At 42.6% G+C, this 57,671-nt stretch carries 43 protein-coding genes and 1 other annotated feature (1 of these 44 cut by a window edge); of the genes, 37 read left to right on the forward strand and 6 right to left on the reverse strand.

What is annotated here, in order from left to right:
* The 20 genes from Phpb_RS25025 to Phpb_RS17565 form a co-directional block, all read left to right on the forward strand.
* The coding region (locus Phpb_RS25025; protein WP_065391565.1) for a non-ribosomal peptide synthetase at positions 1 to 11,316 on the forward strand (11,316 nt) is incomplete at its 5' end.
* A 405-nt stretch (positions 11,317 to 11,721) separates the two neighbouring features.
* Positions 11,722 to 13,650, forward strand: a complete 1,929-nt coding sequence (gene thrS, locus Phpb_RS17475; protein WP_065391456.1) for a threonine--tRNA ligase — start codon at positions 11,722 to 11,724, stop codon at positions 13,648 to 13,650.
* 3 nt (positions 13,651 to 13,653) lie between these two features.
* Entirely contained in the window at positions 13,654 to 14,193 is a 540-nt protein-coding gene (gene infC / locus Phpb_RS24055) for a translation initiation factor IF-3 (RefSeq protein ID WP_071647077.1), read from the forward strand.
* 97 nt (positions 14,194 to 14,290) lie between these two features.
* Complete coding sequence (rpmI, locus tag Phpb_RS17485) at positions 14,291 to 14,488, forward strand: 50S ribosomal protein L35 (RefSeq protein ID WP_011146889.1); 198 nt, start codon at positions 14,291 to 14,293, stop codon at positions 14,486 to 14,488.
* Positions 14,489 to 14,528: 40 nt separating this feature from the next.
* Positions 14,529 to 14,885 carry a 50S ribosomal protein L20 gene (gene rplT, locus Phpb_RS17490; protein WP_036775937.1) on the forward strand — a complete coding sequence of 119 codons (357 nt, stop codon included), beginning with the start codon at positions 14,529 to 14,531 and terminating at the stop codon, positions 14,883 to 14,885.
* Between the two features lie 101 nt (positions 14,886 to 14,986).
* Positions 14,987 to 15,111, forward strand: a sequence feature (Phe leader region).
* A gap of 86 nt (positions 15,112 to 15,197) precedes the next feature.
* A complete protein-coding gene (gene pheS / locus Phpb_RS17495; RefSeq protein WP_036775936.1) occupies positions 15,198 to 16,181 on the forward strand; it encodes a phenylalanine--tRNA ligase subunit alpha in 984 nt (327 codons plus the stop codon).
* A gap of 15 nt (positions 16,182 to 16,196) precedes the next feature.
* Complete coding sequence (gene pheT / locus Phpb_RS17500) at positions 16,197 to 18,584, forward strand: phenylalanine--tRNA ligase subunit beta (protein WP_065391457.1); 2,388 nt, start codon at positions 16,197 to 16,199, stop codon at positions 18,582 to 18,584.
* 4 nt (positions 18,585 to 18,588) lie between these two features.
* Entirely contained in the window at positions 18,589 to 18,885 is a 297-nt protein-coding gene (gene ihfA / locus Phpb_RS17505) for an integration host factor subunit alpha (protein ID WP_011146885.1), read from the forward strand.
* A gap of 66 nt (positions 18,886 to 18,951) precedes the next feature.
* Positions 18,952 to 19,959 carry a vitamin B12 ABC transporter permease BtuC gene (gene btuC, locus Phpb_RS17510; protein ID WP_065391458.1) on the forward strand — a complete coding sequence of 336 codons (1,008 nt, stop codon included), beginning with the start codon at positions 18,952 to 18,954 and terminating at the stop codon, positions 19,957 to 19,959.
* Between the two features lie 34 nt (positions 19,960 to 19,993).
* Positions 19,994 to 20,740: a vitamin B12 ABC transporter ATP-binding protein BtuD gene (gene btuD / locus Phpb_RS17515; protein WP_065391566.1), complete on the forward strand. Its 747-nt coding sequence runs from the start codon at positions 19,994 to 19,996 to the stop codon at positions 20,738 to 20,740.
* 171 nt (positions 20,741 to 20,911) lie between these two features.
* Positions 20,912 to 22,057, forward strand: a complete 1,146-nt coding sequence (arnB, locus tag Phpb_RS17520; RefSeq protein WP_065391459.1) for a UDP-4-amino-4-deoxy-L-arabinose aminotransferase — start codon at positions 20,912 to 20,914, stop codon at positions 22,055 to 22,057.
* A complete protein-coding gene (arnC, locus tag Phpb_RS17525) occupies positions 22,058 to 23,035 on the forward strand; it encodes an undecaprenyl-phosphate 4-deoxy-4-formamido-L-arabinose transferase (RefSeq protein ID WP_065391460.1) in 978 nt (325 codons plus the stop codon).
* Positions 23,036 to 25,018 (forward strand): bifunctional UDP-4-amino-4-deoxy-L-arabinose formyltransferase/UDP-glucuronic acid oxidase ArnA, encoded by a 1,983-nt coding sequence (gene arnA, locus Phpb_RS17530; protein ID WP_065391461.1) that lies wholly within the window; start codon positions 23,036 to 23,038, stop codon positions 25,016 to 25,018. It abuts the gene before it with no gap.
* Positions 25,018 to 25,911 (forward strand): 4-deoxy-4-formamido-L-arabinose-phosphoundecaprenol deformylase, encoded by an 894-nt coding sequence (arnD, locus tag Phpb_RS17535; RefSeq protein WP_065391462.1) that lies wholly within the window; start codon positions 25,018 to 25,020, stop codon positions 25,909 to 25,911. The genes arnA and arnD overlap by 1 nt, the downstream gene beginning before the upstream one ends.
* Positions 25,912 to 25,918: 7 nt before the next feature.
* Positions 25,919 to 27,580, forward strand: coding sequence for a lipid IV(A) 4-amino-4-deoxy-L-arabinosyltransferase (gene arnT / locus Phpb_RS17540; RefSeq protein ID WP_065391463.1), 1,662 nt, complete (start codon positions 25,919 to 25,921; stop codon positions 27,578 to 27,580).
* Positions 27,577 to 27,918, forward strand: coding sequence for a 4-amino-4-deoxy-L-arabinose-phosphoundecaprenol flippase subunit ArnE (gene arnE / locus Phpb_RS17545; RefSeq protein WP_065391464.1), 342 nt, complete (start codon positions 27,577 to 27,579; stop codon positions 27,916 to 27,918). The genes arnT and arnE overlap by 4 nt, the downstream gene beginning before the upstream one ends.
* Positions 27,915 to 28,295 carry a 4-amino-4-deoxy-L-arabinose-phosphoundecaprenol flippase subunit ArnF gene (gene arnF / locus Phpb_RS17550; RefSeq protein WP_065391465.1) on the forward strand — a complete coding sequence of 127 codons (381 nt, stop codon included), beginning with the start codon at positions 27,915 to 27,917 and terminating at the stop codon, positions 28,293 to 28,295. The genes arnE and arnF overlap by 4 nt, the downstream gene beginning before the upstream one ends.
* A 95-nt stretch (positions 28,296 to 28,390) precedes the next feature.
* Positions 28,391 to 28,876: a C40 family peptidase gene (locus Phpb_RS17555; RefSeq protein WP_065391466.1), complete on the forward strand. Its 486-nt coding sequence runs from the start codon at positions 28,391 to 28,393 to the stop codon at positions 28,874 to 28,876.
* 240 nt (positions 28,877 to 29,116) lie between these two features.
* Complete coding sequence (locus Phpb_RS17560) at positions 29,117 to 30,052, forward strand: hypothetical protein (protein ID WP_065391467.1); 936 nt, start codon at positions 29,117 to 29,119, stop codon at positions 30,050 to 30,052.
* Between the two features lie 176 nt (positions 30,053 to 30,228).
* Positions 30,229 to 30,450, forward strand: a complete 222-nt coding sequence (locus Phpb_RS17565) for a type II toxin-antitoxin system TacA family antitoxin (RefSeq protein ID WP_075489526.1) — start codon at positions 30,229 to 30,231, stop codon at positions 30,448 to 30,450.
* 100 nt (positions 30,451 to 30,550) lie between these two features.
* Here Phpb_RS17565 and Phpb_RS17570 read toward each other — a convergent pair whose 3' ends face one another.
* The 3 genes from Phpb_RS17570 to Phpb_RS17580 all read right to left on the reverse strand — a co-directional run bounded on the left by Phpb_RS17570 (position 30,551) and on the right by Phpb_RS17580 (position 32,304).
* The gene (locus Phpb_RS17570) at positions 30,551 to 30,928 is read right to left on the reverse strand and encodes a flagellar protein FlhE (protein ID WP_240492603.1); all 378 of its coding nucleotides are present in this window, start codon (positions 30,926 to 30,928) and stop codon (positions 30,551 to 30,553) included.
* 365 nt (positions 30,929 to 31,293) lie between these two features.
* Positions 31,294 to 31,719, reverse strand: coding sequence for a flagellar protein FlhE (locus Phpb_RS17575; RefSeq protein WP_046394502.1), 426 nt, complete (start codon positions 31,717 to 31,719; stop codon positions 31,294 to 31,296).
* Between the two features lie 168 nt (positions 31,720 to 31,887).
* Complete coding sequence (locus Phpb_RS17580) at positions 31,888 to 32,304, reverse strand: flagellar protein FlhE (RefSeq protein ID WP_065391469.1); 417 nt, start codon at positions 32,302 to 32,304, stop codon at positions 31,888 to 31,890.
* A gap of 319 nt (positions 32,305 to 32,623) precedes the next feature.
* On the opposite strand from Phpb_RS17580, the gene Phpb_RS17585 reads away from it, so the two are divergent.
* The 16 genes from Phpb_RS17585 to Phpb_RS26375 all read left to right on the forward strand — a co-directional run bounded on the left by Phpb_RS17585 (position 32,624) and on the right by Phpb_RS26375 (position 54,237).
* On the forward strand, positions 32,624 to 33,367 hold the full coding sequence (locus Phpb_RS17585; protein ID WP_420848359.1) for an ABC transporter ATP-binding protein: 744 nt from the start codon (positions 32,624 to 32,626) through the stop codon (positions 33,365 to 33,367).
* A complete protein-coding gene (locus tag Phpb_RS17590) occupies positions 33,360 to 34,574 on the forward strand; it encodes an ABC transporter permease (RefSeq protein ID WP_065391470.1) in 1,215 nt (404 codons plus the stop codon). The genes Phpb_RS17585 and Phpb_RS17590 overlap by 8 nt, the downstream gene beginning before the upstream one ends.
* Positions 34,567 to 36,045 (forward strand): TolC family protein, encoded by a 1,479-nt coding sequence (locus tag Phpb_RS17595; RefSeq protein WP_065391471.1) that lies wholly within the window; start codon positions 34,567 to 34,569, stop codon positions 36,043 to 36,045. Before Phpb_RS17590 ends, Phpb_RS17595 begins: the two co-directional genes overlap by 8 nt.
* Entirely contained in the window at positions 36,029 to 37,312 is a 1,284-nt protein-coding gene (locus Phpb_RS17600) for an HlyD family secretion protein (RefSeq protein ID WP_240492600.1), read from the forward strand. Before Phpb_RS17595 ends, Phpb_RS17600 begins: the two co-directional genes overlap by 17 nt.
* 279 nt (positions 37,313 to 37,591) lie before the next feature.
* The gene (locus Phpb_RS17605; protein ID WP_065391472.1) at positions 37,592 to 38,080 is read left to right on the forward strand and encodes a hypothetical protein; all 489 of its coding nucleotides are present in this window, start codon (positions 37,592 to 37,594) and stop codon (positions 38,078 to 38,080) included.
* A gap of 286 nt (positions 38,081 to 38,366) precedes the next feature.
* Positions 38,367 to 40,244: a hypothetical protein gene (locus tag Phpb_RS17610; protein WP_131817525.1), complete on the forward strand. Its 1,878-nt coding sequence runs from the start codon at positions 38,367 to 38,369 to the stop codon at positions 40,242 to 40,244.
* Between the two features lie 60 nt (positions 40,245 to 40,304).
* The gene (locus Phpb_RS17615; RefSeq protein ID WP_065391474.1) at positions 40,305 to 43,691 is read left to right on the forward strand and encodes an RHS repeat-associated core domain-containing protein; all 3,387 of its coding nucleotides are present in this window, start codon (positions 40,305 to 40,307) and stop codon (positions 43,689 to 43,691) included.
* A gap of 379 nt (positions 43,692 to 44,070) precedes the next feature.
* Positions 44,071 to 44,526 (forward strand): hypothetical protein, encoded by a 456-nt coding sequence (locus Phpb_RS17620; protein ID WP_065391475.1) that lies wholly within the window; start codon positions 44,071 to 44,073, stop codon positions 44,524 to 44,526.
* Between the two features lie 386 nt (positions 44,527 to 44,912).
* Positions 44,913 to 45,977, forward strand: a complete 1,065-nt coding sequence (zapE, locus tag Phpb_RS17625; protein WP_065391476.1) for a cell division protein ZapE — start codon at positions 44,913 to 44,915, stop codon at positions 45,975 to 45,977.
* Between the two features lie 42 nt (positions 45,978 to 46,019).
* On the forward strand, positions 46,020 to 46,766 hold the full coding sequence (locus Phpb_RS17630) for a sulfite exporter TauE/SafE family protein (protein WP_036775912.1): 747 nt from the start codon (positions 46,020 to 46,022) through the stop codon (positions 46,764 to 46,766).
* A gap of 33 nt (positions 46,767 to 46,799) precedes the next feature.
* A complete protein-coding gene (locus Phpb_RS17635) occupies positions 46,800 to 48,326 on the forward strand; it encodes a 4-hydroxyphenylacetate 3-hydroxylase family protein (protein WP_065391477.1) in 1,527 nt (508 codons plus the stop codon).
* A 202-nt stretch (positions 48,327 to 48,528) separates the two neighbouring features.
* Complete coding sequence (locus tag Phpb_RS17640; RefSeq protein ID WP_065391478.1) at positions 48,529 to 49,569, forward strand: aromatic ring-hydroxylating dioxygenase subunit alpha; 1,041 nt, start codon at positions 48,529 to 48,531, stop codon at positions 49,567 to 49,569.
* A gap of 25 nt (positions 49,570 to 49,594) precedes the next feature.
* A complete protein-coding gene (locus tag Phpb_RS17645; RefSeq protein WP_065391479.1) occupies positions 49,595 to 50,950 on the forward strand; it encodes a diaminobutyrate--2-oxoglutarate transaminase family protein in 1,356 nt (451 codons plus the stop codon).
* Between the two features lie 24 nt (positions 50,951 to 50,974).
* Complete coding sequence (locus tag Phpb_RS17650) at positions 50,975 to 52,279, forward strand: SidA/IucD/PvdA family monooxygenase (RefSeq protein WP_065391480.1); 1,305 nt, start codon at positions 50,975 to 50,977, stop codon at positions 52,277 to 52,279.
* Between the two features lie 140 nt (positions 52,280 to 52,419).
* Positions 52,420 to 53,025 carry an FMN-binding negative transcriptional regulator gene (locus Phpb_RS17655; RefSeq protein ID WP_065391481.1) on the forward strand — a complete coding sequence of 202 codons (606 nt, stop codon included), beginning with the start codon at positions 52,420 to 52,422 and terminating at the stop codon, positions 53,023 to 53,025.
* 759 nt (positions 53,026 to 53,784) lie between these two features.
* Entirely contained in the window at positions 53,785 to 54,237 is a 453-nt protein-coding gene (locus Phpb_RS26375; RefSeq protein WP_065391482.1) for a hypothetical protein, read from the forward strand.
* Positions 54,238 to 54,948: 711 nt separating this feature from the next.
* Here the strand turns inward: Phpb_RS26375 and Phpb_RS17665 are convergent.
* Positions 54,949 to 55,314 carry a helix-turn-helix domain-containing protein gene (locus tag Phpb_RS17665; protein WP_036775906.1) on the reverse strand — a complete coding sequence of 122 codons (366 nt, stop codon included), beginning with the start codon at positions 55,312 to 55,314 and terminating at the stop codon, positions 54,949 to 54,951.
* Between the two features lie 263 nt (positions 55,315 to 55,577).
* On the opposite strand from Phpb_RS17665, the gene Phpb_RS17670 reads away from it, so the two are divergent.
* Positions 55,578 to 56,192 carry a hypothetical protein gene (locus Phpb_RS17670; RefSeq protein WP_065391483.1) on the forward strand — a complete coding sequence of 205 codons (615 nt, stop codon included), beginning with the start codon at positions 55,578 to 55,580 and terminating at the stop codon, positions 56,190 to 56,192.
* A gap of 50 nt (positions 56,193 to 56,242) precedes the next feature.
* Here Phpb_RS17670 and Phpb_RS17675 read toward each other — a convergent pair whose 3' ends face one another.
* Positions 56,243 to 57,037 (reverse strand): heme ABC transporter ATP-binding protein, encoded by a 795-nt coding sequence (locus Phpb_RS17675; RefSeq protein ID WP_065391484.1) that lies wholly within the window; start codon positions 57,035 to 57,037, stop codon positions 56,243 to 56,245.
* On the reverse strand, positions 57,037 to 57,671 hold the 3' portion of the coding sequence (locus Phpb_RS17680; RefSeq protein WP_065391485.1) for a FecCD family ABC transporter permease. Its footprint extends 367 nt past the window's final position; only the last 635 of its 1,002 coding nucleotides appear in the window; its start codon lies beyond the right edge, outside the window; the stop codon is at positions 57,037 to 57,039. The genes Phpb_RS17675 and Phpb_RS17680 overlap by 1 nt, the downstream gene beginning before the upstream one ends.

Consider the following 57,671-nt stretch of genomic DNA (forward strand, 5'->3'; position numbering starts at 1 on the left):
CTGACTCGCTATGACGCAGAACAGACAACGAGTCCTATTGGCACGCGTATCCCGGACTTAACCCTCTATCTGTTGGATAAGTACGGTCAGCCGGTACCGTTAGGCGCTGTAGGTGAGTTATATATTGGCGGGGCTGGTGTGGCACGGGGTTATCTCAATCGTCCTGAGCTGACGACAGAACGTTTCTTAGCAGACCCGTTTAGTCATATTCCAGATGCCCGGATGTACCGCTCTGGGGATTTGGCCTGCTATCGGCCGGATGGCAATCTGGAGTTCTTGGGCCGAAATGACCAACAGGTGAAAATCCGTGGTTTCCGCATTGAGCCGGGGGAAATTGAAGCCCGGCTGATGGAATACCCGGTGGTGAGTGAAGCGGTTGTGCTGGCGCTCGGCGATGGCCAGGACAAACGGCTGGTGGCTTATGTGGTGGCCGAAATGGATGAGGAGTTAATTAATCGCCTGCGTACTCACTTAAGTACGGTTTTACCGGATTATATGGTGCCGGCAGCGTTTGTCTGTCTGGATGCCTTCCCGTTGACACCGAATGGCAAACTAGATCGACGGGCGCTACCGGCACCGGGGGAAGATGCCTTTGCCCGTCAGGTTTATGCCGAGCCGCAAGGGGAGACGGAATCCCTATTGGCCGCTATCTGGAGTGAGTTGTTAGGCATTAAACAGATCAGTCGGCACGACAGTTTCTTTGCCCTGGGTGGTCATTCATTGCTGGCGGTGCGGATGATTGAACGTGTACGTAACGTGGGGTTAACACTAGCGGTGCGTGACCTTTTCCAATTCCCAGTGTTGTCCGCATTTGCTCAAACAGTGGGACGGTCACAAGCGGTGGTGGCGCCGACGAATGTCATCACCCCGGCAACTACTGCAATCACACCTGAGATGTTGCCATTGATTGCTCTAGTTCAGTCTGAGATTGACCATATCATTGAACAAGTGCCGGGTGGAATGGCTAATATTCAGGATATTTATGCCCTGTCGCCGTTACAGGACGGTATTCTGTTCCATCATTTGTTGGCGAATAAAGGCGACCCATATCTATTGGTCAGTCAGATGGCCTTCGCTGACCGATCTCTGTTGGACAATTATTTGGCGGCAGTGCAACAGGTGGTTAACCGCCATGACATCTTGCGTACTGCTTTTATCTGGCAAGGATTATCCGCACCGGTTCAGGTGGTTTGGCGTCAGGTGCCGCTATCAGTGACTGAATTGACGTTGGATATCGTTGATGGACCGATTTATGAACAATTGCTTCAACGTTTTGGTCCGCGTCAGCATTGCCTCGACTTAAGTCAGGCTCCCTTGCTGCGCTTTATGGTGGCACAGGAAACGGATGGTCGCTGGATTGCATTGCAATTGCAGCATCATCTGATTGGCGATCATACCGCAATGGAAGTAATGCACCGCGAAGTTCAGGCGTACCTTACTGGGCAAGAAGACAGATTGCCTGCGCCGATCCCTTTCCGCAATCTGGTGGCTCAGGTCCAGTTGGGCGTGAGCCAAGCCGAGCACATTCGCTTTTTTACCGATATGTTGGCAGAGGTGGATCAACCGACGTTGCCATTTGGATTGACAGAGGTACATCGAGATGGTTCGCAGGTGACAGAGTTGCACCGGATGTTGCCCGCCATATTGAATAACCGCTTGCGTATTCAAGCCAGGCGTTTGGGCGTCAGTTTGGCGACTTTGTGCCATTTGGCTTGGGCACAGGTATTGTCGCGTACCAGCGGACAGGAGAAAGTAGTATTCGGTACTGTATTGTTTGGGCGGATGCAAGCAGGACAAGGGGCTGATAGCGGCATGGGGCTGTTTATCAATACCTTGCCGTTACGGCTGGATATGGATGATACTTCGGTGCAGGACAGTGTACGATTAGCCCATACCCGGTTAGCCGGATTGCTGGAGCATGAACATGCTTCGTTGACGCTAGCTCAGCGTTGCAGTGGGGTTGCTAGTGGTACACCGTTGTTCAATGCATTGCTTAACTACCGGCATAATGCGTTGCCAGCAGCTCCAGATGAAACCCTGAACGGTATTGAATTTCTTGGCGCGCAGGAGCGTACCAACTATCCGTTTGTCTTGTCGGTGGAAGATTTTAGTGATGCTCTGGGGCTGACGGCTCAAGTAGTACAACCGTTTGAGCCGGAACGGATATGCGGCTATATGCAACAGGCATTGGAGAGTTTGGTTGAAGCACTTGAACAGGCACCGGAAACACCAATACGGATATTGAATATTCTGCCAGAAGTGGAACACCGGTTGTTGCTAAAAACTTGGAATGCGACTGAAACTGCCTACTCTGAGCAGTTATGTATCCATCAATTATTTGAGCAACAGGTAGAGAAAAATCCAGATGCTACGGCGCTGGTGTATGAAGAACAGAGGTACAGCTATGCGGAACTGAATACTCGCGCTAACCGACTGGCCTATCAACTGATTGCGTTGGGTATTGCACCAGACCAGCGAGTAGCGATTTGTGTTACACGTTCACTGACGATGGTCGTGGGCTTGCTGGCGGTGTTGAAAGCGGGTGGAGCCTATGTTCCGTTGGACTCGTCTTATCCAGGGGAACGTTTGGCACATATTTTGACTGATGCAGCCCCGGCTATTGTGCTGGCGGATAATGTCGGATGTATCGCACTGGGTGAGGAGGCACTGGCAGGACTCACTGTGCTGGACCCGAATATTTTGCCTGATCAGCCGGACAGTAACCCGCAAGTGACCGCACTGACTGCACAGCATCTGGCGTATGTGATTTACACCTCGGGTTCAACCGGCACACCAAAAGGCGTGATGGTTGAGCATCGTGGGCTAATTAACCTTATTCAGGATAAAATCGCCCAGTTTGACATTCACTCAGATAGCCGGATGTTGCAGTTTGCCTCATTGAGTTTTGACGCCAGTGTCTGGGAAATTATGATGGCGTTGGGGAGTGGGGCTTGTCTGATAATCGCTGTCGATATCGTCCGTCAGGACCCGCTTCGTCTCTGGCATTATCTGGCGCAACAGGCAGTGACCCATGCCTGTCTGCCCCCGGCACTGCTCCGGGAAAGGATCGATTTACCGGAAATATCGATAAGACCTACGTTGATACTCGGTGGTGAGGCACCTAGCGCAATGCTGCTTCAGGCACTGAGTCGTCGGGCGACGGTGTTTAATGCCTATGGCCCGACAGAAATCACGGTGTGTGCGACGACCTGGCGTTGTCCGCCAGACTACACGGATACGTTAGTGCCTATCGGCCATCCGACGGCGAACACCCAGGTTTATCTGTTGGATGCCTACGACCAGTCAGTGCCATTAGGGGCCGTGGGTGAATTGTATGTGGGTGGTGCGGGAGTGGCGCGTGGCTACCTTAATCGTCCTGAACTGACGGCTGAACGCTTCTTAGCTGACCCATTTAGTGAGATGCCTAATGCGCGGATGTATCGGACCGGGGATTTGGCCCGTTATCTGCCAGACGGCAATCTGGAATTCCTAGGCCGCAATGACCAACAGGTCAAAATCCGTGGTTTCCGTATTGAACCGGGGGAAATCGAAGCCCGCCTGATGGAATACCCAACTGTGCAAGAGGCTGTTGTGTTGGTGCTAGGTGATGAGCAGGGCAAACGGTTGGTAGCTTATGTGGTGGCAGAAGCGGATGAGGAGCTAGTTAATCGTCTGCATACACACTTGAGCGCAATTTTACCGGATTATATGGTGCCGGTGGCTTTTGTACGCCTGAATGCCTTCCCGCTGACCCCAAACGGTAAGCTAGATCGTCGGGCATTACCGATACCGGGGGAAGAGGCTTTTGCCCGGCAGATTTATGCCGAGCCGTTAGGAGAGATGGAAAGCATATTGGCGGTTATCTGGCGTGAATTACTCGGTGTTAATCGGATTAGCCGGTATGACAACTTTTTCGCTTTAGGCGGCCATTCGCTGTTGGCAGTGCGGATGATGAACCGGATAGCGGCGTTGGGGATTGAATTACCGCTGTCTACGTTATTTAAATTCCCGACCTTAGCCGATTTTGCTGAAGCGATGAATACTCGATTTGATGAACAGAGCAGCAAATTACCAGCTATTATCCCGCTATCCCGTGAGGGTAAATTGCCGTTGTCATTTGCACAACAGCGTCTGTGGTTCCTGGCTCAGTTTGAAGGAGTGAGTGAAACTTACCATATTCCGGTGGCATTGCGTTTACGTGGTCGGCTGGACATCGCTGCTTGGCAGCAAGCGCTTAATACGCTGTTTGCCCGCCACGAAGCGTTACGCTCTATCTTCGTTGCTGTTGATGGTCAGCCACAGGTGGAGTTGTTGCCGGCGGAATCAGGCTTACTGATGAAAAAATATGATCTGCGGGATACACCTGATAGGGATGCGCAGCTTGCGTTTCTGTCTACTCAGGAAGCCGAGGCGCCGTTTGATCTTGCTTGCGGCCCATTAATTCGTGCCAGCCTGATACAACTGGCTGATGATGACCACGTTTTCTTGCTGACTCTGCATCATATTGTTTTTGATGGCTGGTCTGTCAGCGTGTTGATGCGTGAATTGAACACCCTTTACACCGCTTTCTTGGCAGGGCAATCAGATCCGTTGCCACCGTTAACGATTCAATATCCTGATTACGCCGCTTGGCAGCATCAGTGGCTATCGGCTGAACGCATACAGACTCAATCTGACTATTGGCGCACAAGGCTGGCTGATGCGCCGGTACTGTTGGATTTACCTACTAACCGGCCACGTCCGCCTCAGCAGTCGTTTGCCGGGGCTTTATTGCCCGTCAGTTTGGATGCGGAATTAACCCAATCCCTCAAACACCTGAGTGAGCAGCAGGGCGTCACGTTATTTATGACCCTGTTGGCTGCCTGGGCGACAGTTCTATCGCGCTTGTCCGGTCAGGAAGATTTGGTTATCGGTACGCCAAGTGCAGGCCGCAGTCGACAAGAAGTGGAATCGTTGATCGGTTTCTTTGTGAATACGCTGGCGTTGCGGATGGATTTATCCGGTGCACCCAATGTAACAGAATTGTTGGCGCGTGTGCGGCAAACCGCGCTGGCGGCGCAGGAGCATCAAGATCTGCCGTTTGAACAGGTAGTAGAAATCGTACAACCACCGCGTCAACTAGCGCATACCCCATTGTTCCAAGTGATGTTTGCTTGGCAAAGCAATGAAAATAAAGATTGGACATTACCCGGACTGGTCGTTTCACCTGTCGGGCAAGCGTTTGATGGGGCCAAATTTGATCTTGAACTGAGTTTATCCGAGATGGATGGCAGAATTGTCGGTTATCTAAATTATGCCACTGCCCTGTTTGATCAACTCGCCATTGAGCGACAGGTGGGATATCTCCATACCGTACTGAGAGAGATGGCAGCTAACCCGCAACAGCCGGTTGGGAAAATCGATATCCTGACCGTGGCGGAGCGCAAGCTGTTATTGGAAACCTGGAATGCAACTCAGACGGCGTATCCTAACCAGTTATGCATTCACCGGCTGTTTGAGCAACAGGCAGAGAAAACCCCTGATGCAGTAGCACTGGTGTATGAAGAACGGATTCTTAGCTATGCGGAATTAAATGCCCGTGCTAACTGGCTGGCTCGCCGGTTAATTGAGCAGGGGATACGGTCGGATGATCGAGTTGCAGTGCTGTTAGAACGCTCCATTGAGCTGGTTGTGGCTCAGTTGGCTATTCTCAAAGCCGGTGCTGTTTATGTGCCGATCGATCCCCGTGTGCCCGATGAACGGAAAAACTGGTTGGTAAGCGATTGTTCAGCCAGATTATTGCTCACTGATATCCCGGTTGATCTGACTATTCCTCTGTATTGCCTTGCTAATGAGATGGGTATTAGCAGGGAGGAGGATTACCTTAATCTTGACTTGCCTGGGTCCAGTACCGAGCTAGCTTATATTATGTATACCTCCGGCTCGACCGGCACACCCAAAGGAGTGATGGTGCCGCATCGTGCTGTGGTTCGGCTGGTGATTAATAATGGGTACGCCGAAATCGGGCCGGATGATCGGGTGGCGTTTGAGTCTAACCCAGTTTTTGATGCCAGCACTTTTGAGGTCTGGGCGCCGTTGTTAAATGGCGGCTCATTAGTGGTGATTGATCACGCCACCTTACTGACGCCTAAAGAATTCGTCCAAGCATTACAGAGTTATCGTATTACGGTGCTGTGGTTGAGTGTCGGGCTGTTTAACCGGTTGGCGGCAGAGTTGGCTCCGGCTCTTGCGCAACTTAAGATCCTGATTGTCGGCGGCGATGTGCTGGACCCGCATGTGATTGCGCAGGTTCTGCGTGATAACCCACCTCAACAGTTATTGAATGGTTATGGGCCGAGTGAGGGTACCACCTTTACCACCACCTATCGTATCACGACATTGCCATTGGGAGTGACTCGGATACCTATTGGTCGACCGATAGCCAATACGCGAGTTTATCTGCTGGATGTTTATGGACAGCCTGTGCCACAGGGAGTAACCGGTGAGATTTATATCGGTGGAGATGGAGTGGCTTGTGGCTATCTCAATCGTCCTGAACTGACCGCGGAACGTTTTCTGCCTGATCCATTTAGTGGTGAACTAGATGCTCGCATGTATCGAACCGGGGATTTGGCCCGTTACCTACCGGATGGCAATTTGGAGTTCCTGGGCCGCAATGACCAACAGGTGAAAATCCGTGGTTTCCGCATTGAGCCGGGGGAAATCGAGGCTCGGCTAATGGAACATCCGGCGGTGAGTGAAGCGGTTGTATTGGTACTAGGTGACGGTCAGGACAAGCGGTTGGTGGCTTATGTGGAGGCAGAAGCGGATGAAGAGTTGGTTAATCACTTGCGTACTCATCTGAGTGCCATTTTGCCGGATTATATGGTGCCGGCAGCGTTTGTCCGTCTGGATTCCTTCCCGCTGACGCCAAACGGCAAGTTAGATCGTCGGGCGTTGCCGGCACCGGAAGAAGAAGCGTTTGCCCGTCAGGTTTATGAAGCGCCGCAAGGGGTGATAGAAACCACATTGGCCGCTATTTGGAGTGAGTTGTTGGGTATTGAACAAGTCAGTCGGCATGACAGTTTCTTTGCGTTGGGTGGTCATTCATTGTTGGCGATACAGATGATTGAGCGTCTGCGTAGTGCGGGGTTAACGTTGGCGGTGCGTGATCTGTTCCAATCTCCGGTGCTGTCCGCATTTGCCCAAACAGTAGGACAGTCTCGAGCGGTGGTGGTACCGGCGAACGTCATCACTCCGGCGGCTACAGTACTCACACCTGAGATGTTGCCGTTAATTGAGCTGACCCAACTTGAGATTGACCATATTGTGGAACAAGTGCCGGGGGGAGTGGCTAATATTCAGGATATCTATGCCCTGTCACCGTTACAAGATGGCATCCTATTCCACCATTTATTAGCGAACAAGGGCGATCCATATCTGCTGGCCTATCCTATGAGTTTTGCTGATCGTTCGTTGCTGGATTGTTATTTGACGGCAGTGCAACAGGTGATTGATCGCCATGATATTTTGCGTACTGCCTTTGTTTGGCAAGGATTATCAGTTCCGGCTCAGGTAGTCTGGCGTAAGGCACCGTTATCAGTGACTGAGTTGACGTTGGATTCCTCAGATGGACCGGTTTGTGAACAACTGGCTCAACGTTTTGATCCGCGTCAGCATCGTCTTGATTTGGGTCAAGCACCACTGTTACATGTTGTTATTGCACAAGAAACGGATGGTCGTTGGATCGTATTGCAGTTGCAGCATCATTTGATTGGTGACCATACTGCAATGGAGGTGATGAATCGCGAAGTTCAGGCGTACCTCGCCGGGCAGGGGGGCCGCTTGCCTATTCCGACTCCTTTCCGCAATCTGATAGCTGAGGCCCGGTTGGGGGTGAGTCAGGTTGAACATACTCGCTTCTTTACCGATATGTTGGCAGGGGTGGATCAACCGACGTTGCCATTCGGATTGATGGAAGTACATCGGGATGGTTCACAGGTGGCACAATCACACCGGATGTTGCCCTCCATGTTGAATGACCGTTTGCGTAGTCAGGCTCGGCGTCTGGGAGTCAGTTTGGCTGCGTTATGCCATCTGGCTTGGGCACAGGTATTGTCACGTACCAGCGGACAGGAGAAAGTGGTGTTCGGCACCGTGCTATTTGGGCGGATGCAGGCAGGGCAAGGAGCTGACAGCGGCATGGGACTGTTTATCAACACCTTGCCGTTACGACTGGATATGGATGATACCTCGGTGCAGGACAGTGTACGGGCAGCACATACCCGGCTGACTGGATTACTGGAACATGAGCATGCTTCACTGGCATTGGCTCAACGTTGCAGTGGGGTACAAAATGAAATTCCACTCTTTAGTGCTTTGTTGAACTACCGACATAATGCGCCAATAATCGCCACGGATGAAGTTATCAGCGGCATTGAATTTCAGGGCGGGCAAGAGCGCACTAACTATCCATTTGTTTTGTCGGTGGAGGATTTTGGTAATGCTCTGGGGCTGACGGCACAAATCGTTCAACCGATTGATCCGGAGAGGGTATGCGGTTATATGCAACAGGCGCTGGAAAGTCTGGCAGAGGCGCTTGAACAGCAGCCGGAGGCTCCAGTACGGTTACTGAATATTTTGCCGGCAGCAGAAAAGCGGCTGTTGCTGGAGACCTGGAATGCGACTGAGGTGCCATATCCTGACCAGTGTTGTATTCACCAGTTGTTTGAACAACAGGCAGAGAAAACCCCTGATGCAATAGCGCTGATGTATGAAGAACATATTCTCAGCTATGCGGCATTAAATGCCCGTGCTAACCGGCTGGCCCGCCGGTTAATCAGGCAGGGGATACGGTCAGACGATCGCGTGGCGGTGCTGTTAGAGCGTTCTATCGAACTGGTGGTAGCTCAATTGGCAATCCTTAAAGCCGGGGCCGTTTATGTGCCTATCGACCCCCGAGTGCCGGATGAGCGGCAGCATTGGTTGATAAACGATTGTTCAGCCAAATTGTTGCTTACAGATATTCCGGTTAACTTGGATATTCCCCTGTATTGCTTTGCTGATGAGATGAGTGATATCGAAGAGGAGGATTACCTTAATCTTAACTTACCTCGGTCCAATATCGAGCTGGCTTATATCATGTATACCTCCGGCTCGACCGGTACGCCAAAAGGAGTAATGGTGCCGCATCAGGCGGTGGTTCGGCTGGTTATTAATAATGGGTATGCTGAAATCGGGCCGGATGATCGGGTGGCGTTTGAAGCTAACCCGGCTTTCGATGCCAGCACCTTTGAAGTTTGGGCGCCATTGCTAAATGGCGGAACTTTGGTGGTGATTGATCACACGACTGTGTTGACGCCTAAAGCGTTTGTCCAAGCATTACAAGCTTATCGAATCACAGTGATGTGGTTGAGTGTTGGGCTGTTTAACCGGTTGGCGGCAGAGTTGGCTCCGGCTCTTGCGCAACTTAAGATCCTGATTGTCGGCGGCGATGTGCTGGACCCGCATGTGATTGCGCAGGTTCTGCGTGATAGCCCGCCTCAACAGTTATTGAATGGTTATGGGCCGAGTGAGGGTACCACTTTTACCACTACTTACCGTATCACGGCATTATCATTGGGGATGACCCAGATCCCCATTGGTCGACCGATAGCCAATACGCGGGTTTATCTGCTGGATGTCTATGGTCAGCCGGTACCTCTGGGGGTAGTAGGGGAGTTGTATATTGGGGGAGCAGGTGTAGCATGTGGTTATCTCAATCGCCCTGATCTGACGACTGAACGCTTCCTTGTTGATCCGTTTAGTGATTTACCTGATGCCCGCATGTATCGGACCGGGGATTTAGCCCGATATCTGCCAGACGGTAATTTGGAATTCCTTGGCCGTAACGATCAGCAAATTAAAATCCGCGGCTTCCGCATTGAGCCGGGTGAGATTGAGGCTCGATTAGTGAAATACCCAACGGTACAAGAGGCCGTTGTGCTGGTGCTAGGGGAGGGACAGAACAAACGTTTGGTCGCTTATGTTGTGGCACAGCAGGATGAGAGACTGGCTAATAGCTTGCGTACTTACCTGAGCGCCATTTTACCGGATTATATGGTGCCGTCGGCTTTTGTACGTCTGGATGATTTTCCGTTGACCTCTAACGGTAAATTGGATCGTCACGCACTACCTGCCCCAAGCAATGAAGCTTTTGCCCGGCAGATTTATGAAGCGCCACAAGGAGAAACGGAAACCATATTGGCGGCTATCTGGCGTGAATTACTGGGCATTGAGCAGGTTAGCCGGTATGACAATTTCTTTGCCTTGGGCGGTCACTCACTATTGGCTATGCGGATGATAAATCTTACCGCTAATCATGGTCTTATTTGCACATTGAATGATCTGTTTCAATTCCCTGTACTGTCTGAACTGGCAGCAAAAATGACATCAGATACGTTGTCTCAACCGCGAAACAGTGCAATACCAGTGCGTTCTGGTGGAACGGGTCTGCCGTTATTCTTTGTGCCTAGCGGGATGGGTGATTATTCCTATGTGTTCGGGTTGTCTCAGAAGCTTCATTCAGGATACCCGATTTATGCATTGCCTTGGCCATCCATTAGTGAAGAGCCGATGTTAACAATGGAAGAACAAGCGTCAAGAATGATCAACTTTATGAAAGTGGTTCAACCGGAAGGTCCATATCGGATATGTGGTTACTCTTCCGGTGGCATATTGGCTTACGCGATTGCTCAGCAACTTCTATATTCCGGTGAGGCGGTTGATTTCCTCGGTTTGATAGATACGCCGGCTCCTCATTATTATAGGCAGCGATTAACGCCGCCAAAACTTCAATTTTTTATTGAATTGGCGAGGCAGGCAGAGGACGGACATATTGAAGAAATTGCGGCACTGTACCGGCTAATTGATGAATTAGATTTAGTGCAATTTATCGAAACAGCGCAAAAATTGGCATTATACCCAGCAAATCTGCATGCTGATTTGGTCGCAAAACGTTGGGAACAGATAGCAAATTATGCACAAATAGTTAGAGACTATGAGCCGCAAGTATCGGCGATAACGCTGCATCAATTCTACGCAATGGAACCTTCTCCACCTGTCCCTGTTGTTATGAAAACTAAAGCTATGGAAACTAAAGTTATGGATGTTGAATCACTGCCTTTAAACAGGGATCTGTCGTTAGGTTGGGCGCAGATATTGCCTGATTCTTCGCTTCGGTTAATTCCAATTTCGGGTGACCATTTTAGTCTGTTGGAGAATAATGAAGATAAAGTCATTTTAGTTCGGGCTTTAAATATGGCGTTGGCAGAGAGAGGGGACGAGGAAGTTCAGTAAATGGCTTAAAAGAGGCTAAACGATCCTGTATCCATATGTATGATGATCCGGCATATGTAACTTATGCCGGATTTGTTCTATGTGTGTCTTGTAGAGCATGTTATCTGTTTTTCCTTAAAACATATTATTTCATTATAAAATTATTTTTTATAGTTTGTGCATTTGTATAAATAAGTGCAAATGATTGTACCTATGTTAAACATCGCCGTGACCTGAATGGTTGTTGGTGGTATATTTTCGCGATGTTTAGGTATTGAAGGCGGTCACTTTTTACATTGTGTACCAATTTTAGTACCAAACTTTAATGGATTGACGAGATAATAATTTAAATCGTTACTTTAGTTGAATATCGAACTCCTTCAAGTGACCTTTCGTGTGGGTCACCACTGTAGATAAGGATTTTAAATGCCTGTTGTTACTCTTCCTGACGGTAGCCAACGCCAGTTTGACCGTGCCGTTTCTGTAATGGATGTTGCCTGTGATATTGGTCCGGGTTTAGCGAAAGCATGTATTGCCGGCCGCGTAAATGGTGAGCTAGTGGATGCTTGCGAATTAATCGATTCAGATGCAAATCTTGCCATCATCACTAGTAAAGATGATGCAGGGCTGGAAATTATCCGCCACTCATGCGCTCATCTATTAGGCCATGCGATTAAACAATTATGGCCAGATACGAAAATGGCTATTGGTCCGATTATTGATAATGGTTTTTACTATGATGTTGATATTGGCCGTGCTCTGACGCAGGAAGATATTACGCTGCTTGAAAAGCGTATGTTGGAACTTGCCAAAAAAGACTATGACGTCATCAAGAAAAAAGTGAGCTGGCAAGAAGCTCGCGATACTTTCGTTGCTCGCGGCGAGGATTATAAAGTACAGATTTTAGATGAAAACATCAGTCGCGATGATCATCCTGGTCTCTATAATCATGAAGAATATATTGACATGTGTCGTGGCCCCCATGTGCCGAATATGCGCTTCTGCCACCATTTTAAATTGCAGAAAGTCGCAGGGGCATATTGGCGTGGTGATAGCAACAACAAAATGTTGCAACGAATATACGGTACCGCGTGGGCTGATAAGAAACAGCTCAATACTTATCTGCAACGTTTGGAAGAAGCGGCTAAACGTGACCATCGTAAAATTGGTAAACAATTAGATTTGTACCATATGCAGGAAGAAGCGCCTGGTATGGCATTCTGGCATAACGATGGTTGGACTATTTTCCGTGAGCTGGAAACTTTTGTCCGCACTAAATTGAAAGAATACCAATATCAGGAAGTTAAAGGTCCATTTATGATGGACCGTGTTATGTGGGAAAGAACGGGTCACTGGGAAAACTACGGTGAGCATATGTTTACTACTTCTTCAGAGAACCGTGAATATTGCGTTAAGCCGATGAACTGCCCGGGGCATATTCAGATTTTTAATCAAGGCTTAAAATCTTACCGTGATTTACCGTTACGTATGGCTGAATTCGGCAGTTGTCACCGTAATGAACCATCGGGAGCATTACATGGCTTGATGCGTGTTCGTGGTTTTACTCAGGATGATGCTCATATCTTCTGTACAGAAGAACAGATTCACCGGGAAGTCAGCAGTTGCATTAAGATGGTGTATGACGTTTACAGCACTTTTGGTTTTGAAAAAATCGTGGTTAAGCTGTCAACCCGCCCGGAAAAGCGCATTGGTACTGAGGAACAATGGAATCAAGCGGAAGCAGCTTTGGCGGCAGCACTACAAGAAAATGGCGTTCAATTCGAATATCAGCCGGGCGAAGGTGCCTTCTACGGACCGAAAATTGAATTTACTTTGCATGATTGTTTGGATCGTGCGTGGCAATGTGGTACTGTGCAGCTCGACTTTTCACTACCAGGTCGTTTGAGTGCGTCCTACGTAGGTGAAAATAATGAACGTAAGGTTCCTGTAATGATTCACCGTGCGGTTCTGGGTTCACTGGAACGGTTTATCGGCATTCTGACCGAGGAGTATGCGGGTTTCTTCCCGACATGGATTGCTCCACAGCAGGTGGTAGTGATGAATATCACCGATAATCAGGCTGATTATGTACAGGAATTAGTAAAAAAACTTCAAGATGCGGGCATTCGTGCAAAAGCAGACTTGAGAAACGAGAAGATTGGTTTTAAAATCCGTGAACACACTCTTCGTCGTGTTCCCTACATGCTTGTCTGTGGTGAAAAAGAGGTCGAATCAGGAAAAGTTTCCGTTCGTACCCGCCGCGGTAAAGATTTGGGCAGCATTGATGTTAACGAGTTCATCGAAAAACTGCTTATAGAAATACGCAGTCGCAATCTTCATCAATTGGAGGAATAAGGTATTAAAGGCGGAAAAAGAATTCAAACAGCGCGTCCTAATCGCATTAATGGAGAGATTCGCGCTTCTGAAGTTCGTTTAACAGGTTTAGATGGCGAACAGATTGGCATTGTCAGTCTGAGGGAAGCTCTTGAAAAAGCTGAGGAAGCGGATGTTGATTTAGTTGAAATCAGCCCGAATGCCGAGCCGCCGGTTTGCCGTATTATGGACTACGGCAAGTTCCTCTATGAGAAGAGTAAGTCGATCAAAGAGCAGAAGAAAAAACAAAAAGTTATTCAGGTTAAGGAAATTAAATTCCGTCCTGGTACAGATGAAGGCGACTATCAGGTCAAACTACGCAACCTGATTCGCTTTCTTGAAGATGGCGATAAAGCCAAAATCACCCTGCGTTTCCGTGGGCGTGAAATGGCGCACCAACAGATTGGCGTCGAAATGCTTAACCGCATCCGCGACGATCTGGATGAACTGGCGGTAGTCGAATCCTTCCCTTCGAAGATTGAAGGCCGTCAGATGATAATGGTGCTCGCTCCTAAGAAGAAATAGTTAGGCAATCAAGTAATAAGCTCCAGTCGGTTCATCTGGTTGGGGCTTGTTCGCCTGATTAATTCGTTGTAATTCACAATGCGAAGTGGAAATTAAAATGCCAAAGATTAAAACAGTACGTGGCGCCGCTAAACGCTTTAAAAAAACTGCAAGTGGTGGTTTTAAGCGTAAGCGCGCTAACCTTCGTCACATTCTGACTAAGAAATCAACCAAGCGTAAACGTCATTTACGTCCAAAGGGCATGGTCTCCAAAGGTGATCTGGGCCTGGTTGTTGCTTGCTTGCCTTACGCGTAAGCAATTTTAGATTAGAACTCAGAGACGATAGGAGAAGTATATGGCTCGCGTAAAACGTGGTGTTGTCGCCCGTGCACGTCACAAGAAAATTTTAAAGCAAGCGAAAGGTTACTATGGTGCCCGTTCGCGCGTTTACCGTGTTGCCTTCCAGGCAGTAATCAAAGCAGGGCAGTACGCTTACCGTGACCGTCGTCAGCGGAAACGTCAGTTCCGTCAACTGTGGATTGCACGTATCAACGCTGCTGCACGTCAGAATGGTATCTCTTACAGCCGTTTCATTGATGGTCTGAAAAAGGCTTCTATTGAAATCGACCGTAAGATCCTGGCTGACATCGCTGTGTTTGACAAAGCGGCGTTTGCTGCTTTAGTTGAAAAAGCGAAGAGCGCTCTGGCATAAGTTAGAGTAGTAAGAGGGAGCATGCTCCCTCTTTTACTTTGTTGTCAAATGCGGTTTACAAGAGTGTTGTTGCCGAAGCAGAATTTTATTCCGAGAGAACCAACATTATGTCCTTAGCTTTTTTTCGCATCTTTTTTTACTTTAGCACCTGAATTCAGGGGGCTTTGCGCGTAAGAAAAGAAACGAAAAGTAGCGCCTGAGCCTCCGTTGTGGAGGCTTTTTTGTTTTTATGACAGCAAAAACAGAAATGGGTACATAAGGTCATTAACGATCATTACTAACAGGCCGTTAGGCCGAAGGAAGAGGAAAACGATGCCACATCTCGCTGAACTGGTTGCAAAAGCAAGAGCAGCCATAGAAGATGCCCAGGATGTTGCTGCGTTGGATTTGGTGCGTGTTGAATATTTAGGCAAAAAAGGCCATTTAACTCTCCAAATGTCATCGCTGCGTGATCTGCCGGTCGAAGAACGTCCAGCAGCAGGGGCGGTTATTAATCAGGCTAAGCAGGAAGTTCTGGAATCTCTGAATATCCGTAAAGAAAAACTGGAGACTGACCTTCTGAACTTCCGTTTAGCAGCGGAAAAGATTGATGTATCATTGCCCGGTCGCCGTATGGAAAATGGCGGACTACATCCGGTTAACCGCACAATAGAGCGTATTGAAACTTTCTTTGGTGAATTAGGGTTTTCTGTAGAATCAGGCCCTGAGATTGAAGATGATTATCATAATTTCGATGCGCTGAATATTCCTGCTCACCATCCCGCCCGTGCTGATCATGATACTTTTTGGTTTGATGCCAAGCGTCTGTTGCGTACTCAGACTTCAGGTGTTCAGGTTAGAACTATGCACAGTCAACAGCCGCCAATTCGCGTCATTGCACCGGGTCGCGTGTATCGTAATGACTACGATCAGACACACACACCCATGTTCCATCAGGTAGAAGGTTTAATTATTGATCGTGATATCAGTTTTACCAATCTGAAAGGAACGTTGCACGATTTCCTGACTAACTTTTTTGAAGAAGATTTGCAGGTTCGTTTCCGGCCTTCTTACTTTCCATTTACAGAACCTTCGGCGGAAGTTGATGTCATGGGTAAAAATGGCAAATGGCTGGAAGTATTGGGTTGCGGTATGGTTCATCCCAATGTATTGCATAATGTTGGCCTTGATCCTGAAATTTATTCTGGTTTTGCTTTCGGTATGGGGGTGGAGCGCCTGACAATGTTACGTTACGGTGTAACTGATTTGCGTGCATTCTTCGAAAATGATCTGCGTTTTCTCAAACAGTTTAAATAAAGGCGGGAATATCTCATGAAATTCAGTGAACTCTGGTTACGCGAATGGGTAAACCCAGCCATTAGCAGTGAAGTATTATCTGATCAAATTACCATGATAGGTCTGGAAGTTGATGGCGTTGAAGCCGTTGCCGGTCAATTTCATGGTGTAGTTGTCGGTGAAGTTGTTCAATGTGCCCAGCATCCAAATGCAGATAAGCTACGGGTAACAAAAGTGAATGTCGGTGGTGAACGGCTGCTGGACATTGTTTGTGGTGCGCCAAATTGCCGCTTGGGGTTGAAAGTTGCAGTAGCAACTGTGGGTGCTGTATTACCGGGTGACTTTAAAATCAAGGCGGCAAAACTGCGAGGTGAGCCTTCCGAAGGGATGCTATGTTCTTTTTCTGAACTGGGTATTTCTGAGGATCACGACGGTATTATTGAATTGCCGATTGATGCTCCTTTAGGTGTTGATCTGCGTGAATATTTGAAGCTGGATGATAAAGTCATTGAAATTAGTATTACGCCTAATCGCGCTGACTGCCTAAGTATTATAGGGGTTGCGCGTGATGTGGCGGTTGCTAATAAAATGCCCCTATCTGAGCCACAAATTGAAGCAGTAAAACCGACAACAGATGCTGTTTTCCCTATTCGTGTTGAAGCAACAGAAGCTTGCCCACGTTACCTGGGACGAGTAATTAAAAACATTAATGTGAAAGCGACAACACCACAGTGGATGCGTGAAAAATTACGTCGTGGTGGTATCCGTTCCATCGACCCGATTGTCGATGTAACTAACTATGTATTGCTTGAATTAGGTCAACCGTTGCATGCGTTTGATCTGGAACGCTTGAATGGCTCAATCACTGTGCGTATGGCGAAGCAGGATGAAAAATTGGTGCTGCTGGATGGTACAGAAGCCAACCTTTCTACTGATACGCTAGTTATTTCTGATGAAAAACAAGCTGTTGCAATGGCAGGTATTTTTGGCGGTGAACATTCAGGCGTGAATGAAGAGACGCAAAATATTTTACTTGAATGCGCATTTTTCGCCCCTTTAGCGATTGCTGGCCGTGCTCGTCGCTATGGTTTACACACTGATGCTTCTCACCGCTATGAACGTGGAGTTGATCCTCAGCTACAACACAAAGCAATAGAGAGAGCGACTCAACTGCTGATTGATGTTTGTGGTGGTGAAGCGGGTCCAATTATTGATGTTACTGATGAATCTCAATTGCCACAGTCCGCGACAATCACATTACGTCGTGAAAAACTGGATCGTTTGATTGGTCACTATATACCTGATGAACAGGTTGGTGACATTCTGACTCGCTTAGGTTGCAAAGTCACTGTTCAGGAAAATGGCTGGCAAGCGGTTGCGCCAAGCTGGCGTTTTGATATGGAGTTGGAAGAAGATCTGGTGGAAGAAGTTGCCCGTATCTACGGTTACAACAATATTCCAGATGTACCGATGCGTGCCGATCTTATCATGAAAAAACATCGTGAAGCGGAGCTTTCCCTGCAACGAGTTAAAACGATGCTGGTTGACAGAGGTTATCAAGAAGCGATTACTTATAGCTTTGTTGATCCCAAAATTCAGGCACTGTTACATCCACAGCAACAAGCGTTGATGCTGCCTAACCCAATTTCAGCAGATATGTCAGCAATGCGTTTATCTCTACTGACGGGTTTATTAACGACTGTGGTATATAACCAGAACCGTCAGCAAAACCGTGTACGCTTGTTTGAAACGGGTTTGCGTTTTGTTCCTGATGAAAATGCGGGGCAGGGCATTCGTCAGGAGCTGATGTTAGGGGGAGTCATTACCGGCAATCGTTTTGAAGAACATTGGTCACTGGACAAACAGTCAGTTGATTTCTTCGATATGAAAGGCGATTTGGAAGCTGTTCTGGAATTAACTGGAAAATTATCTAAGATTTCTTTTAGAGCAGATGTAAATCCGGCGTTGCACCCAGGTCAAAGCGCTGGGATTTATTTGGAAAATGAATACATCGGATATATTGGTGTAGTTCACCCGGAATTGGAACGTAAACTTGACTTAAATGGCTGCACAGTGGTATTCGAAGTACTCTGGAACAAGCTGGCAAGCAGCGTGGTTCCTGATGCGAAAGAGATTTCACGTTTCCCATCAAACCGTCGTGATATTGCGATCGTGGTGCCTGAAAATATTGCTGTAGAAGATGTTCTGGCTGAGTGCAAGAAAGTTGGCGTAAATCATATAGTTGGCATAAACTTGTTTGACGTGTATTGTGGTAAAGGTGTAGCAGAGGGTCATAAGAGCCTTGCTATAAGTTTTATCTTGCAGGATACCGCGCGTACACTGGAAGAAGAAGAGATTGCTGCGACTGTTAATAGATGTGTTGCAGTGCTGAAACAGCGATTCCAAGCATCCTTGAGGGACTGAACCTATGGCGCTTACTAAAGCTGAAATGTCAGAAAATCTGTTTGAGAAACTGGGAATTAGCAAGCGTGATGCTAAAGATCTGGTTGAATTATTCTTTGAAGAAGTGCGTCGTTCTTTGGAGAATGGTGAGCAGGTAAAATTGTCTGGATTTGGCAACTTTGATTTACGGGATAAAAACCAACGTCCGGGGCGTAATCCTAAGACTGGTGAGGACATTCCGATTACAGCTCGCCGAGTAGTGACATTCCGTCCTGGTCAGAAGTTAAAAAGCAGGGTTGAGAAAGCCACGCCTAAAGAATAATCAAAAAGGCCGCATCAATAGCGGCCTTTTTCTTAAACGAATCCTCCCTCATGAGCTTGATTTACCATGCAACCCATCTGTTCCATCACTGAATTAGTGACTCGCCAGAAAAGGCGTGATTATCGCTTTCTGGCAATTCTCACTTGTTTATTTCTATTGGTTTTTTTTCTCTCACTCTGTGCCGGAGAAAATTGGATCTGGCCTGATAAATGGTTTTCTGAAACAGGCCAGTTGTTTGTATGGCAATTGCGTTTTCCTCGTGTATTAGCTGTAGTTGCGGTGGGTGCAAGCTTGACTGTGGCGGGTGCCGTAATGCAGGCGCTGTTTGAAAATCCGTTGGCGGAACCTGGGCTATTAGGCGTCAGTAATGGTGCTGGCGTGGTGGTAGTGTTTTTGGTGTTGATGTTTCATGGTATTGCGCCATTTTGGTTACTAAGTATTAGCGCTGTGTTCGGGGCGTTGACTGTCACAATGATATTGCTGACTTTTGCAAGAAAGCGTTATTTGAATAATGCCCGTTTATTATTGGTAGGGGTTGCTTTTGGTGTCGTTTCAGGCGCGTTAATGACCTGGATGGTTTATTTCAGTACTAGCCTGGACTTGCGTCAGCTAATGTATTGGATGATGGGAAGTTTCAGTGGAATAGACTGGCGGCAGCAATGGTTAGTAGTCGCTTTGTTTCCTTTGATCATTTGGTTGAGCAGGCAAGGAAAAGTACTTAATTTTCTTTCATTGGGAGAAACACAGGCTCAACAGTTGGGTATCTCGCTTTATTATTGGCGTAATTTATTTGTCTTTGCTGTTGGGTTATTGGTCGGATTAAGTGTTGCACTTGCTGGAACAATCAGCTTTATTGGTTTGGTTATTCCACATATTTTACGTTTATGTGGTCTGACAGATTATAAAACACTACTGCCTGCCTGTGTTCTATCCGGTGGTTGTGGATTATTGCTGGCTGATTTATTTTCTCGCCTTAGCTTGAATAATGCAGAAGTGCCGATTGGCGTTGTGACTGCGACATTGGGTGCGCCGGTATTTATTTGGTTATTATTGAGAGTCAGAGACTGGAGTTAAAAAAGTGGATAATGTGCAAGCGACCAATCAGTTGATGGCTCTCAGTCAAGTATCAGTACGAAACCGATTAATTCCACTGACCGTGTTGGTGCAACAAGGTGAACAGGTACATCTCATTGGGCCGAATGGTTCAGGAAAAAGTACGTTACTGGCTTGTATGGCCGGTATTTTACCCTATGGTGGTGCAATCAATTTGCAACAAAAATGTCTTAGTCAATATAGTCACTACCAGTTGGCACGGCATAGAGCATGGCTTAGCCAGCAAATTTCTTCTGTGCCGATAATGCCGGTTTTTCAATATCTGCAACTGTACTTAGCTGCCCATCTTGTTAATTGTGACAGTGTGTTGTCAGAACTTTGCTCCTTTTTTAAGTTGGGAAAACTTCTGGAGACGCCCGTAGGTCATCTATCTGGTGGTGAATGGCAAAGAGTGCGATTAACAGGGGTTTTTTTGCAAGTCTGGCCGACAATCAATTCGGAAGGCAAATTATTGCTCTTAGATGAGCCTACGAATAATCTTGACATCACTCAGGTAGCCGCACTTGATCTATTAATAAAGAAATTTTGTCAACTTGGTGGAACCGTAGTCATGAGTGGTCATGATCTCAATCATAGCTATGATAAAGCTGATCGGATCTGGTTACTTGCTAATGGCTCACTGGTCGCGAATGGAAAACCGGATGAGGTAATGAAAGAAAATATACTCTCCAGCGTTTTTGCCGCTGATATCAAATGTGTGTCAGAAAAGGTAGATAAATATTGGCGGGTTTTCTTACCTTAATTAGTCCGGCTTTATGCGCCTACCGTGAATCTGTACATATCGTGGATCTGTACGTACCGTAGATCTATAGTAATTTCCACTTAATTTGTTAAATCATACCTGTGTTTACGATTCGTTCAAATATAGTCATCTAATATATCGTTATATTATGAATGAATTGGACTGTGTTTTATGGGTAGTTTTCTTCCATTTTCTCGTCCTGCGATAGGTGATGAAGAAATTCAGGCGGTAGAGAAGGTTCTTCGTTCGGGTTGGATTACAACAGGCCCGCAAAATCATCAATTGGAACAGGACTTTTGCCGCATGTTTGGTTGTAAACATGCGGTTGCATTGGCCTCTGCAACGGCGGGTATGCATCTGACGCTAATGGCGTTGGGAATTGGTCCTGGTGACGAAGTGATTACACCATCTCAAACTTGGGTTTCCACAATAAATATGATCTGTTTGCTTGGTGCTGAACCGATCATGATTGATGTTGATCGTCATACGTTAATGGTCGACGCGCAGGCAGTGAAAAAGGCGATGACTTCCAGAACCAAAGCGATTATTCCTGTTCACTATGCCGGTGCGCCTTGTGATTTAGATGAATTGCGTGGGATTGCTCAGGCGGCGGGTATTCCATTGATTGAAGACGCGGCTCACGCATTAGGAACCCGTTATAAAAATGAATGGATTGGTGAGCATGGTACTGCGATTTTCTCTTTTCATGCCATAAAAAATGCCACTTGCGCGGAAGGGGGGTTAATTGCTACTGATAATAATGAACTTATTGAACGAATTCGGTGTCTAAAGTTTCATGGATTGGGTATTGACGCTTTTGATCGCCAGATTCAAGGCAGGAGACCACAGGCGGAAGTTGTAGAACCGGGTTACAAATATAATTTATCTGATATTCATGCTGCGATTGCTGTTGTGCAATTAAGTAAATTGGAATCAATGAATATTCGCCGGCGGCAAATTGTCGCCCGTTATTCAGCGGCATTAAAAGATTCGCCTTTGCAGATGTTAAGTGTGCCCGATTATGAGCATATACATGCACATCATCTATTTATGGTGCGGGTTGATAAGGATGTTTGTGGCATTGATCGCGATACGTTGATGGAACGTTTGAAAGAGAAAAATATTGGTACAGGTTTGCATTTCAGGGCTGCGCATACACAAAAATATTATCGGGATCGGTATCCGCAATTGTCATTACCCGAATCAGAATGGAATTCAGCAACACTTTGTTCATTGCCGTTCTTTCCTGATATGCGTGATGACGATGTGGATTATGTTATTGATGTTTTACAAGAAATTATTTCGGAGCACAGATAAGTGTTATTTGAACAAATTAAAAAAGTTTCTGTTGTTATTCCGGTTTATAACGAAGAAGAAAGTTTACCTCTTTTATTGGAAAGAACCTTAGCGGCTTGTAAACAATTGACTCAGGAATATGAGCTTATTCTTGTCGATGATGGTAGTAGTGATAGATCTGCTGAAATTCTGATTCAGGCTGCGGAACAATATGAAAATCATATTGTTGCAATTTTACTTAATCGTAATTATGGTCAGCATTCAGCGATTATGGCGGGGTTTAATCAGGTCGATGGCGATTTAATTATTACGCTTGATGCCGATTTGCAGAATCCGCCAGAAGAGATCCCTCGTCTTGTTAAAACGGCTGAACAAGGTTATGACGTTGTGGGTACTCGCCGGGCTAATCGGCAGGATTCTCTATTCCGTAAAACAGCGTCAAAAATCATCAACGCTATGATTACTAAGGCAACAGGCCGCTCTATGGGAGATTATGGCTGTATGCTCCGTGCCTATCGTCGCCATATTGTTGAAGCTATGTTGCAGTGCCATGAGCGCAGCACCTTTATTCCTATTCTGGCAAACACGTTTGCCCGTAAAACCATTGAGATTGATGTCGCCCATGCAGAGCGTGAATTTGGCGATTCTAAATATAACTTCATGAAGCTGATTAATCTGATGTATGACTTGCTGACCTGCCTGACAACTGCGCCTTTGCGTTTGCTGAGCGTCGTAGGCAGTGTGATTGCGGTTTCTGGTTTTTTGCTGGCTGTATTATTGGTGGTTTTACGTCTGATTTTCGGAGCCATATGGGCAGCAGAAGGGGTATTTACGCTATTTGCCATCCTTTTCATGTTTATTGGCGCGCAGTTCGTCGCGATGGGTTTATTAGGTGAATACATAGGCCGTATCTATAACGATGTTCGGGCGCGCCCACGTTATTTTATTCAAAAAGTGGTCGGAAATAAAAAGACCAACAACAACCAGGAAGAGTACTAAATGAAAGCAATTGTATTTGCCTATCATGATATCGGCTGTGTCGGGATCAATGCCTTAATTAAAGCGGGTTTTGATATTCAGGCGGTATTTACCCATACAGATGATCCTAATGAAAACCATTTTTTCTCTTCTGTCGCCCGTTTAAGTGCAGATTTAGAGCTACCGGTTTTTGCGCCAGATAATGTTAACCATCCACTTTGGATTGAACGTATTCGTGAACTGAAACCTGATGTGATTTTCTCTTTTTATTACCGAAATATGCTGAGCGAGGATATTTTATCGCTGGCGAGCACAGGCGCATTTAATCTGCATGGTTCACTGTTGCCAAAATACCGTGGTCGCGCCCCGATTAACTGGGCAATTTTAAATGGTGAAGTGGAAACAGGTGTAACCTTGCATAAAATGGTGTTGAAACCTGATGCAGGGGATATTATTGCTCAACACAAGGTTGCTATTGCAGAGACAGATACCGCGTTGACTTTGCACGGTAAAATTCGTGAAGCAGCGGAAAAACTGCTTAATCAAGTATTACCCCAGATCAAAGCGGGAACTCATCCAGCGATACCTCAAGATGAAAGTCAGGCAACTTACTTTGGGCGCCGTACTGCTGCGGATGGTGAGATTGACTGGAGCAAATCAGCCGCTGAAATTAACAATCTTGTCAGGGCAGTGACTGAGCCATATCCAGGGGCGTTTACTTTTTTAGGTGAGCGTCAGATTACTATCTGGCGCGCCTCTCCGTTGAATGAGACGCATAATAAACAACCGGGAACAGTATTATCGGTAGATCCGTTAATTATTGCCTGTGGAAAAGGCGCGTTAGAAATTATCAATGGGCAGAGTGAATCAGGTTTATATGTTCAGGGCCATCGTCTGGCGGTAGATATGAGCATGGTGACTGATATCCGTGTTGGTCCAAAGGCAACCGCTCAAATTAGCCACCGGAAACGTGTATTAATTCTTGGTGTAAATGGCTTTATCGGTAATCATCTAACAGAACGTCTATTACGTGATGGCAACTATGATATTTATGGTATGGATATCGGTTCTTCCGCCATTGAGCGTTTTATTGGTAATCCGCGTTTCCATTTCATCGAAGGTGATGTCAATATCCATACTGAATGGATCGAATATCACATTAAAAAGTGTGATGTTGTTTTGCCATTAGTAGCCATTGCGACGCCAATTGAATATACCCGTAATCCGCTGCGTGTATTTGAATTAGATTTTGAAGAGAATCTAAAAATTGTCCGTTATTGCGTTAAATACAATAAACGGATTATTTTCCCATCCACATCAGAAGTTTATGGAATGTGTGATGATAAAGAATTTGATGAAGATGACTCTCGTCTGATCGTTGGTCCGATCAACAAACAGCGTTGGATCTATTCTGTATCAAAACAATTGCTAGATCGTGTTATTTGGGCATATGGTGAGAAAGAAGGACTCAAATTCACACTATTTCGTCCATTTAACTGGATGGGGCCGCGTTTGGATAATTTGAACTCCGCGCGTATTGGCAGTTCCAGAGCGATCACACAATTAATATTGAACTTAGTTGAAGGTTCACCGATCAAACTAGTGGATGGTGGCGAACAGAAACGCTGCTTTACTGATATTAATGATGGTATTGAGGCGCTGTTCCGTATTATTGAAAACCGGGATGGATTATGTGACGGTCAAATTATCAATATTGGCAATCCAACTAATGAAGCCAGTATTCGCCAATTGGCGGAAATATTACTTGATAGCTTTGAAAACCATGAACTGAGAGATCATTTTCCGCCGTTTGCTGGATTTAAAAAGATTGAAAGCGGCAGTTACTACGGAAAAGGTTATCAGGATGTTGAACACCGAAAACCAAGTATTAAAAACGCGGAGCGGTTATTAGGTTGGAAGCCAACCATTGATATGAAACAGACGATAAATGAAACACTGGATTTCTTCTTGCGTGGCGCAGTGGAAGAATTAGGGAAAAATTAATGAAACAAGTTGGCTTGAGAGTTGATGTGGATACCTATCGAGGAACCGTTGAAGGGGTGCCGCAATTACTCAAAATTTTGGCAAAACATCAGATTCAGGCCAGTTTTTTCTTTAGTGTTGGGCCGGATAATATGGGGCGCCATTTGTGGCGTCTTTTACGGCCGAAATTCTTATGGAAAATGTTGAGGTCAAATGCAGCATCTCTGTATGGTCTTGATATTTTACTGGCGGGAACGGCATGGCCGGGTAAGAAGATCGCTAAGGATTTAGGCTATTTAATGAAACAAACTCTGGATGCAGGCCATGAAGTGGGTCTGCATGCCTGGGATCATCAGCGTTGGCAGGCGAAAGTCGACCGTTGGTCAGAAGCTCAGTTAACAGAGCAGATTAAACTGGGGGTGGATGCATTGGTACAGGCAATTGGCCAGCGGGTAACTTGCTCTGCTGTTGCGGGTTGGCGGGCTGATGAACACGTAATCGCGGCCAAGCAACAGTTTGGTTTTGATTACAACAGCGATTGTCGGGGAACTCATCCATTCAGGCCCATTTTGCCTGATGGTACTCTTGGTACTGTGCAAATTCCGGTAACGTTGCCAACTTATGACGAAGTGATAGGAATTCAGGTTAAAGATGAAGATTTTAACCAATTTATCCTTGATAAGATGAAAAACAGCCAGGGAGTTCCGGTATATACCATCCATACGGAAGTTGAAGGGATGTCCAAATCCACAGAATTTGCGACACTGTTGGAAATGGTTCATCAGGAAAATATACAATTTTGTGCATTGAGTCATCTGCTGCCTGAAAATATACAGCGACTTCCTGTCGGGAGAATTATTCGTTCCGAATTTCCCGGCAGAGAAGGATGGTTAGGATGCCAACAAGAGGTTTAACTTATCTATGTTAAATAACCGGGCGTGTAAAGTGGGGGCCTTGCTGATGGCTCTTTTTTTTATCCTCACCTACTTATTACCCCTAAATGGCCGTCTGCTATGGCAGCCTGATGAAACCCGTTACGCGGAAATTAGCCGAGAAATGCTGCAACGAGGGGATTGGATTGTTCCATATTTGCTGGATATTCGTTATTTTGAAAAGCCAGTAGCGGGTTATTGGATTAATAATATTAGCCAATGGATTTTCGGTGATAATAATTTTGCTGTCCGTTTTGGGTCGGTTTTCTGTATTTTTATCAGCGCGATTTTATTATATCGACTTGCTATGATGATGTGGAATAACCGGCATATTGCTTTTGCCTCCAGCCTTATTTACATCTCAATGTTTCTGGTATTTGCCATTGGCACTTATAGCGTACTCGATCCAATGTTTTCTTTATGGATAACGTCTGCCATGATATCTAGCTTCTGGGCGTTAAAAGCCGATTGTACTAAACAGCGGATTATGGCATATCTGGTACTGGGCTTATGTTGTGGTATGGGATTTATGACCAAGGGATTTCTGGCATTGGCCGTTCCGGTCATTGCGATGTTGCCCATTGTCATTTATCAGAAGCGGGTTCTGCAAATAATATACTTTGGCCCACTTGCCATTATTTCGGCGGTAGCAATCAGTTTGCCGTGGGTGATTGCGGTTGCCCAACGGGAGCCTGACTATTGGCATTATTTCTTCTGGGTTGAGCATATTAAGCGTTTTTCTTCCGATGACGCACAGCATATTGCACCATTCTGGTATTACATACCGATTCTTATTTTTGGTGTGATCCCGTGGTTGGGATTATTACCCGGCGCGGTGATTAAAGGTTGGAAAGAGAGAAAATCCAATCCTGAAATGTTTTTTCTACTTTGCTGGTTTGTCGTACCATTTTTATTTTTCAGTATCGCGAAAGGAAAATTGCCAACCTATATCTTGCCTTGCATGGCGCCATTGGCAATGATGATGGCTAAATTTGGCGTTGATTGCGTAAGAGATGGCAAAATGAAATTGCTGAAGATCAATGGAATGGTTAACGTATTGATTGGTCTGATAGCGGTAATGGTTTTGTTTGCTATGGAAGCAGTAACAAAACACTCTTTATATCAACCATCAGAATGGCCTAAATGGGTTTTAGCGATTGTTGCTTTTGGTATTTGGGGAATTATTGGTTATCTGTGTTTTGCGTTGAATGGAAAATACTGGTTGTGGTCGGCATTTTGTTCCATAGTTGTCAGTTTAGTGATAGGTAATGCGTTGCCTGAGAATACCGTTAATTCTAAATTACCGCAAAGTTTTATTAATTTACATCATCAGGACCTTGCAGACAGTCGGTACATTCTATCGGAAAGCGTTGGTCTTGCAACCACGGTGGCTTGGGAGATGAAGCGTAGCGATATTTATATGCTTGAGAATTGGGGTGAGTTAGAATATGGGTTGAATTATCCAGATAGCCGATATCGATATATCAGTTATAAAGATTTTCCGCAATGGTTAGAGAAAGCGCGTAAAGAAGGACGGGTATCAGTACTCTTTCATTTATATAAAAATGAAAAATTACCTGATTTGCCAAAAGCAGATCACATTAATCGTAATTATCGCTTTGCTATTTTGGTTTATGAGAAGCGACCATGATAAATTTCACTTTATTGTTGCTGGTTAGCTTACTGACATGTGCGGGTCAGCTATGTCAGAAACAGGCTGTGATATGTTGGCAGAGTGATGTTTATCCGCGGGCATCTGCGCTGAAATGGTTGATAGGGGCTGTGATTCTATTGGCTGTTGGCATGTTATTCTGGCTTCGTCTATTGCAGATATTGCCATTAGGAATTGCTTATCCCATGTTAAGTATAAATTTTATTATGGTCACGTTAGCGGGGAAATTTTTCTATCAGGAGAAAGCAGGCAGAAAACATTGGAGTGGAGTTGTATTTATCATGTTGGGAATTTTGCTGATGAGCTTGAATGAATGAAAGGTTATATTTGGGGATTAGTTAGCGTATTACTGGTGACAATAGCCCAGTTATTACTGAAATGGGGTGTTGTCAATTTACCAGCATTGAATCTTGGTTTGCATTGGTTTGATATTGAGTGGCTGTGGAGTCATCGCCATTCCCTGATGATGGTAATGGCTGGTCTGGCTGGGTATCTATTATCTATGTTGTGTTGGTTATTCACGCTAAAATATTTACCATTAAATAAAGCCTATCCGTTAATAAGCTTAAGTTATGTATTTGTCTATTTAACGGCGGCTTTATTGCCTTGGTTTAATGAAACCATCACATTATTGAAAACTACGGGTGTCATTTTCATTTTGTGTGGTGTCTGGTTGATTAGCCGTCCAGAGTGAAGAATATTTAGCTGTTTTACTTGAAGTACAACCTTGTTTTTTTATCGAGTGCCGGATAGAGTTAACTTATTCTGCTGATCTTATGAGGAAGGGTAATGATAATAAGAACAAAAGAGTTACTACTGTTGCTCAGTCTGTTACTTATTGGCTGTTCCAGCCACGCCCCCAGGACACCGGCGCCTGAGTTAAAAACGGCGCTTTCTGATCCCATCATGGTAATTGCTCAACTTAAGGAGCAGCTTAATCAATGGCATGGTACGCCATATCATTATGGTGGAATGGATCGCCGAGGGGTAGATTGTTCTGGTTTTGTTTACCGTACTTTCAGTGACCGGTTTGATATTCAGTTACCTCGCACTACCGATGGGCAAATAAAATTAGGCGCTCGTATTAATAAAAGCGATTTAATGCCGGGTGATTTGGTCTTTTTCAGAACAGGTAGTGGCGAACATGGGTTACATGTTGGTATTTATGATGCTAATAACCAGTTTATTCATGCCTCGACCCATAAAGGTGTTACTCGCTCATCTATGAATAATGTTTACTGGAAAAAAGCTTTTTGGCAAGCCCGTAGAATTTAAAGTATATTCATTATTGAGAAGGTATTAATTGCAATTATACTGGCTAAAGCGATTTTGGTGAGTTTATTACTTGAGGTCACTATATCTCCTCTCACAGAAAATTTGTTTTTAAATTGAATCATATTATTTTCCTCATTAATGTATTTTCAAATTTAGTCATATTTTATCTGTTAGAAATTAATTATTATTTTGGCGAAGAGAATAGATCTAATAACTTAAATCATCTCAAGAGGAAAACTGATGACAAATAAACAACCTTATTCACCGGAAATAAAATGTTCTCCGTGGGCGCCCAATGATGCGCCATTATTTATCATACTTGGGCAATCCAACAGTTATGGTCATGGAACACAATTACCACAAGGTGAAAAAATTACACAAGGTTTAAAAAACGTATTTACATTATCTCAGCCAGAAGTTTACAGCATTGACTTTCCCGCAATTAACTGGACAGGGCTGACTAGCTTTGGTAATGCCAATATTGGCACTCCTATCGGTTTACCTATTGGCAATCAGGATCACCCAGTCAATGTCGCCAACCGTTTTGCCAAACTTTGGCAAGGCCACATTAACCGGGGCAATGCGCTTAATTTACCTAATCTTTATGTCATTTTAATGGGGTGGGGCGGGCAGGGCATGTATCTGGATAATCCGCCGAATAACCGTTGGGCTCCTGAGCGAAATCCCTGTGATGTCGAATCGCTCTATCCGCGTGCGATCAGAACCTTGCGCATGGCGGTCAAATCACTGCGTAAACTAGGCAAAAATCCTCGTATTTTGGCTGTTCATTGGAACCAGTGGGAAGCAGAAACCGAAAGTTTATTGGCGGCACAGGCATCAGAGCAGAATTTTACCCGCATCATTACGGGTATCAGTGATGCTTTGGGTTCTCGCTGTATACCGTGGAGATTGTATTATCCACTTTCGGTTGTATTTGAACCTATTAACACTCGTTATGTACTTGAAGCAATTAACAATGTTATCGCTGATGATCCCAAATACCGAACGCTAATTGATGCACGGAATTCTCCTGACTATACCGGAAAGGCGCCGGAGTTTGGTGTTTTTCTGCCTGATAGTATTCATTATGATGACAAAACCCAGATATGGTTTGCCCAACAGGAGTGGGAATTGATTTTATCTGGTTATAAAGGGGTTCAATTACCGCAGGATTAATTATCTGAGGGAGACTAAGATGGCGGCCGAGGCCGTCGTCATCTATTATCAGGTAGAAAATAATACATTCTTGGATGTTCATATTGTGCCTTTTCGACATACATATTAATGAACGTCTATTTTTTATGCCATAATGGCACTATGTTTATTATGGAGTAAATAATGTAGATGAAATCATGGCTACTAATACAGAACGCCAAGAGACGTATTTAGAGTTTCTTATTGCATCAAGAATGGAGAGAGCGAGTAACGTGATTGAACGAACTGAAACCTTACATCTTTCGATGGTGGGTGCTAATGCTTTGTTTGCCACTTTAGGAAATCCACCAAAAGCAAACCCTAAGCTGCTTAAAGCCGCAAAGCACTATAAGGATAGGGTGAATGTCTATAATCCTTGAAGAAATCATCTAGTAACTTTCTTAAACCCTACAATATTCAAAGCAAATCAAAATTGCCGCCTATAATACAGACGGCAATCTTTGGAGAGTTATTGAAATATTATTCCCAGTTGACAGTAACTGTTCCGGTTTGGCCAGATACAGGTACTGTTCCACCACTTGCAACTCTCAGAGCATAAAAGAATTGCTGTGCCGGGTCTCTATTATTGAATGCGGTAGTCGTCATTCTTTGAATGCGTGATACATCCAGGCAACTGTTGGTATCTCCGTGGCAAAGATAAACGGATAGTCCTTGAGTATTAGCAGGCCATCCAGCAACGCTCCAAACCCAAGATATTTGAGTAATACTACCCGTCGTTGGTGTAGGTCCAACAATAGGAAGATAGGCAATTTCCGTGAAGTTTCTGGAATATACCGTTGGTAGAGTAATCGAAGATGTATAGCTCCAGCTTGTCGTGAATCCTGTTTGTGGAAACATTGTTAACAATAATGCACTGCTGATGCCACAGAGGGTTGTGAGCACTTTCTTTTTCAATTTCATAATTGCTCCCGATAACTTAATGTTTTCTGTTGCGAGGGCCGGGATGTCTCCTGCGATCTCACACTTTTCGCCACCTAAATCATAAGTGAGGATAGATAAAATACATTAGATGACTTTATTAATTGAGGTGTTTTTTCCTCGAGTTGTCAATGAAAAATGGGAATTTAAATTAAATTTATCTAATGAATTAATGAAATGAAGCCAGAGTTGGAAGACTATTTAGCAGACTATATTGATATTCAAAGCAAATCAGAATTGCCGCCTGTAACGCTGACGGCAATCTTTGGAGGATAATCGAAAAGTTATTGCCAAGTGACAGTAATTTCTCCAGTCTTACCTTCTATTGGCATTATGTTGCCGTCTCCAACTCTTAAAGCGAAAAGGAACTGTTGTGCTGGGCTTCTGTTATTGAATGCGGTAGTTCCACCACTTGTCTCGCGTGATATGTCGAGGCAGCTATTGGTATTTCCCTGACAAAGATAAACCGACAAATTTTTAGGCCATCCATCAACTCTCCAAGCCCAAGTTACAAGGTTAATTTTTCCTGTTGCAGGTGGAGATCCGACAATAGGAACGTTAGCAATTTGTGTGAAATGTTTGTAATGCAGCGTGGGTAGAACAACCGAAGATTGATAGTTTGCCGCGAATGCGGATTGTGAAAACATCGTTAACAATAATGCACTGCTGACGCTACAGAGGGTTGTGAGCACTTTCTTTTTCAGTTTCATAATTGCTCCTGGTAACTTGATATTTTCTATTGTGCGATCTTGGATATATCCTGAAATTTCGCACCGTTTGCCACCGACGTTATATTTAGAAAGCCATACTGATATTCAATATTGGTCAGAATTGCCGTCTATAGCGCTGACGGCAATCTTTGGAGAGTTATTGAAATATTATTCCCAGTTGACAATAACTTGTGCTGCCTGGCCTGCTATTGGCATGACATTACCGTTTCCAACACTTAAGGCGAAAAGGAACGGCTGTGCCGGGCTTCTATTATTAAATGCGGCTGTCGACATTCTTCGCGTGCGTGATACATCTATGCAACTGCTGGTATCTCCCTGACAAAGATAAACCGATAAATTCTGAGGCCATCCAGCAACGTTCCAAGTCCAAGATACATTATTAATCCTTCCTGTTGCAGGAGGAGATCCGAGAATAGGAACGTTAACCGTTTCTAAGAAATTTTTGGAATACAGAGTAGGCAGAACAACGGAAGAAGCATAGCTCCCGCCTGCTGCGAGTGAGAATTGCGAAAACATCATTAACAGTAATGCACTACCAATCCCAAAGATTTTTTTCAATTTCATGGTTGTTATCCTGATAATTTAATTTCTTCATATTGATGAGATCTTGGATATGTCTTTCGATCTCGCCCCCTTTTGCTTCCTGAATTTCATAACAACACCCACCATATACTCAAGGTGGTAGCATCAATTTGGGTATATTAACCCTATTACGTCAATGGGTAATGTTGATTTTTGTTAAATAACTCTAATTAATTTTCGGCATTTGATGTTTTTGTCTTTTATTCAGACGGCAATCTTTTACAACAGGATCTCCCCATGATATAAAACCTGCTAAACAACCGAGCGGAGTCAGTGATACGTTTAATGGATGTAAAAAACGATGAATAAATCAGACATGACAATCACGACTTCCTCATGTCAGGAAGCCTTGATTCATATGGAAAATATTTGTCGATCTTATCGTATGGGGGAAAAATATTACCCAGTGCTTGATAAAATATCATTCACTATCATGCGCGGACAAAGTTGTGCGATTGTCGGCGCTTCCGGCTCGGGTAAAAGTACTCTACTCAATATTCTTGGTTTACTGGATCAACCCACTTCTGGCTATTTTCAGTTTAGGGACGTTAATATAACAAATGTTACTCCTAATGAACGGGCGAAAATAAGAAATCAGGAAATTGGTTTCGTGTTTCAGAGTTTCAATTTACTTCCCAGAATGCAGGCGTTAGATAATGTCGCGCTACCATTATTATATCGTGGATATTCCCGCTCTCTCGCTCGGCAGGAGGCGAAATACCAGCTTGAGTTGGTTGGTCTGGCTGGCCGTATTTACCATCGTCCGGCTGATCTCTCCGGGGGACAGCGGCAACGTGTCGCCATTGCCAGAGCCTTGGTCGGTAAGCCTTCTCTGATTTTGGCGGATGAACCGACAGGCAATCTCGATAGTGCGACGGCACGAGATATCATGGCGCTTCTGCTGTCATTGAACCGTGAGCAAGGGGTTACGTTGGTCATGGTTACGCATGATGAAGCTATAGCCAAAAACATGCAGCGCTGTCTCTATGTTAACAACGGGCGGCTTTCCGAAACCGATCTGTGGCTGGGTAGCCCTAATGCTTAATGTGAATTCTGGTCGCTATGGTTTTTCCTTCACGCAAGCGTTGCGAGAATCACTGGGTAGCTTGCGTCTGCTAGGCAGGCGCTCTTTGCTTGCTTTACTTGGTATTGCGGTCGGATGCGCTTCGGTTATTGCACTTTTAAACATCGGTCATAACGCGGTTAATGAAGCTATCAGCACTTTTAAAAGTATGGGAAGCAATATTTTGGTTGCTCATTTTGCTTTTATTCCCGGCGTTGATGTCAAACCCGCGCCCTCTACGCTGGATACTCAGGCGCTGACTCGTACAATACCGACTATTACACATGCTGCGCCCATCACGTTATATTCGACTCGTGTACGCTTTCACGGGCAAGGGATCGATACGAATATTACCGGTACCTCCTCTGATCTGGCTGCGGTGCTGGATTTACAGATCGAACAGGGACGTTTTCTATCGGACTATGATCGTCAAACCACCTATGCCGTGCTTGGCGCGGATATTGCCAAACAATTAAAAGTAGCCAATCAACCTATTCGAGTAGGCAGTCAATTGCAAATTGGGGAATATCTGTTTGAAGTGATAGGAATTCTAGCAGCTCAGGGGCCGAACCCTTTACTCCCCGGCTCTATTGATCATTCCATCATACTGCCCATTGAAGCAATGCGACGGTTGCGCTCTGCGCCGGAAATTGGCAGCGTCATTGCCAGAGCGCGTGACACAACAACGCTAAATAGTGACGCGGTGTCGCTGCGTGATTACCTGGTCTCATTATCAAAAGGTCGTCGTGTCGAAGTTGAGATTCCGAAACAATTGCTTGATGGATTGACCCGTCAGGCAAGGACATTCTCCTATTTGCTCGCGGGCTTAGGGGGAATTTCGTTGCTGGTGGGAGGAGTGGGCGTGATGAATGTCATGCTGATGAATGTTTCGGAACGCAGGCGTGAAATTGGTGTTCGTATGGCTTTGGGCGCTCGGCCTGTTGATATTGGTATGCTGTTTATGTTGGAGGCTGCCATTCTGTCCATTGCCGGTGCAATGATTGGTTCATTGTTGGGGGTTGCGGCAGGGTACCTATTTGTAAAGTTTTCGGGCTGGGTATTTACGTTATCCCTATTCTCTTTGCCTCTGGGTATCGCCAGTTCATTAGTCATCGGTCTGTTTTTCGGTATCAATCCGGCATTAGCGGCGGCCAGATTACAACCTGTAGAGGCGCTTCGTGATGATTAGCCAAGTTTTTCAACGTGTTATTGGCATCATCATTGCCCTGATAATAGCCGCATCCGTCAAACAGGCTTTAGCGGAGCCGTTGAATCCATCACAGGCAACCATGCCTGAGACGAAGACAATTTCGCTTAATCAGCAAACTATTGGTCTGACGCTCAGTGATGCAATCTATTTAGGGTTACGAAACAATCGTTCGATTCGCAGCGCTTATCTGGATCGGATTGCGCAGAAATTCGATTTACGCGTTGCTGAGGACCGTTTTACGCCTAAGTTGCTGATTAATAGCCGTTATACCGCTACCCGTAATCAGAGCGATCGTTATCGTCAAAGCGAGATTACCCCCACCTCTACGCTGCTTGGAGAATATGGCGCTCGATTTAGTTTGTCTTGGACGAATCGGACGACATGGGCAGACAATGCGGGTCGTAGCCGTAATGATGGTGTTTCATTCTCGGTTATTCAGCCTCTGCTGCGTGGCGCCGGCAAAGATGTGGCTACAGCGCCTGTGCGCCTCGCTCAATTGATGGAGCAGACAAATCGTTTGAACCTAAAAGCGACGGTATCCCAGACTATCACGCAAATTATTATGGCTTACCGTGAATTGTTGCGTGCTCAAGAACAATTACAAATCGCCCGTGACGCTCTTGAACGTTCGCGTCAATTGCTGGAAGTTAACAAAGCGATGATCTCCGCAGGCAGAATGGCGGCTTTTGAGGTTGTCCAGACCGAGGCTGATGTCGCGATGCAGGAACTGGCTGCGGAGGAGGCGGCTAATCAATTGGATACCAGTCGTTTGGAACTACTGCGTTTGCTCGCCTTAGACTTACAAACTCAGGTGAAGGCGACTGATAGATTGGAAGCTAAACGCGTAGATATTAACCTGCTACAGGCGCAAAATTTAGCACAAGAGCAGCAACCATCGTATCTTACTCAATTGATTACTGCGGAACAGGCTGCAATTAACCTGACAGTTGCTCGTAACGAACGCTTATGGGATGTCTCTTTGGTTGGTGGAGCCAGCCAGATACGAGATCGAACAGAGTCAAATAGTTCCCGTAATTGGGAAAATTACGCCGGTGTTCAGGTAGAGATACCCATTGGTGATTTGAGTCAGCGTCAGGCGGAAGTGCGGGCGCGGGTTGATGTTCAGAATCAGGACATTCGTCTTGCTGAGGCGAAACAGTCACTGGAACGTAATGTGGGTAATGCGGTGCGCGATATTGGCACGCGTTGGCGTCAATATGAGATCGCACAGCGTGCCAGGGATCTCTCCTTGCGCAAGCTAGAAATTGAACGTGAAAAATTGACGGTGGGCCGCTCCAGCAACTTTCAAGTATTGAGCTTTGAAACCGATTTGCGTAATGCTGAGAATGTTCGTCTCAATGCGTTGATCACCTACTTAAATGCGCAAGCGGATTTGGACGAAACATTGGGCACCACATTAGGGAGTTGGGATATTGCGCTTAACGACTAATATCAAGGGACTTGCTCGTTCCAAATATAAAACTCGTTGGCTGATGACACTTGCCGTTGCATTAGTCATTGGGGCTGCCATTGCTTATATTTTCCTCTCTTCCTCAACGGAGACATCATCACCGCAGCGGTGGGTACATGTTGAACCTCAATTACTGGAAAATCGTCTTGGGTTGGTTGGCCGCATTCAGGCGGCAACCAGTTTGACGATCGCGGCGCCATTTGATGGCGTGATTGCCGAAGTGATGGTAACTGAAGGCCAGCGCGTTAAGCGCGGGCAACCTCTGTTGAGCCTTGACACGACACAGTTGGACATTCAGTTGCGGCAGGCGCTCACGGAGCTGTTGAAAGCCCAGAAAACCGTACAAGATTTGGTGGGGTGGGAGAACAGCCCGGATGTCGCCAGGGTACGTAGAACGTTAACCAATGCGCAGTTAAGTTTGAGCGATACCGAACGCAAGTTAATTGATACTCGGGCTTTGTTCGAGCGTGGCATTGTTCCCCGTATGGAGGTTGATACGCTGGAGCAGCAGGTCAGAGTCCAACAGCTTGATTTGGCTGCCGCTAAGACGGAACTGAGTACTGTTCTTGATAAGGGCGCTGGGGAGAATCGCCAAATTGCCGATATGGAATTAGCGAATGCCCAATCGCGTCATCGAGCGCTTCAAGCCCAGCAAGCGCAACGTGAATTGATTTCTCCTTTTGATGGCATTGTTATTCGCCCTCAGGTACCGGAATCAGATAAGGGAATCTTTATTCAAAAGGGGACACGTGTCACTCAGGGAACACCTATGTTAGGGGTGATTAATTTGGAACAAATTCAGGCGGTGGCGCGTATTGAGGAGGCCGACCTTCATCAAGTATATGAAGGAATGCCGGTTGAGATCACCGGTGATGGTTTTGCCGGGCTAGCTCTGCGGGGGCAAATTAAGACAATTGGTGTACAGGGGAATTCAAAGGAAATGCAGGGAGCGGGTGTGACCTATGATCTATTAGTGGCGATTGATCCTTTGACTTCTCAACAGCGGCAGCGTATCCGGCTGAATATGAGTGCGAAACTGGCTATTGTCACCTATCGCAATGAACGTGGATTAGCCGTGCCGGCCGAGGCATTACATATCGGCTCTGATGGACGAACTTTCGTTAACTATCGCAGTGAATTAAACGCACAGACCCAGCAGATTATAGTGACGCCGGGGCATGCTGTTCCTCTGGGTGTAGAGGTGAGCGGATTGGAGGCAGGCTATATTGAAATCGCTGGGCAGTAATGATTGATTCGAATTAAGTACAGACATAACCGATTATATCCCGTTTGCCGTTGACGATGGTCTGCGGTGCTGGATATGTTTTGTTGTTTCTTGGTAGACAAAATGTGCTCTCGATAATACTTTCTTAATTTTTTGATATAGATCAAATTTCATATTTGCGCTGATGAGAATATATTACTTTAATTAGATATTAATTGGCATAGACTTTTTCTAACAGCAAACATGAATATATAGCTATTCAAAACATTAATTAAATAATGAAACTTTGAGGTAGACATTATGAGTATTATTCGTCATTCGCTATCGGTTATTTCATTCGTCGCTTTGATTCATCTATCTGGACATGCATACGCATTTGGTTTGCCTGAAAATAATATCCCAACTTCTCATGATCCAGCTTGTTGGACCGTCTCGAATCAAATTCAATTTGATCGATTGATGAAAGAGATGGAATCAGTTGATGGCGATTCTGAGAGAGAAAAGAGAGAAATTGTGCGGCAGATAGGGAAATATGCTACTCCGAAAAAAATCCATATAGATGTTAAGGTAATTCAGGAAAAACCGGGGGATAAGATTAAACTCGATGCCAGCGGCTCTACGGTACCTAGTGGAAATATCGGATATAACTGGAATAACAAAGGGCCAGATCAAGTTATCATTGAAGTTGCTCCAAGTCGTTCAGGGACTTATTATCAACAGAAGGTTCAAATTATCGATAAAACCTGCGGAATTTATAATGCGACGATGATTGATGTACATTCAAAATAGTGATTATTATTGATTATTAATTATAGTGACTCTCTCATTAACCCGTTAATTAATTCTTGACGAATATTATGTCTGTTTAATTAAATAATATCTGTATTTGAATTGAATTTTTTCATTCAGATTGTGAGGTTTTATTTACATAAATATTCGTCTTCTTATTATTCTCTGCCAGATAAATGGCGTTGTACGAAATACCTAGAACTCTTGTTTTAGTAAGGGTATATGCGGAGATTTATCCATATACTCCGGGTAAATATATTATCATTAATATTAAGGATTTATAATTATGTCCACAAGAACACATAGCGGTAAGGTAAATTTCCATAGTTATATTGAGAGTGGAGTCGATAATCGCACCGGGACTTTTTCTTCAAATATATGCCTCTCAAGCCTCATAGAACCTCAATTTGATATTCGACTTCTCTATTCGCCATTAAATCAGAAAAATGTCGGATTAGGAAAAGGATGGAGAATCCCAGTGACAGTCTATAATGAAGACAAAAAACTGCTTTCTCTGACTGATGGTAGATTATTTCATGTGATTGAAAAAAAAGGTGCTCTGATATTAGAAGGAGGTATTGGTGATGTATTGTTTGAGAAAATAGATAAATTCTACAAAGTCACTTATCGTAACACCGGGATGATTGAATTACTTAAAATAAGTGATTTTAGTGATAATAAACCCTGCGTATTTCTTAGCTCTCCTTTAGGAGAAATATTGGAATTTAATTGGCATAAAGAGGGTAAAGAAGTCAAATTAATCGGTATAAACAGATATACCGACACGCAAGAGATAAAGAAATCATTGGTCACTATTTCCTATTCAAATGAAAAAGTGTCCCTGCTAGTTTTCCCTGATAGTAATGAAAAGAAGGAATTTAATCTGACTATAAATAATAGTCTCCTGACTGGAATAGAAAATGCTTCATTCAGTACTCCATTAAAATGGAAATTATCCTATACTGAATTGTCAAATAAGAATTCGGAAAAAACAGCTTATCTTACAGAAATTGTTTCTCCGCTAAATAAGATAGAAACCGTTTCATATGAAGACGATGGTCGTAATAGCTTTAAAGTCTGTTTTCATAAGATTGCAGACGGAACGGGAAGAAGTGAAGCTATTTGTACATATTATAGTTATGAAGTGAGTCATAATTCATATTATGATGATAAAAATGATAATATTGTCTCTTATGGTTCCCCAATGGGTTCTCTATTTGGTTCCCCTATATATATCACTACGGTTCAAAAGCAGAAACATAATTATTCACGTTTATATAATAAAACAATTTATATTTACAACGCTCTTTATCTTGAAGAGTTTAATTGTGATATTATTGGTTCCTATGATGACAATATAAAAAATAATAGAGATTCGATGCAATATTATGATCCTATGGCTAGACGCGGGAATAATATAGAAACTTATCTTAATAATCCAGGTGTTATTAAGGCCAGTATCAGTAAATATCGGGCAATTAAAGATAAACCGTTTTCAGAGCAACCAGAATTTTTCTCTTTAAAGAAAGAAGAAAAAGCAGTCTATTTTGAGTATAAAGATAATAGTAATTCATTGAAAAATATAGGAAATAGTGACGTAAATAAGAAAGTGAAACTAGGAAAAATAGAGATAATAGAAACTGGAATAACATTGAAGTCGATAGAAAATAATACTATTGATACTGTCTCAATATTAACAACCCGATTTGAATATGATAATGAGGGGCGAATTATAAAGAAAGAGCATCCTGATGGTAGTATTGATAATTACAGCTATTTTAAAGGAAAAACGCTGCTTTTGGAGACGGAGAAGCATATCCCCTCCTCTAATAAAAGTAGTGAGAAAACGTACATAAAGAAATATATATATGAGAGCTTTCCGGTGAAAGAGAAGAAAGGCTCTCCTGTTAATCTTGGCAATTGTGATTTAATGGCTTGTATGTTGATGCAACATACAGATGATAAATCTGGTGTAGTCACATACGAAATTAATCGAGCGTCTTATATCAATAATCCTTCTCATTTTAATCATGGAAAATTGGAAAAATCAATTGATTATTTGATTAATAATAAGCTGTTATTGGGCAATGTTAAATCTTCCTCTGAAATTGATAATTTAGTTAATAAAGATGCAAAAATAAATACAATATTATATAAATATTAATTTTATGAGGGTAACCTTAAAGCAGTGATGACGTTTACCGGGCATGATGGAAAAAGCTCTATGACTGAAAAAGTGATTTCTATTCAGACGGGTTTAACGTTAAGTGAAAAAGATAAATATGAAAATATATCTGAATATGAATGGGATGCGTTATCAAGACTGAAAAAGATCAAAAATAATCCTAAAAAGGAATTTAGTACAACAGAAAGCTACGATCATGGAATTATTATAAATGATGATTATACTACGGTTTTTAAAGAGAAAGTCGATAATGCCAGATTTGCAGGATATATCATGCATACTAATGCACAAGGTGTGAAAGTTCTGACTGGTCATGATGTATTTAATCGAGAGGTACAGATATGGAAATCTTCCCCAGATAAAGGTCAGAATAAGTGGCTGTTGGTATGTGATAAACAATATGATGAAAATTTCCTTGTTACGGTTGAAAAGAGATTTGATTTATTACCAGACGTAAAATCAGGGGATATTATTGTCACTGAGGATATTTACATAACCTATTATATTTCACCATTCTGTTATTTCAATTTACATAGACGTCATGATCAACAGTTCGATATAACGTATACTTTCATCAATGAGGTCAAGAAAACACGGAAAACTATTTATATTGACTCAATTAATATTGATGATAAACATGAAGTGACCGGAGATTATATTCTATCGTTGTTGAAAAAATATCAGAGATCATCATTTGTCCGTTATGACTCTACTAGTTTTGACTCTCTTAATTATAATTACCAAATACAAGAGAATAACAAGGATGATGAATCAAGACTTTGTATACCGGCTATTATGCTGAAATCAGGGAAAGATATTGCGTGGTTTACTGAAGAAACTTTCGATAGTCATGGCAATGTGATTAAGAATAACCGATATACATTGGATTCTGAGGTTAAGGATGAAAAAAACAAGAGTCACGCTTTTAAACTTAAGATTGAAGATGATGAAATTGAGGATGAAGATGAGATTGTCAGGAAATTAATTCTATCACCAACATTATATTCTGCTACAGAACATCAATATGGATCTGGTAATAAGCTTACTTCTTTGACTGATGAAATAGGAAACAAAACAGATTTTATTTATGATATCTACCACCGTGTAATAGAGGTTATACAACCGAATGGTGTGAAAATTAATAAACAATATGCTCCCCATACAGATAAGGAACTTGTCACAAAAATTAGTATCACCAATGCGAATAAAACATTTATTCCTGGTAGTCAAAAATTTGACTCTCTGGAGCGTTTGATTGAGGTAAATAATGGTGGTCGTATTCAGAAATATACTTATAAAGATTCATCCCCAATTCCAGATACAATGATCAAACCGGATGGAACGATATTGCAATATCAAAATATCCATGAGCTTGGTGATGTGATTAAATCAATTAAAGGTGGTAATATTGACCACCAATTTGATTATGACAAAACAACCGGTCAGCTTAAACGTTATAGGGATCAAAGTGGTTATATTAGCCAATTAACTTATGATGGTCTTGGAAATATTACCGGGGAAAACATTACCCCTATTACGGAAGGTGTTGAGCAATCCTTGTCTCAAATATTTTCAATAGGTGGTAAGTGTATTGAATGTAATGATATTACTGGTAAGAAACAGAAACATTTCTATAATTTACAAGGGCAACTTATTAAAGTCGTTGATGCTGATATCGAAGCTGAGATGGAATATGCGGCTTTCGATCGATTAGTGCGCCAAAATATATTAAATAAGCGCGATCAGACTAAATTAGTGATGGAATTGGGGTATGATATGTTCGGTCGTGAAATTTCCCGCACGATAACCCCGTCAGGGCAGTCTGATAAGACGCTTACCATCACACAACGTTGGCATAAAAACGACCAGTTGGCATCACGTATGATATGTAATGGCACAATCACACTGCGCGATGAAACTTTCAAATATAATTCACTCAATATGTTGGTGGAATATAATTGTACCGGCGATGAATTACCCCTTGATGGCTATGGAAAACCTATTTCCAAGTTGACGTTGAATTATGACGCGTTAGGCAATATTACGCAGTGCGTGACTCAATTTGATAATGAACAGGATGAAGCCCGTTTTATCTATTCAAGTCCTCATGATCCCTGCCAATTGACGGAAGTTAGGCACACTCATAAAGATTATCCTGTGTTGATCACATTGGAGTACGATGCGAATGGTTGTATGACGAAGAACGAACAAGGTCAAACTCTGACTTATGATGCGCTTAATCGGTTAAAAACATTAAAAGCCGGGGAAGACATTTATCTCTATCATTATGATCCTCAAGGTAAACTGGTATCCCGCAGTAAGCTTGAAACCCGTAGAGAATGGTATTATCAACAGAATGCCAATTATCCGTTGTTGAGTAATGAGCTGACTGGGGAACTCAAAACTCGGGTGTCGCGTGTTTCAGAGCAGATTACCGGTGTTATTACCTCTGGCCTGAAAGATAATAAGCAGCGAGACGATGTATTGCTCATTGGTGCAGATAGCATGAACTCACCAGTGTTAACGTTGAATAAGGAAGGGAAAAGCGGCTTACTCAGCTATAGCCCGTTTGGTTCTTCCGCTACACCAATGATGATCGGATTTACCGGACAGATGGTTGATGATATTAGCGGTGTCTATCATTTGGGAGAACGGCAATACAGCCCTTGCCTGTTCCGTTTTACAACACCTGATAGTTGGAGTCCTTTTGGTGACGGTGGGCCAAATAGTTATGCATATATCGACCCAATTAACTGCCGTGATCCACAAGGTCATATCTCTTGGGCGGGGATATTTGGGATTGTTTTTGGGATTATCTCTGTTGTCGTTGGTGTTGTGACACTCGGTGCGGGATTGGCCGCAATGGCTGCCGCCGGTATGACTATCGCCGCGGGTTTATTGGCTGTCGGTGGTGCCGCAACTGTTGCTTCTGGCGGATTTGCCATTGCTGCCGGCGCAATTATGGATACTAATCCTGAACTTGCGGAAACATTCAGTTGGGTCGCGTTTGGCCTTGGTGTAGTGGGCATGTGTGCGACTATGGGCGCAGGATTTGCGCCAGGGGCGGGGACGGCGGCGATGAGGTCGGTTAGTTCGAATGCGCCCAGAATTGGCAGAATGGGGGGAAGGTATGTTGTACAAGAGAGAGTGCTCGGTAGCGTTTCCATGGAATTATTAGGTCCTGTGACAAGCCGCTCAGGTGTGGCAATGGAAAGCCATTTTATGCTGACAGGTACGCGAATGGGGGGAGGGACCGCCGCTTCGATGATAGGGAGTGGACCAAGTGTAGGCGGTACTCTGTTTCTGGATATGCTCGGCAGAATTGCCGCTTCCGCTCCGGCCAGAATGATAGGGCTTACTATGGGTATGGAGGCGTTAATGGGATTGGGCTTGGCCGCGTTTTGGTACGAAAGAAAACGTAAATAAACCTGACTTATAGAAAGTAATAATTAAAACAAGCGTGCTGCTTAAAGGCAGTGCGCTTTGGCTTTGCTAAATAGCAGACTATTGGCGGATTGTGAATGTTTTCCGTTATCAAATTACGGTTTTCTTAACTAATTACGGTTTTTTTAACTATCAAGCCGTTATTAATTCCTTAAGGTCAGAGTATTTGTCAATTTTATGACGGAGAACCTCTTACTCTTTTAAATAAGTTTTGCAAAGTGGTCTATATTAATAGGGACATAAAGTGAAAATTTGCTTTATGGAGTTGGGTGTATATTGTACGAAAAAATAAATTATAGAAAAGAAAGTTGTATTAAAGCGCAGTAAGCCATTCCAAACAACATAAAGGAGAGTATCTAACATGTTAGTACGTAAATCGTTGTTGGCCCTGTTTGCAACTGCTTCCCTAACTGCCGCAGGTATCGCTTATGCAGGCCCGCCGGTAACAGTGACATTTAAGCATCTTGGTGCGTCTGGTAGCGCGGATGCTGTTTATACCATCATTACTAATAATGAATCCGGTACCTATGTCAATGCGACACCTAAACCTAGTTCAAACGTAGCGCCGGGAGGAGTCAATATTTATCAGGTTCAAAGCCCGCTTTCACCGGACGTAAACTATGCGATGGTGAGATATAAGATAGGGGTTAAAACCTGCGAATTTATGACCACTTTTGTGAACGGATATGTTAATGGCGTTAAAATTCCAAAATGGAATAAAGGAGCAACACCGAGTGGAGGCGCTGTTTGTAATGCAACCATCACTTCTACGAATATTGCGACCTACGCATGGTCGGTTGAATTCACGATGAAGTAGCAGAGGCGAGCCAGATACTTTATGGAATAATCTGGCTCATCATATTTTTCACTTGGTTTATTGAGAGTGAGATCATATTTTTTCAGTTAATTAATCTTTCTGTTGCATAATTGATGATAACAAGATCCTTAAAAAGAGCTTGTTACTATTGTCAAAAGCCTGTGAATTTATTGAAAAATGTGTCAAAGAATATAGTGGTATAACATTATCATTCCTATGTGATACATATGTGATAGGAATCATAAAAATCATAAAAACAACTTTAGGGTATTGTGCAGTTCCTTTTGTTGGTGTTTATTTATTTTAGGGAGAAATTTTCTAAAAATGGACTGCTATTTTATTAGTTTTTATTTTTAACAAATTAAACACTAAGGGCTGGTTTGTATATGGAAAAGCGAGCGAAGGGCATTGAGTTACAACAAGCTATTCAAAAAAAAGCTCAATTGTATAAATACACGCTTGATAAATATCAAATATCTGTCGTCGAGAATATGGTATGTTTAATTAATACAATACTTAGTCGCTCTTGGTTTAAACGTCCCTGTGTAAAGGGAATTTATATTTGGGGTCCGGTAGGAAGAGGGAAGAGTTTCATACTAGATGCTTTTTTCGAGGCGGCGCCTATAAAAAATAAACGCAGAGTCCATTTCCACCATTTCTTTCGTGAGCTTCATCAATTAATGAACCTTCAAGTAGAAAAGAAGGATTCAATGGAAGCAACTTTACATACTCAGCTACAGAACTGTCAATTATTGTGTTTCGATGAATTTCATTTGCATGATATTGGAGACGCAATGCTGATTAGTCGGCTTTTAAATTTTATCTTTCAGCGCGGTATAGTCTTAATAACAACTTCAAATTATCCTCCTAATGATTTACTGGCAAACCCCCTTTATCACGAGCGGTTTTTACCTGCTATTCAGTTGATTGTGAAAAATATGAAGATAGTTTCGATGGAGGGAGAAATTGATTATCGATGTCTGGCTGGCAATGATGTCGATCCTTTTTGCCAAGGTGCTTATGTTTGGCCTGGGAATGAAGAACAACGTATTGAGCTGTCTTTGCCAGAACATCTTATGTCGACTATAGATCTAAAAGTTGGTTACCGTATATTGTCTGTATTATCTGCTGCCAATGGCACAATTCATGTGACTTTCCAGGATCTGTGCATCAGTCCGACAGCGGTAATGGACTACCTTGCTTTAAGTGAACGCTATCAATGTTGGATTATTGAGGATGTTCCTGAATTAGGTCGGGTTTCCAGCGCTGCTCAACAACGTTTTATTAATGTGGTCGATGTGCTTTATGACCAACGTTGTCAGCTCTTTTTGATCGGTTGTCGCCCACTGGATGATAAAATGTTTGATGGCGTTGAACTGGCAGATATTTCGCGTACACGCAGCCGCCTTAGTCAATTGAAACAATATGGTTTGGGCTATTCTATAGCGTGAATATGATCTCATTAACTACTCATAAAATAGGCTAAGAAAAAAATGTTGGATGCTTTAACTTACTCAAATTATGCCGTAATAGTCGGTGCTCTGTTGATTGCTTACATTATATTTGGAATTGCTGGTTTTGGTACGGCCTTAATTGCCAGCCCAGTACTAGCGTTATATATTCCCGTGGCTAAAATTGTTCCCTTGCTGGCACTACTAGATATGTTTGCCGCGATCGTTAATGTTAGTCGTGACGGACGTAAAGCCGATTGGAAAGAATTAAAACGCCTTGTTCCATTGATGATTTTCGGTAGCCTTATTGGTGCGGCGATATTACTTAAAACTAAACCTGAAATACTATTGCTTGCCTTAGGTGTATTTGTTGTTCTGTATTCTGTTTACTCTTTGAGTGGATTAAAGCCAAATCGGAATTTTTCATCGACTGCTTCGTTCCCTTTCGGATTAATTGGCGGCGTATTCAGTGCATTATTTGGTAGCGGTGGTTTTCTATATGCGATTTATCTAAGCGGGCGGATTGAAAATAAAGAGGCTATGCGTATCACTCAAACAACGCTTATTGGTCTCAGTACATTAACGCGAGTAGTAATTTTTGGTTTAGCGGGCGTATATTTCGATACTGATTTGATTTTGTTGGTGTTGGTACTTGCTCCTGGCATGTTAGTTGGTATTACATTTGGTCGGTATATTACGTTGAGAATGTCGCGTGAGCAATTCTTGAAACTGGTTAATATTGTGGTATTAGTTTCTGGTGTGATGTTAATAGTTAAATATTTTTATTAATACTCAAGATAGAGAGTTATAAGGAGTAATAGTATGGCAAGTGTTGATAAGAATGAAATGATGACCGGTGAAGAATATCTTAGTAGCTTAGATGATGGGCGTGATGTATTAATATATGGGCAAAAAGTGCGTAATGTTACGACACATAAGGCGTTCCGCAATAGTGCTTATTCGATATCTAGACTCTATGACGCGTTACATAATTCAGATTCTCAGGAGATATTAACCGATATTGATCCTGACGGCTATCGAACGCATCGGTATTTCATGCCGTCCAAGTCCGCTAAGGATTTATTAAAAGCACGAGATGCCATAGCACATTGGGCAAAATTAACCTATGGATTTATGGGAAGAACACCAGATTATAAAGCAGGGTTTACGGCTACGTTGCGTTCAACTCCTGAAATATATGGTTCGTTTAGTGATAACGCTCTATCCTGGTATCGTAAAAGTGCGCGGAAGGTACTATTTCTTAACCACGTATTAGTTAATCCCCCTGTTGGCAGGGCTAAGAATGTTTCAGATATGCGAGATATTTATTTGCATGTCGAAAAGGAAACTGATGCGGGAATCATTGTCAAAGGGGTAAAAATGGTTGCGACGAGTGCGGCAATTTCAAATGCTACCTTTGTTGCACAAAACAGTGCCGCTTATTATGAGAAGGGCAGGGAAGAGGATTTTGCTCTATGTTTTATAGTGCCAATGAATTCTCCTAATCTAAAAATAATATGTAGAAAATCTTATGAGTTGGCGGCATTAAGCCCGTTTGATAATCCTTTATCGAGTCGTTTTGACGAAAATGATTCTGTCTTGATTTTCAATGATGTTTTTGTTCCGTGGGAAAATGTATTGATTTATCGAGATATAGAGAGAGCACGAAATTTCTATTCAGTATCTGGTTTTCTTAATCGTTACCCTTTGCAGTCAGGTACAAGATTGGCCGTTAAAATGGATCTGATGTGTGGGCTATTTGCTAATGTTTTGAAATCCAATGGTTCAGATCAATTCAGAGGAGTGAGGAGCCATTTGGCTGATATTGTGGCTATACGCAACCTAATGTGGTCGTTAACAGACAACCTTTGTCAAAATCCCGAAAAAAGAGATGACGGTTCTGTAATACCTAAATTGGATGCCGCCACAACGGTGAGATATTTCAGCACTCAAGTCATGTCACAGTTAAAACCTATATTCAACACGATCTTGGGAGGCTCGCCTATTATGCAAGTTTCAAGTTGGTTGGATATTGAAAATACGGAGATTAGGCCACTGATTGATTGCTATTATCAGGGTACTGACCAATCCGCTATTGAACGCCAGAAACTGATTAAACTTCTTTGGGATGCATTAGGCAGTGAGTTCGCCGGGCGTCATGAACTATATGAACATAATTATGCCGGTAATCATGAACAAATTCGCCTTGATATGCTGAAACATTGTGAAGCTACTGGAATAATGGATCAATGTAATGATTTAGTGAGTCAATGTTTATCTGACTATGATTTGAGTGGTTGGGTAGATAACGGTTGGCGCTTTGATCCTAATAACATAGAAACATTATAGTCATATTATTTAAATCGTATTTCTATCAGCATTATTACACTATTTAAACTCCTATTATAGCCTATGGATTTCAAGTTGCATCGCGACGGCAAGGGAGCGAATCCCCGGGAGCATAGATAACTATGTGACCGGGGTGAGTGAGTGCAGCCAACAAAGAGGCAGCTTGAAAGATAACGGGTATATATTAATAGTGGAGGTTACGATGTTGTACTCAGGAAAATGGAATAGAGAGGAGCTTGATTATTGTGCTTTAAATAATCAATGGCATGTTGTTGCAGATTCTAAGGAGGTCAATAATAATCGACCAAAAGCGATTCGTTTATTAGGTGAAGAATTGGTGCTTTGGCGAGATAGTGAGAATAAAATATATGCATGGAAAGATTATTGTGGACATCGGGGCGCTAAACTATCATTAGGTTGTATTAAAAATGGGAATATTGAGTGCCCATATCATGGATGGCGATATGATGCTAAAGGGAACTGTACTTTTACACCTGCGCATCCGAATAATATCCCACCTTCGTCAAAGAGATTGATTTTCTGTCACTATGCAGAAGAAAAATATGGTTTTATATGGGTAAGCCTGTTAGAACCATTGCGTCCTATTCCTTTCTTCCCTGAATGGGATAAACCCAATTTCAGGAAAGTGGTTGCAGGTCCTTATTATTATAAAGCTAATGCGTTAAGGTCATTGGAAAACTTTATAGATGCCTCGCATTTTCCTTTTGTTCATGCCAATCTTAACGGCTTGCCTGATGCTCCAGAGGAGATAAAGAAATATACTGTTAATCAAGATGATTGTGGGCTTCACTCTTCTGAAATTAGCGTATTTCAACCTTATGGCGACCATCGGGGAATACCGGTTACTGCACGTTATTGCTACTCAGTACTCAATCCTACTACGGCTTATTTTGAGAAAAAGACCGGGGATATTGAGCGTTTTTGTACTTTCTTCAATGCGACCCCAGTTGATGAAGATGAATGTATTATATGGCTGATTGTTGCAATTAATTTTGGTCATGATCTCACATTGGAGCAGATACTTTCCAGACAAAATACTGTATTTGAACAAGACAGAATTATTGTTGAATCTCAACGACCAGTAAGATTGCCGCTTGATCCACGGCAAGAAATGCATCTCAGTAGTGATCGAATGGGGTTGGAATACCGCCGATGGTTAAAAATATTGGGGCTTAAAGCACGTGAAGTCATTCTCTCAGAAACAAGAGAATCTGATTTTTAATTTCCTATTTAAAAAAGGTATTAGAATGAATAATGATTTTAGGTTGTATCGACTTGTCGATCGCGAATCTAACGCGCGTACTTATTCGCGAAATATAGACAAGGTATTAAGTAAAGGGAAATTGTCTTATGTATATGACAGTGAAAATAAAGAATATATTGATTGTTTAGCTTGTGCCGGCGCTTTACCACTTGGACATAATCATCCTTTTGTAAAGCAAAAAGTTATTGAGTTTTTGGAATCGGGTCAATTACAGCAGGCTTTGGATATAGTAACCCCTGCGAAAATTAACTTTGTTGAACAGCTTTATCAAATATTGCCTCAAAGCTTTGCACGTCAGGCAAAAATACAATTCTGTGGTCCAACGGGGACTGATGCGATAGAAGCAGCGCTAAAATTATTTAAAACAGCTACCGGACGGCGTTCTATTATTGTATTTCAGGGGGCTTACCACGGTATGACTCATGGCGCACTTTCTTTGATGGGTAATTTGACGCCAAAGAGATCTGTGACAGGGCTTTCTGCTGAAGTTCAGTTTCTACCTTATCCATATACTTTCCGTAGCCCCTTTGGTGCAAATACCAGTGTCAGCGAAACGGAACGCTTGAGTCTTGTAAGCCTGGAAAATCTCCTTAGTGATCCAGAAAGTGGTATAACCAAACCTGCAATGGTGTTGGTTGAAGTTATTCAGGGTGAAGGTGGCTGTATTCCGGCGAGTGCTAATTGGTTACATCAGATTCGGGAAATAACCGCGCGACATGATGTTCCTCTGGTTATTGATGAAGTACAGACAGGAATTGGGCGTACGGGTGATATGTTTGCTTATGAATTTGCTGATATTACGCCTGATGCGATTATTCTTTCTAAAGCGATAGGGGGAGGATATCCGCTTGCAGTGCTTCTCTATCGAGACATATATGATCAGTGGTTGCCGGGTGCGCATGCCGGTACATTTCGGGGTAATCAGATTGCTTTAGTCAGTGGCGCTGCTACCTTAGATTTTATCCAGCGAGAAAATCTTCTCGATCAAATTAACTATACAGGTAATCTCCTGAAAAATAGATTGCTTGAATTACAAGATGATTATCCTGTTATTGGCGATGTTCGTGGTCGGGGGCTGATGTTGGGTTTAGAATTGATTGATTTAGACTCTCCTCCTGATGCGCTTGGGCATCCTCTAGCTAATGGAAAATTAGCTCAAATGATAAAAAAGAGTTGTTTTGACGCAGGCTTAATTATCGAGAGTGGAGGGCGGCAAAGTGCTGTTTTGAGGATGTTGCCTCCTTTGATCATTACTCCTCAAGATGTAAACAATATTGTAGAACGTTTAAGAAAAGCATTTTCTATTGTTTGCTCAAACTATAATTATCAGCCATCGTGAAGCAAAATAATTTAAGGGGAGATTATGAAAAACTCTTCGTCAATTTATGATATCTTGGGTATTGGATTTGGGCCTGCTAATATTGCTTTATCTATTGCTTTAGAGGAATTAGCCCCGCATTTTTCAGTCCGGTTTATTGAACGTCAACAAAGCGCATGTTGGCAGCCGGGAATGATGTTGCCAGGATCTGATATTCAAAATCATCCGCTGCGTGATTTGGTTACGCCAAGAAATCCCAAAAGTCATTATTCGTTCACCAATTTCCTTTATGAAACTGACCGATTATATCAGCACCTTAATTTACCTTTACATTATCCTTTGCGTTTAGAATATGCGCAATATATAAGTTGGGCGGCGAATTTTTTCAATGATCAGGTTGATTACGATTGTGAGGCGACAGAGATTTTTCCTGTTCTGGATAGCCAAAATAAATATATAAATCATTATTGTGTCAATACCGTTAAAGGAGATATCTATAGAGCGAGAAGTATTGTCCTTGCTCCCGGCCGTACTCCTTTCATACCTGAACCTTTTAATCAATTGAAAGATACGCGTGTTGTTCATCTTAACCATTATTTACCTTCATTAGATCAGGCTAGGAAATACAGTAATTCTTTAAGCGTTGCGGTTATTGGCGGCAGTCAAAGCGCAGTAGAAATTCTATTACATGCCAGTACCCAAAATGATATTAAAAGACTCGTTGGAATCACCCGGAATTTTGGATTTCGGCAGAAAGACACAAGTCCTTTCTCTGATGAAGTTTATTTCCCTGCGTTTGTTGATACATTCTATGAAGCTACGCCGGAGAATAAGGCTCGCCTTCGTCGAGAATTGGTACACACGAATTATTCGTCGGCAGATATTGATGTTTTGAATCAATTGTATATTAAACAGTATGAAAATAAACTGTTACATAAAAATTCAATGCAGATATTAACTTGCAATGAAATAGTTGATTGCCGGAGTATTTCAAATGGTATATTGCTAAAAAGTCGAAATTTTATTAATAGTAATGAATTTGAAGAGTGTTTTGATTTAGTTGTACTTGCTACTGGATTCCTTGATTTAGGCACTGGAGAACGCCAGGAGCTTTGTCCTGAATTATTATTACCTATTAAGAAATTACTGATCAATCAGGGAGATATATTGTCTATAGGAAGAGATTACAGGGTACGATATTTGACGAAGGGAGATTTTACTCCTATTTATTTAAATGGATTGTGTGAATCGACTCATGGTATGGGTGATGCTGGTTCATTTAGTTTGCTTGCATTGCGTTCTAAAACAATTATCGATTCATTAAGTCAACATTTATCTCGAACCAGATGAGTATAAGAAATGTGCCTAATATTTTGTGCTAGAAATGGTTGAATTATCTATTGAGAGTAAAATATATAGTATTAAGAGTGAAAATATTATTCAAATAGACGTTGAAATTAATTAAATAAATTTAGAGGATAATTAATATTATGAAAACATTCCCGTTTCATTATCATGAATTCATTTGCAAAAATGTAGAGTTATTAGGGCGATTTATTGATGCATATCCTCTGGCGTTAATAACGCGTTACATGAGCAATGGTTTCATGACCAGCCATATTCCTTTATTCCAAAGTGTTGATAAGATGTTATTCGGGCATACAGATCGTCGTAATCCTATGGTTAATGATCTTGTTTCATTTGATGCGCATATTGTATTCATGGGACCATCCAGTTATATCCCTCCTGAGGCTTATAAGAATAAGCAGTTGCCTACGTGGAATTATACCGCAGTACATATGGATGCCAGTATTGATATTATTGTAGAATCTTCGATGAATTTAAATATTTTGCTAGAAACCAGTGAGCGTTTGGCGACTGGCAAAGATTCTTTCCGATCAAATAAGGAAGATCCTCGCGTAGCTAAGAATTTATCTGGAATTCTGGGACTGAAAGTTGTACCGGAATACATTGAAGGTCGTTTTAAATTATCTCAGGATAAACCGTTCGTTGATCATGAGTCAGCTATGCAGTGGCTGTTAGATAATAATCCATCGGAGTTTGATTTATTAATTAAAAGTTTAATCAATAGTTAGAGTTATTTTTATGAAAAAAGAGTAAATAATATATTAATAACAATGAGGGTTATCATGCCTATGATATATTTAAACGGTAGTATCTTGCATAGAATAAAGTAGCAACGCTGAGTGGAGGTGCTATTTATAATGTAATCATCACTTCTATTAATATTGCGACTTACACATGGTCAGTTGAATTTACTATCAAGTAGTGAATAGTGAGTCGGATTATCCATTAGAGATATCTGGCTCATTTTGTGTTTTGACATTTTTCCTGATGTGGTAATTGTTGTTCAATGGGCTATTGTGATTTTTGATGGCTGATCTGATTTCAATACGAAATATCTTGCTCTATTGCTATAACTATATGAATTTTTGGTTATCTATCTGTTATATTTTTTTAACTTGAATTTTCTGTTGATCATATAATTACCGACCACTATTATTAGGAGGGTTTTTTCTTTACTGTATGTTTAATGTAAATAGCACGATATATGAACTATGTTAGATCTAAATTAAAATAAAAAATATACGGTAATTTAATTTGTTATTATAAATTAATGTTGAATGTTTATTTTTTTTAGTTTTGGTCTTTTATTGACGTATTATTGGTTCTACACTATTTTTAAAGTTGTAAAGTTTTTTTATTTTTTATAAGTTTATGGATTATGATGGTTGAATATGGATGTTCAGTAAATTAGTAGAGTTTTTTTGTGTGATATGATTTTCTATATTTATAACTTGGTGTGAATTCAACCTTATAAGGAATAATATATTATGATTGATCAAAACAATTCTAATAATATAGTTGCACCTAATGTAACGATTTCTGATGTAACTGTGTCTTCCATTCAAATTGCTCCAGAGATAGCCAGAAACAATGTTCATGTAATAATTGTTGATGATAAAGGTGCTTCACGGGATTTTCTTTTGGATAATTCTGATGGTGGTTATCAAGGGAGTGGTGGTTTAATAGCTTTGATTCTTGCACATCTTAATTCAAAGAAAGTCACTATTAGAACTACCGGATATGAATATAATAAACATGGATATATCAATGGTGTATTAATTAAGGAGGATAAGGGATCTGGCGGTGGAACTGGTGGCGGAACAGGCGGTGGAACAGGCGGCGGAACAGGTGGCGGAACAGGTGGCGGAACAGGCGGCGGAACAGGTGGTGGAACAGGCGGCGGAACTGGCGGTGGAACTGGTGGTAAAACTGGAGGATAATAAAGGACAGTAAAAATTAGGAATTATCGGAGTGAGAATTTCTATAGAGCATAGTATTCTCTATTATTTACGTTAAAGGTATTAAATAGTGAATTGGAATTAATTTTAAATAAAAACCCTGAGGTTTAATCTTTAGGGTTTTTACTTTTTAATAACTGAACATACATCGAGCTTGAGGAAAAAGACACTTATAAATACCTGATATATATTTTTTTCAGTTTTCTTCTACTGGGTTATTAAGTGCTATTAAAAAGTCACTTTAATTAATACTATTTTATAAACAAATTAGTAGATTTCTTTAATCTATATTGGCTAGAAATGAATAAGATAGTATTTTTATGTTTTTTATCTGCTTGCTGGCAGTAAAAGCTTGTATTTATGGTTGGATGAAGATATTTTTATTTTAAAATTATACTAATTAATTTATTCTCAGTTAGTTAATAAATCCTAATGAATTTTATTGTTATTTAATAGAGTTATTTCCTGAAATCATTTATGCTGGTATATATGGTGATTTTTCTGGAAGACTTATGGAAATTTGTTGTCAATTTCTAGGAAATAACTCGGGGTTAGCCAATAGTTATCTGAAAAATCCTTATTTGGTTTTTTGAACAATTAGGACGTTAATGAATTCAGATAGCATAAAAATTAAATGGTCAATAAAATATTGACCATTAGAAAATACTATCAATAAGGTTATTATAGGCTCGGTTATTGCTTATGATCTAAGAAATACATTAATTCAGGTAGATTGCCATTTTCTCTGAATCTGGCAGGTGTGGTATTAAAGTGTTTTTTAAAGATCCGAGTGAATGTTGCCTGAGAACTGAATCCATACTGTAAGGCGATATCAAGGATTGGTAAGTTTTCTTCACGTAGAGATCTCGCTGCTTCATGTAAACGCCGTTTGCGAACATATTCACCCAAGGTATAGCCTTTCACTTCTTTAAACACTCTTTGTAGATGCCACTTTGAATAACCGCTTTTGTCAGCAATGGTCGCTATTTTTATACCTTCGTTACGTTCGAGCTGAGTTTCGAGCCATCTGACAATATCATTTACTACATTTTCTGACATTTTCACCTCCCACTAATGGTGGGCTAGTTGCTAAATCATTAGATTTAGTTAGTTATTCTTATAAGGATAATAACGATGGTTACTAATGTGTGTATTTTAAAATAAATCCGGGATATCTATAGGCAAAAAGTGCTATTTATAATTGATAATTATTATCATTTGTGCAAATTTCCTTTGTTTTAATAATAATTAGCATCAAATGATCTTCACTAATTTATTTAAAACAGTATCATCGTTGGTCATTTAATTTAATGGAGGTTGTAATGCAATCGGACTTGACTTTTTTAACGAAAAAGTTGGCATTTTTTGTTCTTTATGCTCTGATTTTAACTATAGTTATAAGCTTACTCTTTGTTGATGTTATCTATTTGCAGAATGCGGTAAAGGAAAACTCAGTAACTGAAATTTCTCAGGAAAGTATACTGTTTGTTATTTCTGCTGTATTTCTATTAGAAGCAAAGAAGAATTGTCAATTACGTCCCGCATTAGTCTTGATATCAGGTTTTTTTGCTTGTTTATTGATAAGAGAGCTGGATGCTATTTTCGATGAAATATTTCATGGCGCCTGGGCGTGGATTGCTATTCCGTTAGCGCTAATTTGTATTTTTTACGCTGCTTATAAAGGCAGGGATACGTTGGTTGGTCTTGTTCATTTTACCCGCCATCAAAGTTACGGCATGATGGTTGCGGGTATTTTGTGTGTGCTCGTTTTTTCCCGTTTGTTTGGTATGGGAGAATTATGGCAAGGTTTGATGCTCGAAAATTTTGATCGAACAGTAAAAAACATGGTTGAGGAAGGGTGTGAACTTCTGGGTTATTGCTTGTGTTTGATTGCAACTTTTTGGTATCTGCCTGATGCAATAAAAACTCGTAGATGAAAGTAAGACAGGCAAAGTGGCGGAACTAATTTGCCTGTCAGATTTTGCCGCTATTGTCTCAAATAAATCTGAGGTTGCTGAGTTTCAGGATGGCGGGTAATACCAAGATCTGCTTGGTACCATTTTCTCAGAGTATGATCATTTAGTACCTCTTCTGGTGTACCCGCAGCGACAAGCTTCCCTTTATGTAACAGAAAGATTTTGTCTGCATAGAGAGCGGCAAGATTCAAGTCGTGTAGAACGCAGCACATAGCCATAGGTTGTTCCCGCGTCAGTCGGTAAAGTAGACGCAAAGTATGTTGTTGGTGGTAGAGATCCAAGGCTGATGTCGGTTCGTCAAGAAACAAACAACACTCTATTGGTGTTGGATACCAAAGTTGAGCCAGGACGCGAGCGAGTTGTACTCTTTGCTGTTCGCCACCCGAGAGTTGCCGGTAGTCACGATGACGTAACTCTTGGCAATCCGTTTGTTCAATAACAGTATCAATCGCTGTCTGTTTATGATGGATACCATGAGGAGAACGCCCCATAGCGACCACTTCTTCCACACTGAAAGGGAAGGAGAGTGAGTTATGTTGACGCATGACAGCACGCGTGCGGGCTAATTGTTCAGCCGGCCATTGCTCAATGGGTATTCCATGTAAATAACATTGTCCATGTTCAGGTTTTATATATCCGGTTAATAGTCGCAATAATGTGGATTTCCCCGCGCCATTTGGCCCAATGATGGCGACAATCTCGCCTTTATTTACCGAGAGAGAAACATTATCAATTATTTTCTGGTTGCCAATTGAATAGCTTAAATTCTCTGCTTGCAGAGAAATATTATTTTTTATGACATCCATTATGTGCGGCTCCCCGGTTGTTTGAGTATCAACCATAGAAAATATGGACCGCCGATTAAACCAGTAATGAGGCCAACGGGTATTTCTGCCGGGGAGACCAATGTTCTTGCCAGTGTATCCGCGGTAAGCAGAAGAGAAGCTCCGCCTAACGCAGCACCGGGAAGCAGCCAATTATGATCACCGCCAAATCGCATTCTGATTAAATGTGGGACAACTAGCCCGATAAATCCAATAACACCACTTAACGCGACAGAGCTGCCAATAAGCAGGGCGCTGAGTAGTAATAACTGGAATTTAGTGCGTTGGACATTTATACCAAGGTAGTGGGCTTCTTCATCGCCTAATTGCAGCAAATTCAGTTTACGGGCTTGGCTGAAAGTTAGGATGGTGGCGGGAATAATTAAAGAAGCGGTAATTGCCAATGTCGGCCACTCTATCTGGCTGAGTGAACCCATCATCCATAAGGAGAATTGCCGTAGCTGTTGATCGTCACTGATATAGCTCAGGACGCCAATAGCGGACATACAAAGAGCATTAATAGCAATCCCAGCCAATAATAAGCGGGCCAGATTTCCGTAGTTATATTTATTGAGTGAAAAAATCAGTAATGAAATTAGCAGGCTGCCAATAAAAG

This window comes from Photorhabdus namnaonensis (assembly GCF_001684335.1).
GTDB classification, from domain to species: Bacteria; Pseudomonadota; Gammaproteobacteria; order Enterobacterales; family Enterobacteriaceae; genus Photorhabdus; species Photorhabdus namnaonensis.

Coding starts and splice junctions, on each gene's coding strand:
- Phpb_RS17605 (WP_065391472.1), top strand. CDS start 37,592: ATGAGTATTATTCGTCATTCGCTATCGGTTATTTCATTCGTCGCTTTG.
- Phpb_RS17595 (WP_065391471.1), top strand. CDS start 34,567: ATGATTAGCCAAGTTTTTCAACGTGTTATTGGCATCATCATTGCCCTG.
- arnB (WP_065391459.1), top strand. CDS start 20,912: ATGGGTAGTTTTCTTCCATTTTCTCGTCCTGCGATAGGTGATGAAGAA.
- Phpb_RS17570 (WP_240492603.1), bottom strand. CDS start 30,928: ATGTTTCCACAAACAGGATTCACGACAAGCTGGAGCTATACATCTTCG.
- Phpb_RS17620 (WP_065391475.1), top strand. CDS start 44,071: ATGTTAGTACGTAAATCGTTGTTGGCCCTGTTTGCAACTGCTTCCCTA.
- Phpb_RS17665 (WP_036775906.1), bottom strand. CDS start 55,314: ATGTCAGAAAATGTAGTAAATGATATTGTCAGATGGCTCGAAACTCAG.
- btuC (WP_065391458.1), top strand. CDS start 18,952: ATGCAACCCATCTGTTCCATCACTGAATTAGTGACTCGCCAGAAAAGG.
- Phpb_RS17585 (WP_420848359.1), top strand. CDS start 32,624: ATGAATAAATCAGACATGACAATCACGACTTCCTCATGTCAGGAAGCC.
- Phpb_RS17555 (WP_065391466.1), top strand. CDS start 28,391: ATGATAATAAGAACAAAAGAGTTACTACTGTTGCTCAGTCTGTTACTT.
- Phpb_RS17640 (WP_065391478.1), top strand. CDS start 48,529: ATGTTGTACTCAGGAAAATGGAATAGAGAGGAGCTTGATTATTGTGCT.
- arnD (WP_065391462.1), top strand. CDS start 25,018: ATGAAACAAGTTGGCTTGAGAGTTGATGTGGATACCTATCGAGGAACC.
- arnA (WP_065391461.1), top strand. CDS start 23,036: ATGAAAGCAATTGTATTTGCCTATCATGATATCGGCTGTGTCGGGATC.
- Phpb_RS17650 (WP_065391480.1), top strand. CDS start 50,975: ATGAAAAACTCTTCGTCAATTTATGATATCTTGGGTATTGGATTTGGG.
- rplT (WP_036775937.1), top strand. CDS start 14,529: ATGGCTCGCGTAAAACGTGGTGTTGTCGCCCGTGCACGTCACAAGAAA.
- Phpb_RS17590 (WP_065391470.1), top strand. CDS start 33,360: ATGCTTAATGTGAATTCTGGTCGCTATGGTTTTTCCTTCACGCAAGCG.
- zapE (WP_065391476.1), top strand. CDS start 44,913: ATGGAAAAGCGAGCGAAGGGCATTGAGTTACAACAAGCTATTCAAAAA.
- btuD (WP_065391566.1), top strand. CDS start 19,994: ATGGCTCTCAGTCAAGTATCAGTACGAAACCGATTAATTCCACTGACC.
- Phpb_RS17610 (WP_131817525.1), top strand. CDS start 38,367: ATGTCCACAAGAACACATAGCGGTAAGGTAAATTTCCATAGTTATATT.
- Phpb_RS17565 (WP_075489526.1), top strand. CDS start 30,229: ATGGCTACTAATACAGAACGCCAAGAGACGTATTTAGAGTTTCTTATT.
- Phpb_RS17630 (WP_036775912.1), top strand. CDS start 46,020: ATGTTGGATGCTTTAACTTACTCAAATTATGCCGTAATAGTCGGTGCT.
- pheT (WP_065391457.1), top strand. CDS start 16,197: ATGAAATTCAGTGAACTCTGGTTACGCGAATGGGTAAACCCAGCCATT.
- arnT (WP_065391463.1), top strand. CDS start 25,919: ATGTTAAATAACCGGGCGTGTAAAGTGGGGGCCTTGCTGATGGCTCTT.
- arnF (WP_065391465.1), top strand. CDS start 27,915: ATGAAAGGTTATATTTGGGGATTAGTTAGCGTATTACTGGTGACAATA.
- Phpb_RS17645 (WP_065391479.1), top strand. CDS start 49,595: ATGAATAATGATTTTAGGTTGTATCGACTTGTCGATCGCGAATCTAAC.
- Phpb_RS17575 (WP_046394502.1), bottom strand. CDS start 31,719: ATGAAACTGAAAAAGAAAGTGCTCACAACCCTCTGTAGCGTCAGCAGT.
- rpmI (WP_011146889.1), top strand. CDS start 14,291: ATGCCAAAGATTAAAACAGTACGTGGCGCCGCTAAACGCTTTAAAAAA.
- Phpb_RS17615 (WP_065391474.1), top strand. CDS start 40,305: ATGACTGAAAAAGTGATTTCTATTCAGACGGGTTTAACGTTAAGTGAA.
- Phpb_RS17635 (WP_065391477.1), top strand. CDS start 46,800: ATGGCAAGTGTTGATAAGAATGAAATGATGACCGGTGAAGAATATCTT.
- Phpb_RS26375 (WP_065391482.1), top strand. CDS start 53,785: ATGATTGATCAAAACAATTCTAATAATATAGTTGCACCTAATGTAACG.
- pheS (WP_036775936.1), top strand. CDS start 15,198: ATGCCACATCTCGCTGAACTGGTTGCAAAAGCAAGAGCAGCCATAGAA.
- Phpb_RS17670 (WP_065391483.1), top strand. CDS start 55,578: ATGCAATCGGACTTGACTTTTTTAACGAAAAAGTTGGCATTTTTTGTT.
- thrS (WP_065391456.1), top strand. CDS start 11,722: ATGCCTGTTGTTACTCTTCCTGACGGTAGCCAACGCCAGTTTGACCGT.
- arnE (WP_065391464.1), top strand. CDS start 27,577: ATGATAAATTTCACTTTATTGTTGCTGGTTAGCTTACTGACATGTGCG.
- Phpb_RS17580 (WP_065391469.1), bottom strand. CDS start 32,304: ATGAAATTGAAAAAAATCTTTGGGATTGGTAGTGCATTACTGTTAATG.
- Phpb_RS17675 (WP_065391484.1), bottom strand. CDS start 57,037: ATGGATGTCATAAAAAATAATATTTCTCTGCAAGCAGAGAATTTAAGC.
- ihfA (WP_011146885.1), top strand. CDS start 18,589: ATGGCGCTTACTAAAGCTGAAATGTCAGAAAATCTGTTTGAGAAACTG.
- Phpb_RS17655 (WP_065391481.1), top strand. CDS start 52,420: ATGAAAACATTCCCGTTTCATTATCATGAATTCATTTGCAAAAATGTA.
- Phpb_RS17560 (WP_065391467.1), top strand. CDS start 29,117: ATGACAAATAAACAACCTTATTCACCGGAAATAAAATGTTCTCCGTGG.